The sequence below is a fragment of the Novosphingobium sp. FW305-C-111 genome (assembly GCF_058783565.1).
In genome coordinates this window covers 109,909-164,431 of the sequence record NZ_JBYSYP010000002.1, presented here as the reverse complement: position 1 = coordinate 164,431, position 54,523 = coordinate 109,909, and the positions used below count along the sequence as shown (strand labels likewise).

General features: G+C 67.2%; 54 protein-coding genes (1 of these 54 cut by a window edge). 22 read left to right on the top strand and 32 right to left on the bottom strand.

What is annotated here, in order from left to right; genetic code table 11:
- Both AC3WLD_RS03335 and AC3WLD_RS03330 read right to left on the bottom strand, forming a co-directional pair.
- Positions 1 to 19, bottom strand: partial view of a MotA/TolQ/ExbB proton channel family protein gene (locus tag AC3WLD_RS03335; RefSeq protein ID WP_492555503.1) — the 5' portion only. Its footprint begins 743 nt before the window's first position; only the first 19 of its 762 coding nucleotides appear in the window; the start codon lies at positions 17 to 19; its stop codon lies off the left edge, out of view.
- Positions 20 to 73: 54 nt separating this feature from the next.
- Complete coding sequence (locus AC3WLD_RS03330) at positions 74 to 739, bottom strand: energy transducer TonB (RefSeq protein ID WP_492555502.1); 666 nt, start codon at positions 737 to 739, stop codon at positions 74 to 76.
- 347 nt (positions 740 to 1,086) lie between these two features.
- Between AC3WLD_RS03330 and AC3WLD_RS03325 the strand changes: the two genes are divergently transcribed.
- The 3 genes from AC3WLD_RS03325 (at position 1,087) to AC3WLD_RS03315 (ending at position 3,775) form a co-directional block, all read left to right on the top strand.
- Entirely contained in the window at positions 1,087 to 1,935 is an 849-nt protein-coding gene (locus tag AC3WLD_RS03325) for a hypothetical protein (RefSeq protein WP_492555501.1), read from the top strand.
- 40 nt (positions 1,936 to 1,975) lie between these two features.
- Entirely contained in the window at positions 1,976 to 2,377 is a 402-nt protein-coding gene (locus AC3WLD_RS03320; protein WP_492555500.1) for an acyl-CoA thioesterase, read from the top strand.
- An 87-nt stretch (positions 2,378 to 2,464) separates the two neighbouring features.
- Positions 2,465 to 3,775 carry a homoserine dehydrogenase gene (locus AC3WLD_RS03315; RefSeq protein ID WP_492555499.1) on the top strand — a complete coding sequence of 437 codons (1,311 nt, stop codon included), beginning with the start codon at positions 2,465 to 2,467 and terminating at the stop codon, positions 3,773 to 3,775.
- 163 nt (positions 3,776 to 3,938) lie between these two features.
- On the opposite strand, the gene AC3WLD_RS03310 is transcribed toward AC3WLD_RS03315, so the two are convergent.
- Positions 3,939 to 4,415 (bottom strand): hypothetical protein, encoded by a 477-nt coding sequence (locus AC3WLD_RS03310; protein WP_492555498.1) that lies wholly within the window; start codon positions 4,413 to 4,415, stop codon positions 3,939 to 3,941.
- A gap of 190 nt (positions 4,416 to 4,605) precedes the next feature.
- Between AC3WLD_RS03310 and glpX the strand changes: the two genes are divergently transcribed.
- The 3 genes from glpX (at position 4,606) to AC3WLD_RS03295 (ending at position 7,838) form a co-directional block, all read left to right on the top strand.
- Positions 4,606 to 5,556, top strand: a complete 951-nt coding sequence (gene glpX, locus AC3WLD_RS03305; protein ID WP_492555646.1) for a class II fructose-bisphosphatase — start codon at positions 4,606 to 4,608, stop codon at positions 5,554 to 5,556.
- A gap of 19 nt (positions 5,557 to 5,575) precedes the next feature.
- A complete protein-coding gene (locus AC3WLD_RS03300; RefSeq protein ID WP_492555497.1) occupies positions 5,576 to 6,721 on the top strand; it encodes a serine hydrolase domain-containing protein in 1,146 nt (381 codons plus the stop codon).
- 94 nt (positions 6,722 to 6,815) lie between these two features.
- Positions 6,816 to 7,838, top strand: a complete 1,023-nt coding sequence (locus AC3WLD_RS03295; RefSeq protein WP_492555496.1) for a TIR domain-containing protein — start codon at positions 6,816 to 6,818, stop codon at positions 7,836 to 7,838.
- On the opposite strand, the gene AC3WLD_RS03290 is transcribed toward AC3WLD_RS03295, so the two are convergent.
- The 3 genes from AC3WLD_RS03290 to rpoB all read right to left on the bottom strand — a co-directional run bounded on the left by AC3WLD_RS03290 (position 7,835) and on the right by rpoB (position 17,056).
- On the bottom strand, positions 7,835 to 8,227 hold the full coding sequence (locus AC3WLD_RS03290; protein ID WP_492555495.1) for a UrcA family protein: 393 nt from the start codon (positions 8,225 to 8,227) through the stop codon (positions 7,835 to 7,837). The genes AC3WLD_RS03295 and AC3WLD_RS03290 overlap by 4 nt on opposite strands.
- A gap of 235 nt (positions 8,228 to 8,462) precedes the next feature.
- Positions 8,463 to 12,755 carry a DNA-directed RNA polymerase subunit beta' gene (gene rpoC / locus AC3WLD_RS03285; RefSeq protein WP_492555494.1) on the bottom strand — a complete coding sequence of 1,431 codons (4,293 nt, stop codon included), beginning with the start codon at positions 12,753 to 12,755 and terminating at the stop codon, positions 8,463 to 8,465.
- A 134-nt stretch (positions 12,756 to 12,889) separates the two neighbouring features.
- Positions 12,890 to 17,056 (bottom strand): DNA-directed RNA polymerase subunit beta, encoded by a 4,167-nt coding sequence (rpoB, locus tag AC3WLD_RS03280; protein WP_492555493.1) that lies wholly within the window; start codon positions 17,054 to 17,056, stop codon positions 12,890 to 12,892.
- A gap of 394 nt (positions 17,057 to 17,450) precedes the next feature.
- Here rpoB and AC3WLD_RS03275 point away from each other — a divergent pair, with 394 nt between their 5' ends.
- The 3 genes from AC3WLD_RS03275 to AC3WLD_RS03265 are packed head-to-tail and all read left to right on the top strand — an operon-like array spanning position 17,451 to position 18,356.
- Entirely contained in the window at positions 17,451 to 17,588 is a 138-nt protein-coding gene (locus tag AC3WLD_RS03275) for a hypothetical protein (protein ID WP_492555492.1), read from the top strand.
- Positions 17,589 to 17,613: 25 nt separating this feature from the next.
- On the top strand, positions 17,614 to 18,141 hold the full coding sequence (locus AC3WLD_RS03270; protein WP_492555491.1) for a DUF2975 domain-containing protein: 528 nt from the start codon (positions 17,614 to 17,616) through the stop codon (positions 18,139 to 18,141).
- The gene (locus AC3WLD_RS03265; RefSeq protein WP_492555490.1) at positions 18,141 to 18,356 is read left to right on the top strand and encodes a helix-turn-helix domain-containing protein; all 216 of its coding nucleotides are present in this window, start codon (positions 18,141 to 18,143) and stop codon (positions 18,354 to 18,356) included. The genes AC3WLD_RS03270 and AC3WLD_RS03265 overlap by 1 nt, the downstream gene beginning before the upstream one ends.
- Before the next feature lie 128 nt (positions 18,357 to 18,484).
- Here the strand turns inward: AC3WLD_RS03265 and AC3WLD_RS03260 are convergent, their stop codons facing one another.
- Complete coding sequence (locus AC3WLD_RS03260) at positions 18,485 to 19,117, bottom strand: methyltransferase family protein (protein ID WP_492555489.1); 633 nt, start codon at positions 19,115 to 19,117, stop codon at positions 18,485 to 18,487.
- A gap of 390 nt (positions 19,118 to 19,507) precedes the next feature.
- Here AC3WLD_RS03260 and rplJ point away from each other — a divergent pair, with 390 nt between their 5' ends.
- Together rplJ and rplL are read left to right on the top strand one after the other, a co-directional pair.
- Positions 19,508 to 20,020 (top strand): 50S ribosomal protein L10, encoded by a 513-nt coding sequence (gene rplJ, locus AC3WLD_RS03255; RefSeq protein WP_492555488.1) that lies wholly within the window; start codon positions 19,508 to 19,510, stop codon positions 20,018 to 20,020.
- 74 nt (positions 20,021 to 20,094) lie between these two features.
- Complete coding sequence (rplL, locus tag AC3WLD_RS03250) at positions 20,095 to 20,472, top strand: 50S ribosomal protein L7/L12 (RefSeq protein WP_492555487.1); 378 nt, start codon at positions 20,095 to 20,097, stop codon at positions 20,470 to 20,472.
- Positions 20,473 to 20,555: 83 nt separating this feature from the next.
- On the opposite strand, the gene AC3WLD_RS03245 is transcribed toward rplL, so the two are convergent.
- Entirely contained in the window at positions 20,556 to 21,263 is a 708-nt protein-coding gene (locus AC3WLD_RS03245; protein ID WP_492555486.1) for a hypothetical protein, read from the bottom strand.
- 134 nt (positions 21,264 to 21,397) lie between these two features.
- The gene (locus tag AC3WLD_RS03240) at positions 21,398 to 21,838 is read right to left on the bottom strand and encodes a c-type cytochrome (protein WP_492555485.1); all 441 of its coding nucleotides are present in this window, start codon (positions 21,836 to 21,838) and stop codon (positions 21,398 to 21,400) included.
- 148 nt (positions 21,839 to 21,986) lie between these two features.
- Between AC3WLD_RS03240 and AC3WLD_RS03235 the strand changes: the two genes are divergently transcribed.
- The 3 genes from AC3WLD_RS03235 (at position 21,987) to groL (ending at position 25,522) form a co-directional block, all read left to right on the top strand.
- Positions 21,987 to 23,363 (top strand): MATE family efflux transporter, encoded by a 1,377-nt coding sequence (locus AC3WLD_RS03235; RefSeq protein ID WP_492555484.1) that lies wholly within the window; start codon positions 21,987 to 21,989, stop codon positions 23,361 to 23,363.
- Positions 23,364 to 23,500: 137 nt separating this feature from the next.
- Positions 23,501 to 23,788, top strand: a complete 288-nt coding sequence (groES, locus tag AC3WLD_RS03230; RefSeq protein WP_492555483.1) for a co-chaperone GroES — start codon at positions 23,501 to 23,503, stop codon at positions 23,786 to 23,788.
- Positions 23,789 to 23,878: 90 nt separating this feature from the next.
- Positions 23,879 to 25,522: a chaperonin GroEL gene (gene groL / locus AC3WLD_RS03225; RefSeq protein ID WP_492555482.1), complete on the top strand. Its 1,644-nt coding sequence runs from the start codon at positions 23,879 to 23,881 to the stop codon at positions 25,520 to 25,522.
- A 150-nt stretch (positions 25,523 to 25,672) separates the two neighbouring features.
- Here groL and AC3WLD_RS03220 read toward each other — a convergent pair whose 3' ends face one another.
- The 7 genes from AC3WLD_RS03220 to AC3WLD_RS03190 form a co-directional block, all read right to left on the bottom strand.
- Complete coding sequence (locus tag AC3WLD_RS03220) at positions 25,673 to 26,479, bottom strand: hypothetical protein (protein WP_492555481.1); 807 nt, start codon at positions 26,477 to 26,479, stop codon at positions 25,673 to 25,675.
- A 39-nt stretch (positions 26,480 to 26,518) separates the two neighbouring features.
- Entirely contained in the window at positions 26,519 to 27,076 is a 558-nt protein-coding gene (locus AC3WLD_RS03215; protein ID WP_492555480.1) for a GNAT family N-acetyltransferase, read from the bottom strand.
- Positions 27,073 to 28,278 (bottom strand): DUF445 domain-containing protein, encoded by a 1,206-nt coding sequence (locus tag AC3WLD_RS03210; RefSeq protein ID WP_492555645.1) that lies wholly within the window; start codon positions 28,276 to 28,278, stop codon positions 27,073 to 27,075. Before AC3WLD_RS03210 ends, AC3WLD_RS03215 begins: the two co-directional genes overlap by 4 nt.
- 55 nt (positions 28,279 to 28,333) lie before the next feature.
- Positions 28,334 to 31,801, bottom strand: a complete 3,468-nt coding sequence (locus AC3WLD_RS03205; protein WP_492555479.1) for an efflux RND transporter permease subunit — start codon at positions 31,799 to 31,801, stop codon at positions 28,334 to 28,336.
- Positions 31,802 to 31,811: 10 nt separating this feature from the next.
- Positions 31,812 to 32,987 (bottom strand): efflux RND transporter periplasmic adaptor subunit, encoded by a 1,176-nt coding sequence (locus AC3WLD_RS03200; RefSeq protein WP_492555478.1) that lies wholly within the window; start codon positions 32,985 to 32,987, stop codon positions 31,812 to 31,814.
- A 337-nt stretch (positions 32,988 to 33,324) separates the two neighbouring features.
- Positions 33,325 to 33,624: a CtrA inhibitor SciP gene (gene sciP / locus AC3WLD_RS03195; RefSeq protein ID WP_492555477.1), complete on the bottom strand. Its 300-nt coding sequence runs from the start codon at positions 33,622 to 33,624 to the stop codon at positions 33,325 to 33,327.
- 6 nt (positions 33,625 to 33,630) lie between these two features.
- On the bottom strand, positions 33,631 to 33,981 hold the full coding sequence (locus tag AC3WLD_RS03190; RefSeq protein ID WP_492555476.1) for a hypothetical protein: 351 nt from the start codon (positions 33,979 to 33,981) through the stop codon (positions 33,631 to 33,633).
- 119 nt (positions 33,982 to 34,100) lie between these two features.
- Between AC3WLD_RS03190 and mnmA the strand changes: the two genes are divergently transcribed.
- Positions 34,101 to 35,252 carry a tRNA 2-thiouridine(34) synthase MnmA gene (gene mnmA, locus AC3WLD_RS03185; RefSeq protein WP_492555475.1) on the top strand — a complete coding sequence of 384 codons (1,152 nt, stop codon included), beginning with the start codon at positions 34,101 to 34,103 and terminating at the stop codon, positions 35,250 to 35,252.
- Between the two features lie 4 nt (positions 35,253 to 35,256).
- Here the strand turns inward: mnmA and AC3WLD_RS03180 are convergent, their stop codons facing one another.
- On the bottom strand, positions 35,257 to 35,625 hold the full coding sequence (locus AC3WLD_RS03180; protein ID WP_492555474.1) for a hypothetical protein: 369 nt from the start codon (positions 35,623 to 35,625) through the stop codon (positions 35,257 to 35,259).
- A 34-nt stretch (positions 35,626 to 35,659) separates the two neighbouring features.
- On the opposite strand from AC3WLD_RS03180, the gene AC3WLD_RS03175 reads away from it, so the two are divergent.
- Positions 35,660 to 36,790 carry a serine hydrolase domain-containing protein gene (locus AC3WLD_RS03175; RefSeq protein ID WP_492555473.1) on the top strand — a complete coding sequence of 377 codons (1,131 nt, stop codon included), beginning with the start codon at positions 35,660 to 35,662 and terminating at the stop codon, positions 36,788 to 36,790.
- Here AC3WLD_RS03175 and AC3WLD_RS03170 read toward each other — a convergent pair.
- On the bottom strand, positions 36,787 to 37,758 hold the full coding sequence (locus tag AC3WLD_RS03170; RefSeq protein WP_492555472.1) for a cation diffusion facilitator family transporter: 972 nt from the start codon (positions 37,756 to 37,758) through the stop codon (positions 36,787 to 36,789). The two genes, AC3WLD_RS03175 and AC3WLD_RS03170, sit on opposite strands and share 4 nt — an antisense overlap.
- 10 nt (positions 37,759 to 37,768) lie before the next feature.
- Positions 37,769 to 38,377 (bottom strand): pyridoxamine 5'-phosphate oxidase, encoded by a 609-nt coding sequence (gene pdxH, locus AC3WLD_RS03165; RefSeq protein ID WP_492555471.1) that lies wholly within the window; start codon positions 38,375 to 38,377, stop codon positions 37,769 to 37,771.
- Between the two features lie 195 nt (positions 38,378 to 38,572).
- On the opposite strand from pdxH, the gene AC3WLD_RS03160 reads away from it, so the two are divergent.
- The 3 genes from AC3WLD_RS03160 (at position 38,573) to fabI (ending at position 41,422) form a co-directional block, all read left to right on the top strand.
- Positions 38,573 to 39,529, top strand: a complete 957-nt coding sequence (locus AC3WLD_RS03160; RefSeq protein ID WP_492555470.1) for a DnaJ C-terminal domain-containing protein — start codon at positions 38,573 to 38,575, stop codon at positions 39,527 to 39,529.
- Positions 39,530 to 39,590: 61 nt separating this feature from the next.
- Positions 39,591 to 40,622, top strand: coding sequence for a YihY/virulence factor BrkB family protein (locus AC3WLD_RS03155; protein ID WP_492555469.1), 1,032 nt, complete (start codon positions 39,591 to 39,593; stop codon positions 40,620 to 40,622).
- Complete coding sequence (fabI, locus tag AC3WLD_RS03150; protein WP_492555468.1) at positions 40,619 to 41,422, top strand: enoyl-ACP reductase FabI; 804 nt, start codon at positions 40,619 to 40,621, stop codon at positions 41,420 to 41,422. Before AC3WLD_RS03155 ends, fabI begins: the two co-directional genes overlap by 4 nt.
- 101 nt (positions 41,423 to 41,523) lie before the next feature.
- Here fabI and AC3WLD_RS03145 read toward each other — a convergent pair whose 3' ends face one another.
- The 10 genes from AC3WLD_RS03145 to AC3WLD_RS03100 all read right to left on the bottom strand — a co-directional run bounded on the left by AC3WLD_RS03145 (position 41,524) and on the right by AC3WLD_RS03100 (position 50,040).
- Positions 41,524 to 42,096: a hypothetical protein gene (locus AC3WLD_RS03145; protein ID WP_492555467.1), complete on the bottom strand. Its 573-nt coding sequence runs from the start codon at positions 42,094 to 42,096 to the stop codon at positions 41,524 to 41,526.
- Between the two features lie 92 nt (positions 42,097 to 42,188).
- Complete coding sequence (locus AC3WLD_RS03140; RefSeq protein WP_492555466.1) at positions 42,189 to 42,701, bottom strand: demethoxyubiquinone hydroxylase family protein; 513 nt, start codon at positions 42,699 to 42,701, stop codon at positions 42,189 to 42,191.
- Positions 42,698 to 43,189, bottom strand: coding sequence for a disulfide bond formation protein B (locus tag AC3WLD_RS03135; protein WP_492555465.1), 492 nt, complete (start codon positions 43,187 to 43,189; stop codon positions 42,698 to 42,700). Before AC3WLD_RS03135 ends, AC3WLD_RS03140 begins: the two co-directional genes overlap by 4 nt.
- 10 nt (positions 43,190 to 43,199) lie before the next feature.
- Positions 43,200 to 44,537, bottom strand: a complete 1,338-nt coding sequence (locus tag AC3WLD_RS03130; RefSeq protein WP_492555464.1) for a S41 family peptidase — start codon at positions 44,535 to 44,537, stop codon at positions 43,200 to 43,202.
- Between the two features lie 95 nt (positions 44,538 to 44,632).
- Complete coding sequence (locus AC3WLD_RS03125) at positions 44,633 to 45,841, bottom strand: murein hydrolase activator EnvC family protein (protein ID WP_492555463.1); 1,209 nt, start codon at positions 45,839 to 45,841, stop codon at positions 44,633 to 44,635.
- A 9-nt stretch (positions 45,842 to 45,850) separates the two neighbouring features.
- Entirely contained in the window at positions 45,851 to 46,276 is a 426-nt protein-coding gene (locus tag AC3WLD_RS03120; protein ID WP_492555644.1) for a 23S rRNA (pseudouridine(1915)-N(3))-methyltransferase RlmH, read from the bottom strand.
- A gap of 225 nt (positions 46,277 to 46,501) precedes the next feature.
- A complete protein-coding gene (rsfS, locus tag AC3WLD_RS03115) occupies positions 46,502 to 46,882 on the bottom strand; it encodes a ribosome silencing factor (RefSeq protein WP_492555462.1) in 381 nt (126 codons plus the stop codon).
- 94 nt (positions 46,883 to 46,976) lie between these two features.
- Positions 46,977 to 47,630 carry a nicotinate-nucleotide adenylyltransferase gene (locus AC3WLD_RS03110; RefSeq protein ID WP_492555461.1) on the bottom strand — a complete coding sequence of 218 codons (654 nt, stop codon included), beginning with the start codon at positions 47,628 to 47,630 and terminating at the stop codon, positions 46,977 to 46,979.
- 10 nt (positions 47,631 to 47,640) lie between these two features.
- Positions 47,641 to 48,690, bottom strand: coding sequence for an aldo/keto reductase (locus tag AC3WLD_RS03105; protein WP_492555460.1), 1,050 nt, complete (start codon positions 48,688 to 48,690; stop codon positions 47,641 to 47,643).
- Between the two features lie 72 nt (positions 48,691 to 48,762).
- The gene (locus AC3WLD_RS03100; protein WP_492555459.1) at positions 48,763 to 50,040 is read right to left on the bottom strand and encodes a glutamate-5-semialdehyde dehydrogenase; all 1,278 of its coding nucleotides are present in this window, start codon (positions 50,038 to 50,040) and stop codon (positions 48,763 to 48,765) included.
- A 211-nt stretch (positions 50,041 to 50,251) separates the two neighbouring features.
- Here AC3WLD_RS03100 and AC3WLD_RS03095 point away from each other — a divergent pair, with 211 nt between their 5' ends.
- On the top strand, positions 50,252 to 51,415 hold the full coding sequence (locus AC3WLD_RS03095; protein WP_492555458.1) for a M23 family metallopeptidase: 1,164 nt from the start codon (positions 50,252 to 50,254) through the stop codon (positions 51,413 to 51,415).
- 4 nt (positions 51,416 to 51,419) lie between these two features.
- Entirely contained in the window at positions 51,420 to 51,770 is a 351-nt protein-coding gene (locus AC3WLD_RS03090) for a bactofilin family protein (RefSeq protein ID WP_492555457.1), read from the top strand.
- Positions 51,771 to 51,846: 76 nt separating this feature from the next.
- Here AC3WLD_RS03090 and AC3WLD_RS03085 read toward each other — a convergent pair whose 3' ends face one another.
- The 3 genes from AC3WLD_RS03085 to AC3WLD_RS03075 form a co-directional block, all read right to left on the bottom strand.
- On the bottom strand, positions 51,847 to 52,527 hold the full coding sequence (locus tag AC3WLD_RS03085; RefSeq protein ID WP_492555643.1) for a DUF1013 domain-containing protein: 681 nt from the start codon (positions 52,525 to 52,527) through the stop codon (positions 51,847 to 51,849).
- 212 nt (positions 52,528 to 52,739) lie between these two features.
- Positions 52,740 to 53,030 (bottom strand): GIY-YIG nuclease family protein, encoded by a 291-nt coding sequence (locus AC3WLD_RS03080; protein ID WP_492555456.1) that lies wholly within the window; start codon positions 53,028 to 53,030, stop codon positions 52,740 to 52,742.
- A gap of 66 nt (positions 53,031 to 53,096) precedes the next feature.
- Entirely contained in the window at positions 53,097 to 54,098 is a 1,002-nt protein-coding gene (locus AC3WLD_RS03075; protein WP_492555455.1) for an NAD(P)H-quinone oxidoreductase, read from the bottom strand.
- Between the two features lie 153 nt (positions 54,099 to 54,251).
- On the opposite strand from AC3WLD_RS03075, the gene AC3WLD_RS03070 reads away from it, so the two are divergent.
- Positions 54,252 to 54,461 carry a DUF1192 domain-containing protein gene (locus AC3WLD_RS03070; protein ID WP_492555454.1) on the top strand — a complete coding sequence of 70 codons (210 nt, stop codon included), beginning with the start codon at positions 54,252 to 54,254 and terminating at the stop codon, positions 54,459 to 54,461.
- Positions 54,462 to 54,523 lie beyond the last annotated feature (62 nt).

Sequence of the window (54,523 nt, the reverse complement as noted above, 5' to 3'; positions counted from 1 at the left end):
GAAGGATCTGGATAATCATGCGGGTCTTCCTCTCAAATTCGAAAAATACGTGAACGACTGGCGATGAGCCGGATCAATCCTTCGGAATGACCCAGCGCACCGAACTCGAATAGACACCGGTGGTCGGCTGGCCGTTTCCGTCCATGGCCGGATTGAACCGGGCACGACGACGGATGTTCGAACAGGTCGCGTCGTCGAGGTCGGGGCTTCCACTCGACCGGGTGATCGAGCAGTCGATGACCTTGCCGTCGGTGCCCACGGTGACGCGGAACCCGGTGGTGCCTTCGCGTTCCTCACGCAGTGCGCGCGAGGGATAGTCGTTCGTCGTCGCCCAGTTGCCGGGATTGCCCTTCGGGCTCGCGCCCTTCGGCGGGAACTTGGGCGGCGGCGGCGGCGGCGGGTTCTGCGGCGGCGGCGGCGGTGGCGGCGGCGGCGGCGGATTGCCCGGCGGCGGCGGCGGCTGAACGTTGTCGTTCGGCGGCGTCAGATTCTTGATCGGCGGCGGCGGCAGATCGATCGGCGGCGGCGGCAGCGGCTTTTCGGGCGGCGGCGGCGGCGGCTCCTCTTCCGGCGGCTTCTCTTCCTCGATGTTAACTGCCGCCGTGACTTCCTTCACCTTCTTGAACGCAGAATACGCAAGGCCCGTGACCAGCGCATAGCCGACAAGCACGTGAAGGATAGCAACGATGATCAGGGCGGTCAGCTTGTTACCGCTCATCTGTTGGTCAGCGTATGCCATTCAGCTCCATAACTCCTGTCACCCGTCGCATCCGAAGTCGCAACGGAACCACCCGGCCAGGACATTATGCTCCCGCCGAGAGGCCACTCATCGAATTTTTCCACCCTGCCGGGCAACCCGGACCGCCGACTTCGGCCATCCTATCACGACCGGCAGCGGCTGCTATCGGGCTTTTTTGTTAGTCTTGCCCAACCGCGGCGACACTTAACGCCGAAGCCAAAGCCGCGCAAATGCTTTATCGGTTCAGTAACGATTCACCGCCGGGAGACCCCAGTGGCGGCGACAATCTACACACGCGCGCAGCTTTCGCGCCGATGAACGAGAGAGTGAAGGCGATGTTCCGGACCATGTCCCTCAACCCTGCCGCCGCCGTGCTGGCGGTGCTTGCAATGGCCGTACCCATCAGTACTGCTCATGCGGAGGAAACCCGCATTTCCGGCGGGTTGCCGGCCGCACGGCCAGCGTATGCCGATCTGGCCGATCTGGCCGATCACGCCGGGATCGTGGCGATTGCCCAGGTCCGCAAAATATCGCGTCTGAAGCCCGAGCAGGCACCCAATGTCCGCCCCGGCTGGGCACGGGTCTATGTCGAGGCAAAGACCACTTCGTTGCTCTTCGGAGGCGGTCTCGGCGAATCGCTGAAGTATCTTGCCGACGTCAAACTCGACGCAAAGGGCGGTTTGCCCAAGCTGAAGAAGGCGAATGTGGTGCTGTTCGCGAATCCGGTGACGGGCCGCCCGGGCGAGCTCCGCCTGGTCGCCCCTGACGCCCAGGTCGCGGCCGATCCCGCGACGCTCGCGCAAGTCCGCACCCTCCTCGGCGAGCTCTATGGCGCGAATGCCGCCCCGCGGGTGACCGGCGTGCGCGAGGCGATGCACGTCCCCGGCAACCTCGCGGGCGAAGGCGAGACCCAGGTCTTCATGGCGACCGACCGGGGTGAACCGGTCTCGCTGACCATCGTCCGCCGACCGGGCATGGCCCCGGTCTGGGGCGTCAGCCTGTCGGAAATCGTCGACCAGGCGGCGAAGCCCCCCGCGCGCGATACGCTGACCTGGTATCGCCTCGCCTGCTTCCTGCCGGCCGAACTGCCGCGCGAGGCCATTCTCTCCGGCAGCGCCGAGGACCGCCGGATCGCCGCGGAGGACTACCGGATGGTCATGCGCGACCTCGGCGCGTGTGGGCGCACCCGCGGCTGACGCTTGATCGACAGGCCCGGCCGCGGCTAGGGCGCGGGGCATGAGCCAGGTTTACACGCACCGCTTCCGCGTCCGCTATGCCGAGATCGACGCCCAGGCGGTCGTGTTCAACTCCCGCTACCTCGAGTACGCCGACGTCGTTCTGACCGAGTACTGGCGCGACATCGGACTGCACTTTTCCGGCGACGGGGCGATGGAATTCCACGTCGCCACCGCGACCGTGAACTACCGCGCCCCGATCCGCGCCGACGAGCTGGTCGAGGGACGGATCTGGACCGAGAAGGTCGGCAATACCTCGGTCACGACGAAGCTCGAACTGCACGGGACCGGCGGCGGCGACGACCTGCGCGCCGAGGTCAGCATGGTCCACGTGCATGTCGATCTCGAAAGCGGAAAGCCGATCCCGATCTCCGAGGGCGCGCGCCGGGCGCTGAACGCCTGAGGCATTGCAGGCTGGCCTTTTTCGGCCGGCTCCCTTAGGCGCGCTCGCAATCGGACGCTGACAAACGGACAGGGAATACCGGGAATCATGAGCGAACCTCTGCGCATCGCACTGGCCGGCCTCGGCACCGTTGGCGGCGGGGTGATCCGCCTGATCGAGACGAACGCCGAGCTCATCGCCCGCCGTGCGGGACGGCGGATCGAGATCGTCGCCGTCTCTGCCCGCGACCGGACCAAGGACCGCGGTGTCGACATGACCCGCTACGCCTGGGAAGACGACATGGCGGCGATGGCCCACCGCGATGACGTCGACGTGGTGGTCGAACTGGTCGGCGGCTCCGACGGCCCCGCGCTGGCGCTGGCCCGCAGTACCCTCGCGTCGGGCAAGGACCTCGTCACCGCCAACAAGGCGATGATCGCGCATCACGGCCTGGAACTGGCTGCGCTGGCCGAGAAGGCCGACGCTGCGCTGAAATTCGAGGCGGCGGTCGCGGGCGGTATCCCGGTGATCAAGGGCCTGAAGGAAGGTGCCGCCGCCAATGCGATCGAGCGGGTCTATGGAATCCTGAACGGCACCTGCAACTACATCCTCTCGACCATGGAGGACACTGGCCGCGACTTTGCCGACGTGCTCGCCGAGGCGCAGGCCAAGGGCTATGCCGAAGCCGATCCGACCTTCGACATCGACGGGATCGACGCCGCGCACAAGCTGGCGATCCTTTCCAGCGTCGCGTTCGGAACGGTGGTCGATTTCAAGCCGGTTCTGGCGACCGGCATCCGCCGGGTACTCGCCGCAGACATCGCCCAGGCCGACGCGCTTGGCTATTACATACGCCTGATCGGCATGGCCGAGACAGAGGTCGACGCCGCCGGCAACCGCCGCCTGTTCCAGCGCGTCCATCCCCATCTCGTGCACCGCGACCATCCGCTCGCCCACGTCGATGGCGCGACCAACGCGGTCGTCGCCGAAGGGAATTTCGTCGGGCGGCTGCTGTTCCAGGGCGCAGGCGCCGGCGACGGGCCGACCGCGAGCGCGGTGGTGGCCGACCTCATCGACATAGCCCGCGGCGACATCGGCGCGCCCTTCTCAATTCCTGTGGCCGAGCTCGACGAGGCCGCCCCCGCCGAGACCGGGCATCGCACCGGCAAGGCCTATATCCGCTTCGTCGTCGCCGACCGGCCGGGCGTCTTGGCCGAGATCACCGCGGCGATGCGCGATGCGGGAGTATCGATCGAGAGCCTGATCCAGAAGGGTCGGGCCGAGGCCGACGGCCCGGTGCTGGTGGCGATGGTCACCCACGAGGGCCCGGAACGTTGCATCGACGAGGCGCTGCGCCTGCTCGATGGGAGCGAGAGCCTCGCCGAGCCGCCGCTGGTGATGCACCTGCTGGGGGAGTAAAAGGGAAACGCGGGTTTCCCGTGGCCCGTCATGCTGAACTTGTTTCAGCTTCCCGTCGATCCCCGCCCCGTAGCTTGGCTGCAGATTGCCGAGGATGCCGATCGGAGACCCTGAAACGAGTTCAGGGTGACGAGGGGATGAGGGGGGCCAGGTCGTTCGCCACTCAGAATTCGTCCTTGCCGGTCAGTTCCAGCTCCATGTTGTCCGCGCGCTCGGCGCAGATGTCCATGGCGACCTTAAGCATGGCCGGGGGCTGCGGCTCCGGCACTTCGACCGCATAGAAGAGCACCCCGCCGCGAATCTCCCAGCCGCCGTAACCGGACGAGCCAGACTCCTCGAGCAGCCGCTTGAGCGCCGTCTCGTCCAGCGCGGTCTGCGAAAGGACCGCGGCCGGGGCAAAGACCTTGCGGACGTTGAGCCCGCGAACATCCAGCGTCGCCCCGGCGATATAGATCAGCTGCGTCCGCCCTTCGTCCGCGTAGTCGTAGACGACCCGGTAATCACCGTCCTCGTCGGTGTTGATCTTCATCTTGAGCGCCGTCAGGCGGTTTTCGACAGTGGCGTCCTTTGCGAATGCCGGCGCATGAGCGGCCAGCGCTGCCGCCAGCAGGACGGCACAGGACAAGACTGGACGGCGCATCGACGTTCTCCCCATGAGCGACCGGCAAAGGCTATGCCGCCCGCCCATTTCAGGCAAGGTGTCCATTCGGGACCGATCCCGCCGCCTCGCATCTCGACAAACGCCCCGCGCCAAGGCTAGGGCGGCGCGGATACCTATTCACCAGCCATTTCGCACTGGAGTTATCGTGACCAAGACCGCCGCCAGCCAGATGCTCGACCGGGTCCTCGTGCTCGAAATGGTCCGCGTGACCGAAGCCGCCGCGATCAGCGCCAGCAAGCTGGTCGGCCGGGGTGACGAAAAGGCTGCCGACGCCGCCGCGGTCGAAGCGATGCGCAAGGCCTTCGACGAACTCGAAATCGACGGCACTGTGGTGATCGGCGAGGGCGAGCGCGACGAGGCGCCGATGCTCTACATCGGCGAGAAGGTCGGCGGGGCGCAAGGGACGGGCCCGAAGATCGACATCGCGCTCGACCCGCTCGAGGGCACCACGATCACCGCCAAGGCCGGCCCGAACGCGCTCGCCGTTCTGGCCTGCGCCGAAGAAGGCAACCTGCTCAATGCGCCCGACGTCTACATGGACAAGCTGGCGGTCGGGCCGGGCTATCCCGAAGGCATCATCGACCTCGCCAAATCGCCGACCGAGAACGTCAAGGCGGTCGCCGCGGCCAAGGGCGTAGAGCCGAACGAGATCATCGTGTGCGTGCTCGATCGGCCGCGTCATGCCGAGCTGATTGCCGAGCTGCGCAGCCTCGGCTGCGGGGTGGTGCTGATCGGCGACGGCGACGTGGCGGGGGTCATCGCGGTGACCAATCCGGACACCACCATCGACCTATACATGGGCTCGGGCGGCGCGCCGGAAGGCGTCCTCGCCGCAGCAGCCCTGCGCTGCGTCGGCGGGCAGTTCAACGGCCGCCTGCTGTTCCGCAACGACGACGAGCGTTCGCGCGCTCGCAAGTGGGGGATCGAGGACCTCAACAAGATCTACAAGCTGGAAGAGCTCGCCAAGGGCGACTGCATCTTCGCCGCCACCGGCGTGACCGACGGCTCGCTGCTCAAGGGCGTCAAGCGCCTGCGCGGCGGGGTGATGACGACCGACAGCGTGGTGATGCGCGCCAGCTCGGGCACCGTTCGCTGGATCAAGGGCGAACACCGCAAGTAAGAACAACCAAGGAGAGGATATGGCCGACGACAGGGAACTGGAGGCGGCCATCGCCTCCGGCAAGGTGCCCGGCGCGGTGACGCTGGTCACCGATAGCGAGAACACGCTCTACAGCCGCGCATTCGGCCACTCCGATGCGGTGGCGGGCACGCCGATGCGCGAGGACACGGTCTTTCAGATCGCCTCGATGACCAAGGCGATCACCACCACCGCCGCGCTGCAACTGGTCGAACAGGGCAGGCTCTCGCTCGACGCGCCGATTGGCGACGTCCTCCCCGAACTGGCCGAGCCTCGCGTGTTCGCCGGCTGGGGCGAGGATGGGGCGATCCAGACCCGTCCCGCAGCACGGCCGATCACGCTGCGCCACCTGCTGACCCATACCTCGGGCCTCGGCTACAGCTTCATGAACGCCGATCTGCTCCGCCATGCCGCGGCGAGCGGGCATGCCCCGAACTCGCGCGCGAGCTTTAACCTGCCGCTGCTGTTCGATCCTGGCGAGCGCTGGGAATACGGCGTCGGCACCGACTGGACCGGCCTTGCGGTCGAGGCTGTGTCGGGCCAGCGGCTCGGCGACTACCTCGCCGAGCACGTCACCGGCCCGCTGGGCATGCGCGCCACGCGCTTCCGCCCCGCCGCCGAGATGCCCGAGGACGCCGCGAAGATTCATGCGCGCCTCCCGGATGGCGGGTTCGCGCACGTGCCGATGGTGCTGGGCGAGGGCGAAGTCCAGAGCGGCGGCGGCGGGCTGTCCTCTACCGCGCATGACTACGCCCGGTTCCTGCGCATGATCCTGCGCGGCGGCGAGCTCGAGGGGGCGCGCATCCTGACGCCTGAAACCGTGGCGATGATGGGCCGCAACGACATGCCTCCGCAGATCCGCGCCGGCCTGATGACCACCGCCTTCCCCGACATGGCGCCCGAATACGATGCCCTGCCCGACCAGCACACCGGCTGGACCGTCGGCGGCTTCCTTTGGAACCCGGAGCCCGGTCCTGCGGGACGCTCGCCGGGCAGCCTGCACTGGGCGGGAATCTTCAACTGCTACTACTGGATCGATCCGACCCGCGACCGGGCCGGGCTGATCATGGCGCAGGTCTCCCCGTTCGCCGATTCCGGCGTGCTGGGCGCGTTCGCCGCGCTGGAGCGGATGGGCACGGCAATGTGACGACGATCATCGCCGCTGCCGCGTCGATCCTGCATGGGTTGCGCGGCGGCGGCGATGGATTAGTCTGGTCGCGGGCTGTTCGGGGGACCTGCTCATGGCCAAGCGACCGCGGCTGTTCGTCAGCCACCATTCCAGCAAGGCGGAGGTCGCACTCCACGTCGAGAAGGCGCTTGGGGTCCACGGCGTGGACTGCTGGATCGCCCCGCGCGACGTCGAGCCGGGCGAGGCCTTCGACGACGCCATCATGCGCGCGATCGGCGGGTGCGACGCGGTCCTCCTGCTGTTCTGCCAGCAGAGCGACCGCAGCCCCCACGTCAAGCGCGAGCTGATCCTCGCCGACAGCCGCCACAAGGCGATCATCCCGCTGCGGCTCGAGCAGATCGTGCCCGACAAGCTCGCCTACCATCTCGCCAACTCGCAGTGGATCGACTGGCTGGAGCAACGCGACAACGCGCTGCGCCGGATTGCCGACAAGGCGCGGCAGCTCGCGGGTCCCGTTCCGGCGCGGGACGAACCTGCACCGGCTCCTGTGCCGCAGCCCCCTCCCCGACAAGCGCAGCCAGCACCGCCGCGCCAGCAATTTGTTCAGCCGCCTCCACCCGGCAAGACCAACATGGGCCTCGCCATCGGCGTCGGCGCGGCCGTGCTGGGGGCTCTGCTGCTTCTGGTGATGGCGGTCGCCTGGTCCGGCACGAGCACGCTCGAACCCGGACCGGTGCCGGAGCCGACGGCGTCGGCGACGCCGGACGGACTGGCGGGCAATGATCCCGTTCTGGTGCCCGGGCCCGCTCCTGCGCCGGCCCGCAGCTTCAGCCCGAGCTTCGACTGTGCTGCCGCATCAGCGTCCGCCGAGCTGCTGATCTGCAGCGACGCCAACCTCGCCGACATGGACGTCCGGCTGGACCGCGCCTACCGCGACCTGCTGGCGCAGAGCGGGTCTTATCGTTCGGCGATCGAAAGCGACCAGGCCGAGTGGATGTCCGGCACCCGCAACCAGTGCGGGGACACCCTCTGCCTCGCCTCGGCCATGCAGGAGCGCCTGGCGGTGATCGCCCAGGCCCAGCAGCTGATCGCCAGCGGGGCGATGGACCAGATCGTCCAGGAGATGGGGAACTAAAGCGCAGCGAGCGACGGTGCGAGCTTGCCCGAGGCGACCTCGGCGCGGACCCTCTCGAGCCGCTGCGCCATCTCTTGCGAGAGGTCGGCGCGGCACGCGCGCTCGTCCGTCGCCGCAACGCCCGGCATTTCGGCATCGTCCGCCAGCGCGCTGCACAGGTCGGCGGTGGCATGGCCGATCCGGGCCTGCGCCGAGGCATAACCCGCGGCGCTGGTGAGGTCGAGATCGCCGAGGCGGATGCGGGCGGCGTACTGGCCCGAGGCATCGACCTGCTCGATCGCGAGCCAGCCGTGCCTGGCCTGCTCAGGTGCAACGGCGGTGATCGGGCCGGCAACGGCGCTGGCGGCGAACGCGAGTGCGACCGGAAGGGCAAGAGCAAAAGCGCGCATGGTTCAATCCTTTTCCCCGTGACGCCGTCCGTCTCCGCCGAAGCGGGCGGCCGGCTGTCTTCCACGCCGGGAAAGTGACCCGGAGCGCCCTTGCGCGCAACAAATCTGTAATATTGTCTTCGTTCTGTAACATTCGGGCGGGGGCGCGGCACGAGAAAGCCCCGCCGGATCACTCCGGCGGGGCCTTTCGTTCTGGCTGGCAGCGACCCCGGGCAAGCCCGGGACGACGGAGTGCTTACTCCGCCTCGCCTTCGTTGCCTTCCTGCAGCAGATAGTCGCCAGCATCCGCGTCGGTGCCGTGGGTCTCGCCCTCGACCGCCGCCAGCGGATCGTCACCGATCGCCGCTTCCGGACCCTGCGCGAGTTCCGCCGCGTGCTCTTCGGCTGCCGACGCCGGGGCGATCAGCGATTCCTGGAGCTTGCGGTACGAAGCGCGCAGCGCCGCGTCGCGGCTGGAGGCGGCGACACGCAGGCGGTTCATGCCCGCGCCCGTCCCGGCGGGGATGAGACGGCCGACGATTACGTTCTCCTTGAGGCCGATCAGCGAGTCCTTCTTCCCCTCGACCGCCGCCTGGGTGAGCACGCGGGTGGTCTCCTGGAACGAGGCGGCCGAGATGAACGAACGCGTCTGCAGCGAGGCCTTGGTGATGCCGAGCAGCACCGGCTTGCCCTCGGCGGGCTGCTGGCCCTCCTCGAGCTTGGAGTTGACCTCGTCCATTTCCTCGCGGTCGACCTGTTCGCCGGCCAGCAGGGTGGTGTCCCCGCCGTCGGTGATCTCGACCTTCTGCAGCATCTGGCGAACGATCACCTCGATGTGCTTGTCGTTGATCTTCACGCCCTGCAAGCGGTAGACTTCCTGGATTTCCGCGACGAGGTATTCGGCCAGAGCCTCCACCCCGAGCACCTCGAGGATGTCGTGCGGATCGGGCGAGCCCGAGATCAGGTTGTCGCCCTTCTTGACCCAGTCGCCCTCCTGCACGTCGATGACGCGGCTCTTGGGGATCAGGTACTCGACCGGTTCACCCTCTTCCGGGATGATCGCGATCTTGCGCTTGGCCTTGTAGTCGCGGACGAACTCGATCCGGCCGGCGATCTTGGCGATGATCGAATTGTCCTTCGGCTTGCGGGCCTCGAACAGTTCGGCAACGCGCGGCAGACCGCCGGTGATGTCGCGGGTCTTGGCGGCTTCGCGGCTGGCGCGGGCGAGGATGTCACCGGCTTGCACGTCCTGCCCGTCCTCGACCGAGAGGGTCGTGCCCGGCGCCAGCATGTAGCGCGCGGATTCGCCCGAGTTCTCGTCGTGGAGGGTGAGGCGCGGACGCAGGTCGTCCTTCTTGGCCCGCCCGGCCTGGCGGTTTTCGGTGATGAGGCGCTGGGCGATGCCCGTCGCTTCGTCGACCTGCTCCGTCAGGGTGCGTCCGTCGATCACGTCCTGGTAGCGGACGATACCCGACTTCTCGGTGATGATCGGCAGGGTGAACGGGTCCCACTCGGCCAGTCGCTCGCCCTGCGCGATGATCGCGCCGTTTTCGTGGAGCAGGTGGGTACCGTAAGGCACCCGGTGCACCGCGCGCTCGCGCCCGTCGGTGTCGATCACCGCGATCTCGCCGTTGCGGGCGAGGCTGAGGCGGCGGCCGCGGCTGTCCACGATCGTCGGGATGTCGCGGTACTCGACCGTGCCGTCACAGAGCGATTCGAGGTGCGACTGCTCGTTGAGCTGGGCCGCGCCGCCGATGTGGAACGTACGCATGGTGAGCTGGGTGCCCGGCTCGCCGATCGACTGCGCGGCGATGACGCCGACAGCCTCGCCGATGTTCACCGGAGTACCGCGGGCAAGGTCGCGCCCGTAGCACTTGCCGCAAACGCCCTGCTGGGCCTCGCAGATCAGCGGCGAGCGGATCCGCGCCGACTGGATGCCGGCCGCCTCGATCTTCGCCACCGCCGGCTCGTCGAGCAGCGTGCCCTTCGCCGCGACGACCTGCCCGGCCTTGTCGACCAGGTCCTCGGCCAGCGTGCGGCCGAGGATGCGCTCGCTGAGCGAGGCAATGGTCGAACCGCCCTGGACGATCGCGCGCATTTCCAGCGCCCGCTCGGTCCCGCAGTCGTCCTCGATCACCACGCAGTCCTGCGACACGTCGACCAGGCGGCGGGTCAGGTAACCCGAGTTCGCCGTCTTGAGCGCGGTGTCGGCCAGGCCCTTGCGGGCGCCGTGGGTGGAGTTGAAGTATTCAAGGACGGTCAGGCCTTCCTTGAAGTTCGAGATGATCGGGGTTTCGATGATCTCGCCCGACGGCTTGGCCATGAGGCCGCGCATGCCGGCAAGCTGCTTCATCTGCGTCGGCGAACCGCGCGCGCCCGAGTGGCTCATCATGTAGATCGAGTTGATCGGCTTCTGGCGGCCCGTTTCCGTATCGATCGGGGCAGCGCGGATCTCGTCCATCATGGCGTTCGCCACCTGGTCGCCGCAGCGGCTCCAGGCGTCGATGACCTTGTTGTACTTTTCCTGCTGGGTGATCAGGCCGTCCTGGTACTGCTGCTCGTAGTCGGCCACCAGTTCCTTGGTCGAGGCGACGAGTTCATCCTTGCTGTCGGGGATGATCATGTCGTCCTTGCCGAACGAGATGCCGGCCTTGAACGCGTTGCGGAAGCCCAGCGCCATGATGGCGTCGGCGAACAGCACCGTGTCCTTCTGGCCGGTGTGGCGATAGACCTCGTCGATGACGTCGCCGATGTCCTTCTTGGTCAGCAGGCGGTTGACCGTCTCGAACGGCACCTTGTGCGACTTGGGCAGGCATTCGCCGATGAGCATGCGGCCCGGCGTGGTCTCGAACCGCTTCATGTACTGGTTGCCGTCCTCGTCGGTCTGCGGCACGCGGGCCACGACCTTCGAGTGGAGCGTCACCGCACCGGCATTCAGCGCCTGGTGCACTTCGGCCATGTCGGCCAGCATCATGCCTTCGCCGGGTTCGCCGATGCGGTCCATCGACAGGTAGTAGAGCCCGAGCACCATGTCCTGCGAGGGGACGATGATCGGCTTGCCGTTGGCGGGCGAGAGGATGTTGTTGGTCGACATCATCAGCACGCGCGCTTCGAGCTGGGCTTCCAGCGAAAGCGGCACGTGGACGGCCATCTGGTCACCGTCGAAGTCGGCGTTGAAGGCCGAGCAGACCAGCGGGTGAAGCTGGATCGCCTTGCCTTCGATCAGCACCGGCTCGAACGCCTGGATGCCGAGGCGGTGGAGCGTCGGCGCGCGGTTGAGCAGCACCGGGTGCTCGCGGATCACCTCGTCGAGGATGTCCCAGACTTCCTTGCGTTCCTTCTCGACCCACTTCTTGGCCTGCTTGAGGGTCATCGACAGACCCTTGGCGTCGAGGCGCGCGTAGATGAACGGCTTGAACAGCTCGAGCGCCATCTTCTTGGGCAGGCCGCACTGGTGCAGCTTGAGCTCCGGCCCGGTCACGATGACCGAACGGCCCGAATAGTCGACGCGCTTGCCGAGCAGGTTCTGGCGGAAGCGGCCCTGCTTGCCCTTGAGCATGTCGGACAGCGACTTCAGCGGACGCTTGTTGGCGCCGGTGATGACGCGGCCGCGGCGACCGTTGTCGAACAGCGCATCGACCGCTTCCTGGAGCATGCGCTTTTCGTTGCGGACGATGATGTCCGGCGCGCGCAGCTCGATCAGCCGCTTGAGGCGGTTGTTGCGGTTGATGACGCGGCGATAGAGGTCGTTGAGGTCCGAGGTCGCGAACCGGCCACCGTCGAGCGGCACCAGCGGGCGCAGTTCGGGCGGGATGACCGGCACGACGTCGAGGATCATCCATTCCGGACGGTTGCCCGAATCGATGAACGATTCGACGACCTTGAGGCGCTTGATGATCTTCTTGGGCTTGAGCTCGGACTTGGTGGTCCGCAGCTCTTCCATCAGGTCGTCGCGCTCCTGGACGAGGTCCAGGTTCATCAGCATGTGCTTGACCGCCTCGGCGCCGATCCCGGCCGAGAAGGCGTCTTCGCCGTACTCGTCCTGGTAGTCGTAGAGCTCGTCCTCGGTGATCAGCTGGTAGCGCTCGAGCGGGGTCAGGCCCGGCTCGATCACGACGTACGATTCGAAGTAGAGGATGCGCTCGAGCTGCTTGAGCTGCATGTCGAGCAGCAGGCCGATGCGCGAGGGCAGCGACTTCAGGAACCAGATGTGCGCGACCGGCGCGGCGAGCTCGATGTGGCCCATGCGCTCGCGGCGCACCTTGGTCACGGTGACTTCGACGCCGCACTTTTCGCAGACGACGCCCTTGTACTTCATGCGCTTGTACTTGCCGCACAGGCACTCGTAGTCCTTCACCGGACCGAAGATGCGGGCGCAGAACAGGCCGTCACGCTCGGGCTTGAACGTGCGGTAGTTGATGGTCTCCGGCTTCTTGATCTCGCCGAAGGACCAGCTGCGGATGCGCTCGGGGCTCGCCAGACCGATCTGGATCTGGTCGAAGGTTTCCGGCTTCGCGATCTGGTTCGTGAACTTGGTCAGGTCGTTCATGTTTTTCTTCCTTTATCCCCCTCCCGCTTGCGGGAGGGGTTAGGGGTGGGTCTGGTAGCAGGTGAGCCGCGGTTCGAATTCGAACAGGCCCACCCCCGACCCCTCCCGCAGGCGGGAGGGGAGAATGAGGTCCCTTACTCGGCCGCGATCGAAAGGCCGTCGTCGTCCTCGTCGGTATCGAGCGAGGAGAGTTCGACGTTGAGGCCGAGCGAGCGCATTTCCTTGACGAGCACGTTGAAGCTTTCGGGAATGCCCGCCTCGAAGGTGTCGTCGCCCTTGACGATCGCTTCGTAGACCTTGGTGCGGCCGACCACGTCGTCGGACTTCACCGTGAGCATTTCCTGCAGCGTGTAGGCCGCGCCATAGGCCTGGAGCGCCCAGACCTCCATTTCGCCGAAGCGCTGGCCGCCGAACTGCGCCTTGCCGCCCAGCGGCTGCTGGGTGACGAGGCTGTACGGCCCGATCGAACGCGCGTGGATCTTGTCGTCGACCAGGTGGTGCAGCTTGAGCACGTACTTGTAGCCGACGGTGACCTTGCGGTCGAACGCCTCGCCGGTACGGCCGTCATAGAGATCGACCTGCCCGCTCTCGTCGAGCCCGGCGAGCCGGAGCATCGCGGTCACGTCGGCTTCCACCGCGCCGTCGAACACCGGGGTGCCCATCGGCACGCCGAAGCGGACGTTTTCGGCGAGATCGACGATCTGCTCGCTGGTGCGGGACGCGATCTCGTCGGCGTAGTTTTCGCCGTAGATCTCGGCCAGCAGGTCCTTGACCGCTGCCGGGGGCTCGCCCGCGACAGGATCGGGATTGGCCTCGCGCCAGGCATCGAGCGCCGCGCCGATCTTCTTGCCGAGACCGCGCGCGGCCCAGCCGAGGTGGGTCTCGAAGATCTGCCCGACGTTCATGCGCGACGGCACGCCCAGCGGGTTGAGCACGAAGTCGACCGGGGTCCCGTCCTCGAGGAACGGCATGTCCTCGGACGGCAGGATCCGGCTGATGATGCCCTTGTTGCCGTGACGGCCGGCCATCTTGTCGCCCGGCTGCAGCTTGCGCTTCACCGCGACGAAGACCTTGACCATCTTGAGCACGCCCGGAGCCAGTTCGTCACCGCGCTCAAGCTTCTCGCGGCGGTCTTCGAACTTCTCGTTGATGCCCTTCACGGCCTCGTCGTACTGGGTCTTGACCGCTTCGAGCTGGGCCTGGCGGGCGTCGTCGGCGACGGCGAACTTCCACCATTCGTGACGCTCGACCTCGGCCAGGTTGTCCGCGGTGATCGCGTCGCCCTTCTTGAAGCCCTTCGGCGCGGCCGCAGCGACCTGGCCGACCAGCATTTCGCGCAGGCGGTTGAAGGTCGCGCGGTTGAGGATCGCGCGCTCGTCCTCGCGGTCCTTGGCGAGGCGTTCGATTTCCTCGTTCTGGATCGCGCGGGTACGGTCGTCGATCTCGATGCCGTGGCGGTTGAAGACGCGGACGTCGACGATCGTGCCGGCAACGCCCGGGGGCAGGCGAAGCGAGGTGTCGCGCACGTCGCTGGCCTTTTCGCCGAAGATCGCGCGCAGCAGCTTCTCTTCCGGGGTCATCGGCGATTCACCCTTCGGGGTGATCTTGCCGACGAGGATGTCGCCCGGATGCACTTCCGCACCGATGTAGACGATGCCGGCCTCGTCGAGGTTGCGCAGGGCTTCCTCGCCGACGTTCGGGATGTCACGGGTGATGTCTTCCGGCCCGAGCTTGGTGTCGCGGGCCATGACCTCGAACTCCTCGATGTGGATCGAGGTGAAGACGTCGTCCTTCACGATCCGCTCGGAGATCAGGATCGAGTCCTCGTAGTTGTAGCCGTTCCACGGCATGAACGCGACGAGGACGTTGCGGCCGAGCGCCAGCTCGCCGAATTCGGTCGAGGGACCGTCGGCGATGATGTCGCCCTGCTCGATCATGTCACCGACCTTCACCAGCGGGCGCTGGTTGATGCAGGTCGACTGGTTCGAGCGCTCGAACTTCTGCAGGCGGTAGATGTCGACGCCCGACTGGCCGGGTTCGATATCGCCCGAGGCACGGATGACGATGCGGGTGGCGTCGACCTGGTCGACCACGCCGCCGCGCAGCGCGGCGATCGCCGCGCCGGAGTCGCGGGCGACCGTGGCTTCCATGCCGGTGCCGACCAGCGGCGCGTCGGCCTTGACCAGCGGCACCGCCTGGCGCTGCATGTTCGAGCCCATCAGCGCGCGGTTGGCGTCGTCGTTTTCGAGGAACGGGATCAGCGACGCGGCGACCGAGACGAGCTGCTTGGGCGAGACGTCCATCAGCGTGATCTGGTCGCGCGGGCTCATCACGAACTCACCGTTCTGGCGGGCCGAGACCAGCTCTTCCGCGAACGAACCGTCGGCGTTGGTTTCGGCCGAGGCCTGCGCGACGGTGTGCTTCGACTCTTCCATGGCCGAGAGGTACACGACCTCGCCGGTCACCTTGCCGTCGATCACCTTGCGGTACGGGGTTTCGATAAAGCCGTACTTGTTGACGCGGGCGAAGGTCGAGAGCGAGTTGATCAGACCGATGTTCGGGCCTTCCGGCGTTTCGATCGGGCAGATGCGGCCATAGTGCGTCGGATGGACGTCGCGGACTTCGAAGCCGGCGCGCTCACGGGTGAGACCACCCGGCCCGAGCGCCGAAACGCGGCGCTTGTGGGTGACTTCCGACAGCGGGTTGGTCTGGTCCATGAACTGCGAAAGCTGCGACGAACCAAAGAACTCGCGCACCGCGGCGACCGCGGGCTTGGCGTTGATCAGGTCGTTCGGCATCACGGTCGACACGTCGACCGAGCTCATCCGCTCCTTCACGGCGCGCTCCATGCGGAGCAGGCCGACGCGGTACTGGTTTTCCAGGAGCTCGCCGACCGAACGGACACGGCGGTTGCCGAGGTTGTCGATGTCGTCGACTTCGCCCTTGCCGTCCTTGAGGTTCACCAGTTCCTTGACCACCGCGAGGATGTCCTCGGTGCGCAGCGTGGTGACGGTGTCCTCGCACTCCAGCGCCAGGCGCATGTTGAGCTTGACGCGGCCCACGGCCGACAGGTCGTAGCGGTCGGGATCGAAGAACAGGCCGTCGAACAGCGCCTCGGCGGTTTCACGCGTCGGCGGTTCGCCCGGGCGCATGACCCGGTAGATGTCGGACAGCGCCTGGTCGCGGTCCTCGGCCTTGTCGGCCTTGAGGGTGTTGCGGATCCACGGGCCGGTCGAGACGTGATCGACATCGAGCAGCTGGATGCGGTCGATCCCGGCCTTGTCGAGCAGGTCGAGGTTCTCGGGGCTGACTTCGTCGCCCGCTTCGATCCAGATGCGGCCGGTGCTCTCGTCGATCAGGTCGAGCGCGGAGTAGCGGCCGAAGATTTCCTCGGTCGGGATAAGCAGTTCGGCGAGACCATCCTTCTGCGCCTTGTTGGCGGCGCGCGGGCTGATCTTCTGGCCGGCGGGGAAGATCACCTCGCCCGACGCCGCATCGACGATGTCGAACGCCGGCTTGGTGCCGCGCCACTGTTCGACGACATAGGGCAGGCGCCAGCCGCCCTCGCCGCGGACCCAGGTCACCTTGTCATAGAAGAAGTCGAGGATCTGCTCGTCGTTCAGCCCCAGCGCGTGGAGCAGCGCGGTGACCGGCAGCTTGCGCTTGCGGTCGATGCGGACGTTGACGATGTCCTTGGCGTCGAACTCGAAGTCGAGCCACGATCCGCGATAGGGGATCACGCGGGCCGCGAAGAGGTACTTGCCCGAGGAGTGGGTCTTGCCGCGGTCGTGGTCGAACAGGACACCGGGCGAACGGTGCATCTGCGAGACGATGACGCGCTCGGTCCCGTTGATGATGAAGGTGCCGTTGTCGGTCATGAGCGGGATGTCGCCCATGTAGACGTCCTGCTCCTTGATATCGATGAGGCTCTTGGTCTCGGTCTCGGCGTCGACCTCGAAGGTCGCGAGCTTGAGCGTGACCTTCATCGGCGCGGCATAGGTGATCCCGCGCTGGCGGCATTCCTGCACGTCGTACTTCGGCGGCTCGAGGACGTAGCCGTCCTTTTCCTTGATATCGAGGCTGGCGGTGCCGGCGAAGTCGCCGATCGGGAAAACCGAGCGCAGGGTCTTCTCAAGGCCCGAGACATAACCGGTCGACGGATCGGAGCGGAGGAACTGCTCGTACGATTCGCGCTGAACCTCGATGAGGTTCGGCATCGCCACGACTTCGTGGATGTCGCCGAAGATCTTGCGGATGCGCTTCTTCGCCGAAGCGCGCCGGACGGGGGCCTTGGTTGCCATGGAGAGCAGTTGCCTCTTCGCTGTTGCCGGCCTGAAAACCGGCGGAAAATCGTGCCAAACGCGGCGTTGGCGCTATCAAACGCGAACAGGCCGCACAGCGAGCGACACCTCTTGCCAGAGGGTCACGGCCAGCAGCCTGATGCATCGGATGGATGTCCCGCCGCTTCCTTCCGTGGTCCCTTCCCGCGCATGAAAGGACCTTGCTCGAAGCGCCGAGCGAGGGGCGCATATAGGTGAGGGGGCTGCCCAAGTCAAATTTCCGGCGGATTTCCGCGATTTGGACAGGATTTCCCGCAAAACGATACGGTCCATATCGTTTTTCAATATTATTGATTGACGATAAGGCGAATCGGGTTTATTGAATGTCGATATCAAGCATATCGGAGAACGATCAATGACCCGCTCAACTTCCTCTCGCACCCTGTCGGTCCTGCTGGCCGCCGCATTCGCTTTCGGCCTGTGGCTGCCGACCGTCTCGGTCCCCGCCGCCCATGCCGAGATCGGCGCGGTGATCCTGCCCGAACTCGCCTGAGCCCTCACGGCAAGGAGCCTAGACCATGTCCCTCAAGCACACCGATCCCTTGCTGGCGGTCGCCCGCGGCCTGATCGCCTTCCTCATGGTGGTGATGGTGATCGCCCTCGTCGGCATTGCCATCGGTGCCGGCGCGGTCGTGGTGATGTACCCGACCGTCCTCGCCAAGCTCGCCGAACATGGCGCCCCCGCCCTGTCGTTCTGGGCGATACTTTGCCTGATGCTGATCGGCGCCGGCATCGTCATGGTCGTCTACCGCTTCCTCGACCGGCTGCGCCTGATCGTGAACTCGGTCGGCGAAGGCGATCCCTTCATCCCCGAGAACGCCAGGCGGCTGACCGAAATGGGCTGGCTGGTGCTGCTGATGCAGGCGCTGGAAATCCCGATGGCCAGCCTCGGCTACTGGGTCGCCACCCGCGTCGACGGCGCGCAGGCAGACATCGACTTCGACATCGACTTCAACGCCGTGGCCCTCGCGATCGTGCTGTTCATCCTCGCCCGGGTGTTCCGGCGCGGCGCGGAAATGCGCGACGAGCTGGAAGGAACCGTGTGATGCCGATCAACGTCAAGCTCGACGAGCTGCTCCACCAGCGCCGCATGACCCTGACCGAACTGGCCGAGCGGATCGACATCACCCTCGCCAACCTCTCGATCCTCAAGACCGGCAAGGCCAAGGCGATCCGCTTCTCGACGCTCGAGGCCATCTGCGAGGTACTGGAGTGCCAGCCAGGCGACCTCCTCGGGTTCGAGGCCGAAGCCGGCGAGTAACCCGCGACCCGACACAGTTCACCTCGTCATTGCGAGCAATGCGAAGCAATCCAGAGCGGTGTCGTTCCGCTCTGGATTGCCGCGGTCCTGCGGACCTCGCAATGACGATGATTTCTTGAATGGAAAGCTCAATAGACGCCGGGGATCAGCCGCCAGCGCACCTCGCCCATGTAGGCGCGGTACTTCGGGTCCTCGCCGAGTACACGCTCCTCCGCCCAGATGCGGCGGACCTGCGCCGTCCAGCACACGACATAGACCGCAAGATTGAGCCACGACGGCATCAGCAGGAAGATGCCGATGTGCGAGAGCAGATAGCCGCCGTACATCGGATGGCGCACCACGCGGTACGGCCCGCCGAGCTTGAGCCCGCGGTTCGCCGGGGCGATCCCGAAGCTGCGACGAAGGGTCAGCTTGGCCGCGATGTTGACGACGTTGCCGACGATCCAGAAGGAGACCGCGACCGGGATTAACGCGGCAATCGGCTCGTTGCCGTCGGTGATCATCAGCGAGGCGACCGTCGCCGTGAACGCGAGAATCCAGTCACCATCGCGCGTGGAAAGCGTCTGAGCCGGCCGGCGGATCAGCACGAATGCGACGATCAGCGTTTCGGACAGGAGCGCAAGCAGCGCGAACGGATTGGCCGAATGGCTCATCCGCCAGGCGAGCCCGCCCCACAGCGCGAACACCACGATCTGCTCGATCCGGTCGAGCACGGCGGGCGAGAACACCGTCCGCCGTACCGCGACTGCACTATCTGCCATTGCTTGCCCCCTTTGGCACTGGAACCCGTTGCGGGCGCAGTCTTGCCGAACAGGGTTAACAAACCGCGAAGACAGCGGCGCAAATTCGCAAGTCCCGGCTTTTCCTTGACTCACGGGCACGCCGCTGCCAAAGGCCCGCCCCGAACGGCAGGCCTCGGCCCGCCGCTCATCCGTCCGAGACAGTTGGTGCGCCGGGTTCGCCGTCGCTTAATTTCCAGCCTAGGCGGGGAAAAGAGATTTTCGGCCCGCCGCCCGCGGCGCGCCGGCCATGCGTGGCTTCACGCACTCCTTCCCTTGTCAACGGACTCGCCCCGGCCGCTTCGGCTGGCGGGACAAACGTAGCCGGCTGCGCGGGGTTCGCCTTTCGCAGCCATTGTGAAGGAGTAAGGCATGGATCGTTCGCAGAAAGCCGATTCGGTCGTCCAGCTCAACGCGACGTTCAACGAGGTCGGCGTGGTGGTGATCACCCGCAACCTCGGCATGACGGTGGCCCAGTCCACCGCCCTGCGCGGAAAAATGCGTGAAGCCGGTGCGACCTACAAGGTTGCGAAGAACCGTCTTGCCAAGCTTGCCGCCAAGGACACGCCTTACGAGGGGATCGTCGATCTTCTCACCGGCCCGACCGCCATCGCCTCGTCGGTGGACCCGGTTGCCGCCGCCAAGGCCGTGGTCGACTTCGCGAAGACCACCGACAAGATCGAGATCGTCGGTGGCTCGCTGGGTTCGGTCGTCCTCGATGCCGATGGGATCAAGGCTCTCGCCACGATGCCGTCGCTCGACGAAATGCGCGCCAAGCTTATCGGCCTCGTCCAGGCTCCGGCCACGAAGATCGCCCAGCTCGCGACCGCTCCTGCGGCCAAGCTGGCCCGCGTCTTCGGCGCCTACGCCAAGGAAGCCGCATAAGACCCGTTCTGCACGATTTCGCCCGGCTTTCGGATTTCCTGAAACCGGGCGCCACAACATTGGAGTGAAACATCATGGCCGACATCGCCAAGCTTGTTGAAGAACTTTCGAAGCTGACCGTCCTCGAGGCGGCTGACCTCGCCAAGGCCCTCGAAGAGGCGTGGGGCGTTTCCGCCGCCGCCGCCGTCGCGGTTGCCGCGCCCGCCGCTGGTGGCGCTGCCGCCGAAGCGGTCGAAGAGAAGACCGAATTCGACGTCATCCTGACCGGCGACGGCGGGAAGAAGATCCAGGTCATCAAGGAAGTCCGCGCGATCACCGCTCTCGGCCTGACCGAAGCCAAGGCGCTCGTCGAAGGCGCGCCGAAGGCCGTCAAGGAAGGCGTCTCGAAGGCCGAAGCCGAAGAGATCAAGAAGAAGATCGAGGAAGCCGGCGGCACCGTCGAGATCAAGTGATCTCGCGGGGCGTTTGCTCCACGGAAACAGGAAAGGGCGGCTCTTTGCGGGGCCGCCCTTTTCGTTTGGAGTCCGGCAATCGGTCAGGGACTGTTGGTCCATGCACGCAGCGACCAGCGCCTGATATTGAGGAACAATCCCGGCACGGCGTTGCCCGCCTTGTCCTTGGCTGGCTGGTATCGAGCGCTCAAGGGCTCGCAGGCTTCCTTGTTAAGCAGATCGGCGGTCGCGCGGTGGATCAGGCCGCAGGCGATCGGCTTGCCCCTCGCATCCACCAACGTGCGCGATATGGCGACGTCATCAGGATCGCCGGCCGAGGCCTTCTTGAAATAGGCCATCATCTCATCATTGCCGACGACACGCGAGACTGGAGGTGGAACGGGCTGAGAAGCGATTCGCGCAAATTCCGCCGTGCCGAGACCGAGATCAGCTTCGATCGCCGCAGCGCATTGGTCCAGCAACGCGCGTGCTTCTCCAAAGCGAGGCACTGCGACCTGAAATGCACGCTCGCCTTTCCGACCGATCGTGAACTGCTGTGTCTCCGCAAGGCCATCAAAAACCGCACGCGCCGCAGACCACCGCCGAACGAACCGGCCATCAACCCCGTGGTAGGTAAGCATCGGGGTCTTGATAATCTTCCCATCTGCCGATGCAGTGAACTGCGCGGTTATCGCGTCGTCTTTCTTGCTGCTTTCGTTTGTCCTGACCCTGACCTCAAAGGCCCGTGCCAAAGCGAACAGCTCGAACTCCACTGTCGCGGAGATATTCTCGGATGAGCTGGCACGCGACATGATGCAACGGCCCCCTTCGCCGCTGACCGTCCAACTGCCCATGGCCGGGAAGACGAGCGGGGGCAGGTCCGCTGCATGCACCTCGCCGGCACAGAGCGTGAGAGCAGCCGCAGTTAGCAATCCGGCACGTAAACTCACTTCAAGGTTTTCAGATACGCGATCAGCTCCGCCCGCTTGGCGGGGTCGCTCTGGCCCGCATAGGTCATGCGGGTGCCGGGGACGGTCTTCATCGGGCTGGTCAGGAACTTGTCCAGCGTCGCGTCGTCCCAGGTCAGGCCGGAAGCCTTCATCGCCGCGCTGAAGGTATAGCCGGGGACTTCGCCTGCCTTGGTGCCATAGATGCCGGCGAGGCTCGGCCCGATCATCTGCTTGCCCTTCTCGACCGAGTGGCACGACTTGCAGATCGCGAACGAGGCCGGCGCGGCATCGGCCGCGGCGGTCGTTGCAGCCGGCGCGCCCGCATCGGCGGCGGCCGGGGCGGCGCTGTCGGCCGCCGGAGCTTCCTCCTGCTTGGCGCCGCCGCATGCGGCCAGACCGAGGGCAAGGGCGGAGAGGGCGAGAACGCGCAAAGTCATGGGCAAGGACCTCCCTGTCGGCCGCGTCTGGCGCGGCATGATCTGAAAGCGATCTGGCGGCAAGCCGTGCGCCGCGCAAGGGGGCATGTGGCGGTTCGTCGGCCCGCCCTTTCACAAGGTTGCAAACGAGACTAAGGCGGCCGGCTTTATGACTCACGCCGCCGCCCCTTCCCTGCGCCACGAACTGCGCGCCATGCTGGCGCTGGCGGTGCCGCTCGCGGGCGCCAACCTGCTGCAGATGCTGGTCTATGCGATCGACGTAGTGTTCGTCGCCCGGCTCGGACAGGAGGCACTCTCAGCCTCGTCGCTGTCGGTCTCGCTGTTCGGCCTTCTGATGTGGAGCTCCAGCGGCCTGGTCAGTGCGGCGGCCCCGCTCATCGCCGCGGAGCTCGGCAGCCGCCGCCATGCGGTGCGGCAAGTGCGCCGGACCATGCGCATGGCAGGCTGGGCCGCGGTTGCAGTCGGGCTGGTGGTCATGGCGATCTGCGCGGCCGGCGAGCACGTCCTGCTGCTGGCCGGCCAAGACCCGAAGGTCGCGGCCCGCGCCGGACCGTTCCTGCTGATCATCGCCTTTGCCAGCGTCCCCCACCTCATCTCGACGCTGCTCCGGGTGTTCGTCTCCGCGCTGGACCGCGCCGGAATCGCGACCGCGATCACCGCGCTGGCAGTGGCGGTCAATGCGCTTGGCAATTATGCCTTCGTGTTCGGCAACCTGGGCGCGCCGGCCCTGGGCCTCGAAGGGTCTGCACTGTCGAGCGTGCTGACCAGCCTCGCCACGCTCGCCGCTTACGTTGCGGTCATACGCACCGACCGCCGCCTGCGCCGCTATCGCCTGTTCGGCCGGTGGTGGCGCGCGGAGTGGAAGCGGATGCGCGAGGTCTTCGTGATCGGCCTGCCGATCTTTGCGACCATCCTGGCCGAGGCGGGGCTGTTCAGCGGAGCGGCATTCCTGATGGGACTGATCGGCGAGGCGGAACTGGCCGGGCACACGCTCGCGCTGCAGTTTGCCGCGCTCGCCTTCCAGATACCCTTCGGAGTGGCACAAGCCGCAACGATCCGGGTGGGCATGGCGTATGGCGCATGCGACCGCGCCGGGATCGCCCGCGCCGGGCTGGTCGCCTATCTCCTCGGCGTCGGCTTCATGAGCCTGACGGCCCTGGTGATCTGGCTGTTTCCCCGGACCATCATGCACCTCTACATCGACCCTGACGCGCCGGAGAACGCGGCGATGGTCGCTTTCGCGCTGCAGTTCATGACGATCGCGGCGATGTTCCAGCTGTTCGACGGAGCGCAGGCCGTGGGAGCGGGTGCGTTGCGCGGGCTTCAGGACACCCGCGCACCGATGCTGATCGCGATCGGCGGCTACTGGATCCCGGGGCTGGGCACGGCGATCGGCCTCGGCTTCTTCACGCCTCTCGGGGGGCTGGGCATCTGGATCGGGCTGATGGTGGGCCTGATCGTGGTCGCAAGCCTGCTGCTCCACCGCTGGCGCGCGCGGGATCGGCTGGGGTTGCTGCCCGCCTAGGCGCTCCATGGGGCGGGCGATTTTTTTGGCTGCCACCTGTTGACGCTGCGGAAACCGCGACCCATATGCGGCCCGCTGGCACTCTCCCCTGGGGAGTGCCAAGTGCAATTCGTATCATTGGAAGAGGGAACATACCCATGGCATTCCGTCCGTTGCACGATCGCGTGCTCGTTCGCCGCGTCGAAGCCGAGGAAAAGACCGCCGGCGGGATCATCATCCCCGACAGCGCCAAGGAAAAGCCCGCCGAGGGCGAGATCGTCGCTGTTGGCACCGGCGCCCGCGCCGACGATGGCAAGATCACCCCGCTCGACGTCAAGGTCGGCGACCGCGTGCTGTTCGGCAAGTGGTCCGGCACCGAGGTCAAGGTCGACGGTGAAGACCTGCTGATCATGAAGGAATCGGACATCCTCGGCATCATCGCCTGATCCGATTGAACTTCCGCGCCTCCGTGAACGCGGGGGTCGAGATGCACTAGGCTCCCGCCTTCGCGGGAGCGCAGACAAGGAAACTGAACAATGGCAGCCAAGGACGTAAAGTTCGGTCGCGACGCCCGCGAACGCATTCTGCGCGGCGTCGACATTCTCGCCGATGCGGTGAAGGTCACCCTCGGCCCCAAGGGCCGCAACGTGGTGATCGACAAGAGCTTCGGCGCTCCCCGCATCACCAAGGACGGCGTCACCGTCGCCAAGGAAATCGAACTCAAGGACAAGTTCGAGAACATGGGCGCGCAGATGCTGCGCGAAGTCGCCAGCAAGGCCAACGACGCCGCCGGTGACGGCACCACCACCGCCACCGTGCTTGCCCAGGCGATCGTTCGCGAAGGCATGACCTCGGTCGCCGCCGGCATGAACCCGATGGACCTGAAGCGCGGCATCGACATCGCCGTCACCAAGGTCGTCGAGAACCTCAAGGGCCGTTCGACCCCGGTGACCGGCTCGGCCGAAATCGCCCAGGTCGGCATCATCTCGGCCAATGGCGACCTCGAAGTCGGCCAGAAGATCGCGGAAGCGATGGAGAAGGTCGGCAAGGAAGGCGTGATCACCGTGGAAGAGGCCAAGGGCCTCGAATTCGAACTCGACGTCGTCGAAGGCATGCAATTCGACCGCGGCTACCTCTCGCCCTACTTCATCACCAACCCGGAAAAGATGACGGTCGAGCTCGAGAATCCGTACATCCTGATCCACGAGAAGAAGCTCTCGTCGCTCCAGGCGATGCTGCCGATCCTCGAGGCGGTGGTCCAGTCGGGCCGTCCGCTGCTGATCATCGCGGAAGACATCGAAGGCGAAGCGCTCGCCACCCTGGTGGTCAACAAGCTGCGCGGCGGCCTGAAGATCGCTGCGGTCAAGGCGCCGGGCTTCGGCGACCGCCGCAAGGCCATGCTGGGCGACATCGCCACGCTGACCGCCGGCGAGATGATCTCGGAAGACCTCGGCATCAAGCTGGAGAGCGTCACGCTCGGCATGCTCGGCCAGGCCAAGAAGGTCACCATCGACAAGGACAACACCACCATCGTCGACGGTGCCGGTTCGGCTGACGAGATCAAGGCCCGGGTCGAGCAGATCCGCGCCCAGATCGAAGTCACCACCAGCGACTATGACCGCGAAAAGCTGCAGGAACGCTTGGCCAAGCTGGCCGGCGGTGTTGCGGTGATCAAGGTCGGCGGCGCCACCGAGGTCGAGGTCAAGGAGCGCAAGGACCGCGTCGACGACGCCCTCCACGCCACCCGCGCGGCGGTCGAGGAAGGCATCGTCCCGGGCGGCGGCACGGCGCTGCTCTATGCGACCAAGGCCCTCGAAGGGCTCAAGGGCGCCAACGACGACCAGACGAAGGGCATCGACATCGTCCGCAAGGCGATCATGGCCCCGGTTCGCCAGATCGCCACGAACGCCGGCCACGACGGCGCGGTCGTTTCGGGCAACCTGCTGCGCGAAGGCGACGAGAACCAGGGTTTCAACGCCGCGACCGACACCTATGAGAACCTCAAGGCTGCCGGCGTGATCGACCCGACCAAGGTCGTGCGTACCGCCCTCCAGGACGCGGCCTCGGTCGCGGCCCTGCTGATCACCACCGAAGCGGCGATCAGCGAGAAGCCGGAAGACAAGCCCGCGATGCCGCCGATGGGTGGCGGCATGGGCGGCATGGGCGGCATGGACTTCTAAGTCCGACGCTTACGTAGCCTATGCAAAGAGAATGGGCCGGGGGGAGCGATCCCTCCGGCCCTTTTCTGTTCGCAGAGCGAATTGCGTGTCCGGAGAGAACAGAGCGTTGCAATCAGCTTGATCCAGTCGCCCGGGCGAGATCCAACGACGTCATATGTCTGGAAACCATTCGCTGACCGCGATCTGGTTCAGGCCGCATCTGCCGGTCCACCACTGGACAGGATAAGGCCAGTCATCCTTGCTCCACGCTGTCCGCTCGCGGTCCGGACAGGGAACGAAGCCATTCCGATAGTCCGCCCGGGTCGGGTCAACTAGAATTCCAGCGAATCCCAGAATGCCGATCAACGTTCGACGTTCTGAGCTGTTAGAGCGAAGAAACTTTGAAAGCGCCCTTTCTAGATCCTTGAGCCGGGCTGTGGCTGGCAAATTTTCGACTGCATCAAAGATAGAGCGTAGGCTCGCATAGTCTTCCTTGGTCGGCTCAGGAATTTCCAGCGATGCGAATAGCTGCAGGTCAAATGCGATATATCGGACATTATCGTGCCGCACCCCTCCCCATTTGAATCGCTCGAAATTCAGAACGTTGAGGTCGCCACCTGCGTCCGCGTACTCCCCACAATACCCGCAACTTGTGCTTCCAGGTTTGGCCGCAGCCATTGAATGGCGCTCGCGATGCCGACCGACTGCAAAGCTCCCCAGTGCAGATCGCAGGTCAAGGCGTCGTGATCCAAGACTTGCGATAAATGCTTGGGAAACTTGGCGGCCGTAGGTCTGGGAGACCGCCTTGCAGGCCGCGGCGACAGCTTGGTCATGCGTCAGACTGTCCGGATCGAACATTAACCCCATCTTCTTTGCGTAAGCAAAGTCGCTTGGGGCAACTGTCGGACGGTGTTTCCAACCGGCCGCTGACCAGTAAGTGTCAGTCAAGATTTTCAGTGCTCGCTTGTCCAAGGCCATCGCACACTTTCCATTCAGTCAGCGCTCGTGCTTTCAAGGCTAGGGCGAAACTGGTTCAGAAAACCGCTCCAGCAGCCCCACCGTCGCCCCGTCTTCGAGCACCTGCTCGCCGTAACGCACAAAGCCCAGCCGCTCGGCCAGGCGGAACGAGGGCTCGTTGCCCAGCTCGATCATGCAGGCGATGCGCTGCGCTCCGTGCGTCTCCTCGAACCACGCCAGCACGGCGCGCATCAGTTCGGCGGCGTAGCCCTGGCGGTGGAAGCGGCTGGCGATGGTCCAGCCGGCTTCGGGGCCGTCGTCGAGCCCCTTGCCGAAGCCGCGCCACGAGTGGAACACCCCGCCGTGGCCGACCAGTTCTCCGGTGTCGCGATGGTGGGCCATGAAGAAGCCGTAACCATAGAGCGCCCAGCTCCCCGCGCCGCGCAGGTGGCGGCTGAACAGGTCGGGCACCGGGTCTTCGGGCTGCGGGCCGAGGTAGCGGCTGACCTCCGGATCGGCGTGGAGTTCGGCGATAGCGAGGTGGTCGTCCGGGCGCGGCCCGCGCAGGACCAGCCGTTCGGTCTCCAGCACCGGGAACTCGGTGTGTGCGAGCTTCACAGCCAGACATCCACGACATGGATCGCGACGCCGACCAGCCCGCCGACGACGGTGCCGTTGATGCGGATGAACTGGAGGTCGCGGCCGACCGCGCCTTCGATCCGGTCGGTCACCGTGCGCGCGTCCCAGCGCCGGACCGTTTCCGACACCAGCCGGACGATCTGCGAACCATATCGCGTGGCGACGCCGACCATCGTGCGCCGGGCGAAGCGATTGACCAGGACCTGCAGGCGCTGATCGCGTTGCAATGCACCGCCCAGCTCGCCGAGGCTTGACCCGAGCTGGCCGCCAAGCATGCCCTGCGGGTTGCGCACGCCGCGCAGCAGTCCGGCGCGGCCGCGCTCCCACAGCCCGTCGAGCCAGCGCGCGAATGCCGGGTTGGCAAGGACCTCGAGCTTCATCTTCTCGACCCGCGCGCGCGTTTCGGGATCATGGACGAGGTCGCGGGCAAGGTTCTGCAGCCCTTCCTCGATCTTCAGACGCAGCGGGTGATCGGGCACGATCAGCGTCTCCGCGAGAAGCTTGTAGAGCCCGTCGAGGATCGCGTTGGCGAGCCGCTCGTCGAGCCCGGTCCAGCGCAGGACCGCGTTGGCTTTCTCGTGGATCATCGTGCGGATCAGCGTCTCGTTGGCCTCGAGCGTATGGCCGCCCCAACGCACGAGGCTTTCGAGCACCGCCATGTGGCGCCCGTCGGCGATCGCCGCGGCGATCAGCTGGCCGAGCAGCGGGGCGATCTCCAGTTTCTCGAGCTGGGTCCTGAGCGCGCCCTTGGCGAGACCGCCGAGCTTCTCCTGGTCGAGCGATTCGAGCACGTCAGCGACGAGGTTGGCCGCACCTTCGCGGATGCGGCTCTCCCCGCCGCGCGGGTCGGACAGGAACACGCCGGCGCTGGCTGCCAGGTTCATGCCCTGCAACCGCCGCGCCACGACCTGCGGGGTGAGGAAATTGTCACGCAGGAACCCGGCCATCGTATCGGCGATGCGGTCCTTGTTTTCCGGGATGATGGCGGTGTGGGGGATCGGCAGGCCCAGCGGCCGGCGGAACAGCGCGGTAACCGCGAACCAGTCCGCCAGCCCGCCGACCATCGCCGCTTCGGAAAAGGCGAGCACGAAACCGACCGCCGGATGGGTGTCGCGAAAATGCCGGGCGACGACGAAGGTCGCCGCCATCAGGACCAGCAGCCCGGTCGCGATCAGCCGCATCCGCCGGGCGCGATCGACGGGTGCGGATGGACCGATGGGCGCAGACCGGCTCACGTCACTCGGCCGGATAGGCCTCGTCGAGATCGCCGGGTGCACGGCGGCGGGCCGGGACAGGAGCGTCGGGTGCAGGGGGCGCTTCCGGCGCAGCATGGCTCTTGACCGGATCGTAAGTCAGGAAGCGGCCGCGCAGCCACGGACCCAGCCGCTTCTCGAAACCGTCGGCGAGGCTGAACGCAGCCGGGACGATCAGCAGGGTCAGGAGCGTCGACAGCGCGAGCCCACCGATGACCGTCGTGCCCATGGGCGCCCGGAAAGAACTGTCACCCGACATCGACAAGGCAGTCGGGATCATCCCCGCGATCATCGCCACCGTCGTCATCACGATCGGCTGCGCGCGCTTGTGGCCTGCTTCGATCACCGCCTGCATCTGCGGCTTGCCCTGCGACATCTCGTCGAGCGCAAAGTCGACCAGCAGGATGGAGTTCTTGGCGACGATGCCGAACAGCATCAGCACGCCGATGAACACCGGCATCGAAATCGAACTGCCCGTGATCGCCAGCGCGATCAGGCCACCCAGCGGCGCGAGGAACAGCGAGCCCATGTTGACCAGCGGCGAAACGAAGCGGTGGTACAGCAGCACCAGCACCGAGAAGACGAGCATGATCCCCGCCCCCAGGGCGATGAAGAAGTTCTGCAGCATTTCCTGCTGCCACTTGTCCATGCCGACCGCCTCGTTCGAGACGCCCTGCGGCAGGTTCTTCATGACCGGCAGATTGGCGATCGCCTTGTCCGCGGTGCCCTTGATCACGCCCGGGGCGAGGTCCGCACCGATGAAGACCCGACGCGCCTGGTTGTAGCGCTGAATCGTCGTCGGGCCCGACCCGAAGCCAATCTCCGCGACCCGTGACAAGGGCACCGAGCCGCCGCTCGCGGTCGGCACCGGCAGATTGCGGATGGTATCGAGATTGCGCCGGGAGTTGATGGGCAGCTTGACCCGGATCGGCACCTGGCGGTCCGACAACGAGAACTTGGCCGCGTTCTGGTCGATCTCGCCCTGCGTCGCGATGCGGATCGCCTGACTCATCGACTGGGTGGTGACCCCCAGCGCCGCAGCCAGATCGAGCCGTGGGGTGATCACGATCTCAGGCCGGCGCATGTCGGCCGAGACGCGCGGCGCGACGACTTCCTTGAGCGTCCCCATCTGTTCGACCAGCGTCGCCGCCGTCCGTTCGAGCAGGACCGGGTCGGACCCAGCGAGCATGACCGAAATCGCCCGGCCGGTACCGCCGCCGGGTCCTCCGCCGCGCTGGTCCTGGAACGTCACGCGGGCGTCGGCGACCTTCTGCAGTTCGGGAGTGTGGCCCCGCTCGAATTCCACGCTTGTCTGGCTGCGGTCGTCCTTGAGCGTGACAAAGATCCGGCCGTTCCCTTCGCCGACCCGCTGCAGGATCTCCTTGACGTCCGGATCCTTGCGGAGGATCGCAGCAACCTCATCCGATACCTTCTCGGTCTGCGCGAGCGTCGTGCCCGGCACCATCTCGATGCTGACGCGGCTGAACGAGCTGTCGGAGGTCGGGAAAAACTCCTGCGGGATGACCATGAACAGGAACACGGTGGCCAGAAGCGCGCCGCCGCCGATCCCCATCATCCAGACCCGGTGGTCGTGGCGCCGTGCGGCCATCCGCCCGCGCATCCACCGACCCCACTCGCCCAGGTTGCCGCCGGCAGCCCGGATGGCGAGGCCCGCAAGCCGCATGACCAGCCACCCGGCGAGAACCGCGCCGGCGAATTGCAGGAGGATCGCCAGCCACGCGGGCACCGCTGCGGCGGTTACCACCCGGCCCATGGCGGACCACCCAGCCCCCGCTGCCGCGATCGTACCGATGACGACGGCAAGGCCGACGAGGTAATACCACCAGCGTGCCGGGACCCGGCCGAGCGATTGGCGTATGGCCTTGGCCTGGCGGTTGTCCAGCGACCACCGCAACACCGCCATGTAGCGGTCCATCAGCGGACCCTCGCCGTGGCTCGTCTCGCCCTTGGCCTTGAGGAAATAGGCCGCGATCATCGGGGTGATCATGCGCGCGACGAGCAGGCTCATCAGCACCGCCGCCACCACCGTCAGGCCGAAGTTCTTGAAAAACTGTCCCGACACGCCGGGCATCAGGCCCACGGGCAGGAACACCGCGACGATCGAGAACGTCGTGGCCACGACCGCAAGGCCGATCTCGTCGGCTGCGTCGATTGCCGCCTGGTAGGCGGTCTTGCCCATTCGCATGTGCCTGACGATGTTCTCGATCTCGACGATCGCGTCGTCGACGAGAACGCCAGCGACGAGGCTGAGGGCGAGCAGGCTCAGGCCGTTCAGCGTGAATCCCATCAGGTCCATGAACCAGAACGTCGGGATCGACGACAGCGGGATCGCGAGCGCCGAAACGACGGTCGCGCGCCAGTCGCGCAGGAAGAAAAACACCACGATGACCGCGAGGACCGCCCCTTCGACCATCGCATCGATCGAGCTTTCGTACTGCTCCTTCACCTCGGGCACGGCGGTGTAGAGCTTGGTGTAGTGGACGCGGTTGCCGCTGTCGGCGACGATCTTGTCCAGCTCCTGGATCGCCGCCTCGTAGACACTCACGTCGGACTCGCCGCGCGAGCGCGAGATGGCGAAGGTAACCACCGGCTTGCCGCCCACTTTCGCCAGCGACGTCGGCTCGCCGTAGCCGTCGGTGACCTTGGCGACATCCGCGATCTTGATGGTGCGACCGCCGGGCAGGGCAATGTCGGTCTGCGACAGGTCGTAGGCCGTGCGGGCGTTGCCAAGGACGCGGACCGACTGGCGCGAACCGGCGATCTCGGCCCGTCCACCGGCGGCATTGACGTTGATCCCGCGAATGGCCGCATTGACCTGGCTCGCGGTGACTCCGAGCGACTGCATCCGTGCCGGATCGAGTTCGACCACGATTTCGCGATCGACCCCGCCCGAACGGCTGACCTCCGCCATGCCGGGTACGGACAGCAGGCGCTTGGCCACCGTGTCGTCGATGAACCAGCTGAGCTGCTCGATCGTCATGTCGTCGGCGGAGAGCGCAAAGTAGCCGATCGGATCGGACGAGGTCTGGGCCTTGAACACCTGCGGCTCGAGAATGCCGTCGGGCAGCTCGCCGCGGGTCTGGTCGACCTGATTCTTGATCTCGTTCACCGCCTCGGCGATGTCGGTGCCGATCTGGAACTGGATGACGGTCTGGCTGCTGCCCTCGCTCGCGGTCGAGGAAATGGATTCGATTCCGGCGACCGTGCGGACGGCAGCCTCGATCCGCTGGGTGATCTGCGTCTCGATCTCGGTCGGCGCGGCGCCGGGCTGGGCGACGCTGACGATGACCACGGGGAACTCGATGTCAGGGTCGGACTGGACCTTCATCCCCATGAACGCGACGATTCCCGCAATCGTCAGGCCCAGGAAGAGGACGATCGGGACGACCGGGTTGCGGATCGACCACGCGGAGAGATTCCGGAAATTCATCGGGCCAGCTCTATCCGCCCGTCCGCGCGGGCGCTTGAGGATTGACGGTCTGCCCCGGGGTCAGGAATCCGCCCGCGCGCAGCACGACGCGCTCCTGGCCGCTCAGTCCCTCTACCACCGCGATCCCGCGTTCGGTGACCATGCCGGTCTTGATCGCCCGGCGCTCCACCTTGTTGTTCCCTCCGACGACATAGACATAGCTGCCCTGGCTGTCGCTGAGGATAGCCGATTCCGGAAGCACCGGGGCGGTGATCACCCCGCTCTTGATTTCGGCGGAGGCGAAACCGCCCGGACGGAGCGCCGCATTCCACGGCAGCGCGATCCGGGCCGTGCCCTGGCGGCTCTGCGCATCAATCACCGGCGAAAGCTGCCAGATCTGTCCGGTGAACGCCTTGTCGGTTCCCACTGGCGTGACCAGTGCCGATACGCCGACCGAGAGGGCCGCAAGATCGCTTTCCGAAAGATTGGCCTGCAGCTCCATTTCACCGCCCTTGGCGATGTTGAACAGCACGCCGCTGCCCGGAGAAACGACCTGGCCCGGCTCGATCCGCCGCTCGAGCACATAACCGGCCGCTGGCGCGACGATGTTCAGCCGCGCAGTGCGGGCCGAAAGTTCACCCAGCGTGGCGCGGGCAACGCGCACCCTGGCGGCGGCGGCATCGCGGGTCGCAGTGAGGCGGTCGACATCCGCCTTGGAGATGAACCCGCGTTCGACGAGCTTGAGGGCGCGCTGGAGATTGGCCTCGGCCAAGCGCGCGTCGGCTTCGGCGACCTGGATATTGGCGGACTGGCTTGCGGCCTGCTGGACCTGCACCGAGCGGTCGATGACCGCGAGGACCTGGCCCTGCGACACCCAGTCGCCGGCATCGACCAGCACCTGCGCGACCTGGCCGCCTTCTCCGGCGACACCGACCGGCATGGCCCGCCGCGCGGCCAGTGACCCCGTGGCGCTGATCACGCCGTCGACCTGGACGCGCCCCGGGCTGACGACCGTGACCGTGGGCGCTGCCGCTGCATTGTCGACGGGGGCCTGCGCTTTGCCGCCCTTCATCAGGTACCATGCACCCGCCAGTGCCACGAGGATGGCAATCGCGGCGATGACGTAGGTCCGGCGCCCCCGCACCGGCGTTGCTTCGCCAGCCTCCATGCTCGCCTGGTCAGCCTCGATCGTTGTCTCGTAGTTCATCGCCAAGTCGCCATCGCACCCGGGAAAACCCGCGGAGCCCCTGTCTTTCGCACACCGGCATGACCGGCGCGCTGTATTACATGCATAAGGCACCGCCCACAAGCGGCCCACGGGCCTTCCCTGCCCGGTCGAGCGCCAGCATTAGACCCCGTTCCGACGAGTGGCAATCGTCGCTCGACCGGAGACATGAGCCGTTACGGCATTAATTTGTCGCGGAATGTCGCGGGTTACGGGCTTGCACTTGATTGCATCTGTTACCGACTGGCCACACCGCCGGCGAAAATGCAAACGGCCGCCCGTTGCCGGGCGGCCGCGATTGGCAAAATGGCGGAATCGCTCAGTACTTGAACTGGCGCTCGTAGAGATCCCGGTAGTGCTGGATCCGGGTCACGCGCAGGCCCTGCATGCCCGAACGATCGACCGCACGCTGCCAGGAGGCGAATTCCTCCAGCGTCAGGCCATAGCGCTCGCACACCTCGTCGATGGTCAGCAGCCCGCCGTTGACCGCGGCGACGACTTCGGCCTTGCGGCGCACCACCCAGCGGGTGGTCGTGGGCGCCGGCAGGGAATCCAGCGTCAGCGGCTCGCCGAGCGGGCCGATCACCTGGGCGGGGCGGATCTTTTGGTTCTCGATCATCGCATTCTACTCGAAAAAGCTCGGCTCGACGGGGACTGCTGAGACCGCCTCGAAGGCGGTCACCGACGCGAAGGACATTGTCTCTCCGGCGGCTTTGCCATTCGCTGAAGACATTGGGTTAACAATGTTTCCACTTTCTCCGGGGCCTGCCAGCCATTGCGCGGTGGAGCGATGGAACGAAGCGACGGGACGAACCGGGGTCCCCGCCGGCTCAGCCGCGCCAAACCGGCGGAAGTCCTGGCCGGCGGCAAGCCGGGCACAGAGTTCGGACCAGCCGAACGGGCGCAGCGGCGCATCCGAATCGCTTGCCCCCGTGGGGTAAGCGGCCCTCGCCGGATCGGTGAATCCCATGTCCATGAGGACCGTCCTAACAGCGAGGACTGAAGGGAGGGTAAATCCTGCGCTTACCGAAGATTAGGACTGTTTAACCGCCGCAGACCTTCCGTTCCCGGGAATGCACGCTATCTGCGAGGCCCATGGACCTTGCGATTCCCGGCCTTTCCCCCGGCGACCTGTTCGACCTGCCCGGCCCGCTGGCGGAGCGGCGGATCGTCGTCGCCATGTCCGGCGGGGTCGACAGCTCGGTGGTCGCGGCGCTGGCGGCGGCGAGCGGGGCCGAGGTCATCGGGGTGACCCTGCAGCTCTACGACTACGGCGTGGCGACGGGACGCAAGGGTGCGTGCTGCGCCGGCGACGATATTCGCGATGCCCGCGCGGTCGCCGACCGGCTCGGCATTGCCCACTACGTCTTCGACCACGAAAGCGCCTTCCGCGACGAAGTGGTGACCCGCTTTGCCGACGACTACATGGCCGGGCGCACGCCGATCCCGTGCATCCGCTGCAACATGGGCCCCAAGTTCACCGACCTGTTCGCGATGGCCCGCGAGCTTGGTGCGGATTGCCTGGCGACGGGGCATTACGTTCGCAGGATCATGAGACCGGCGGGTCCGGAACTGCACCGTGCGCTCGATCCGGCGCGCGACCAGAGCTACTTTCTCTACGGGACGACCGAGGCCCAGCTCGACTTCCTGCGCTTCCCGCTGGGCGGCCTGCCCAAGCCGCAGGTTCGCGAGATCGCTGCCGCCGTCGGGCTCGGCGTTGCCGCCAAGCCGGACAGCCAGGACATCTGCTTCGTGCCGGACGGAGACTATGCGAAGATCGTCCGGGCGGTGCGCCCCGAAGCGGACGAGGATGGCGAAATCGTCCACGCTGCGAGCGGCGCGGTGCTCGGCCGTCACCGGGGGATCATCCATTATACCGTCGGCCAGCGCCGGGGCCTCGAGATCGGCGGGCAGCCGGAACCGCTCTACGTGACCGGGATCGACGCGCCGGCGCGCCGGGTGCTGGTTGGCCCCCGCGAGATGCTTGCCGTGGGACGGGCGCGGATCACCGAGACCAACCGCATCGGCCCGCTCCCCGACCGGCCGCTGACCGCCAAGGTCCGCTCGCTGGCAAAGCCCGTGCCGGTGGTGCTCGAAGGACCGTTCGGCGACGGCACGGAGACGGTGCTGCGCTTCCTCCAACCCGAATACGGCGTCGCACCGGGGCAGGCGGCGGTCATCTATGCCGGCGAGCGCGTGGTAGGCGGCGGGTGGATCGAGGAAACCGCGCCGTGGAGCGAGGCCTGACAGCTCAGCGCTTCCACGGCTCCAGCACGCAGCCCCAGCCTTCGCGATAGGTCGCGGTCTGGCTGGCGAGCAGGGGGAAGCGCGCAGTGACGCTCTTCGCCGCAGCGTCTTCGCTCAGGCTGACAAGGCCCATGCCCGGCTCGAAGTCCTTGGCGCAATCGCCGAGGCTGCGCCCGCCGACGTAGCGGCACGAACAGGCGACCCGCGCGCCATAGCTCGCGCCGGTCACGGCATAACCGCTGATCGCCGACCAGTACCACGCCAGCACCGCGCCGAGTACGACCAGCAGCGCGGCCAGGACGCGCAGCCACACCCGGCGGCGCGGCTGGACCGAGTTCGCGGCAACAGGGGAATTTGCCTTGTGGGTTGCCATGGCCTGTCGTTCTGGAGGAAAGGACGAGCCGCACATGGCCCGCCTGCTCCCCCATATCCTCCCGCTCCTCGCGCTGCCAGCCCTTGCGGCATGCGGTAGCGGCGACAAGAGCCCGCCCCCGCCGCCGCCCCTGTCGGCCGAAGCGATGAAGGCGGTCGTGGAGAAGCCGAACGTCAACCGCGAGCAGCTTGCCCGTGCGGTCGATGCGCTGTTCAGCGATCCTGCGGCGAGCGAGACGCGCGCCGTCATCGTGATGCACGAAGGGCGGATCGTCGCCGAACGCTATGCCCCCGGATACCACGAGAACACCCGGTTCGTGTCGTGGTCGATGGCCAAGAGCGTCACCGGCGTGATGATCGGGCTGCTGATCTCCGACGGCCGGCTCAAGCTCAACGAAAGCGCCCCGGTGCCGGCGTGGCAGCGCACCGGGGATCCCCGCGGGGAGATTACGCTCAAGCAACTCCTGCAGATGCGATCGGGCCTGCGCCATACCGAGGCGGGCGATCCGATCTACGAATCGGACGAGGTGCGGATGCTGTTCCTCGACGGCCGCGACGACATGGCGCGGCAAGCCGAGGACCAGCCGCTCGAAGCGGAGCCCGGAGCGAAGTTCGAATACTCCAGCGCGACCAGCGTGATCCTCGCCGACCTCGCGGCGCGGGTGCTGGCGGGCGGAGGCGATGCCGAGGCGCGGCGACGGGCGGTGGCGGACTACTTGCGCACGCGACTGTTCGGCCCCGTCGGCATGCGCTCGATGGTGCCCGAGTTCGACGCTTCGGGCACGCTGATCGGCGGTAGCCTGATCCACGGCACCGCGCGCGACTGGGCTCGGTTCGGCGAGTTCCTCCGCAACGGCGGCGCGGTGTCCGGCGCGCAGATCGTCCCACGCGGATGGATCGAGTTCATGACCACCCCCAGCCCGCGCGAGGCGCAGTATGGCGCGCAGATCTGGCTCAATCGCAAGCCGACCAGCGGCGATCCGGCACTGTTCCCGGATGTGGGTCCGGCGAGTCTGTTCGCCTGCGTCGGCCACCTTGGCCAGTACATTCTGGTCAGCCCGAAGCAGAGGCTGGTCGTGGTCCGCCTTGGCAAGACCCAGGACGCGAACCGCGCCGCGGTCGTCGGCCACCTCGCCGAAGTGGTGAAGCTCTTCCCCCGCGGCTAGGCGGCCGGCGCGGCCCCGGTGATCTCGATATCGGGGTTGAGCAGGTCTTCCGAACCCAGCGGCCCTTCGTCGACCAGCCCTTCCGGATCGGGATGGATCAGGATCTCGACCCCCGGGAACGCGGCCTGGAGCTTGTCCTCGATCTCGTCCATGACCCGGTGCGCCTCGGTCACCGTCATCCGCCCGTCGACCCAGACATGGAACTGGACGAAGTCGCGGTTGCCGCTCGTGCGGGTGCGCAGGTCGTGGAGGCCGCGCAGCTCGGGATGCTGGCGGACGACCTCGAGGAACCTCTCGCGCTTTTCGTCGGGCCACTCGCGGTCCATCAGCTGCTCGATCGCCGCCTGCGAAGCCCCCCATGCGCCCCACCCGAGCCAGCCGGCGATAAGCAGCGCGAAGCCCGCGTCGGCACCCTTGATCCCGGCGTACTGGTCGAGCAGCAGCGCCGCGATCACCGCGAGGTTGAGGAACAGGTCCGACTTGTAGTGGACGTTATCGGTGCTGATCGCGAGGCTGTTGGTCTGGCGGATCACATGGCGCTGATACGCGAGGAGGGCAAACGTCGCGGCCATCGCGATGGCGGAGACGACCACGCCCGACTCGGCCTCGGCCACCTCGGCCCCGCTGATGAGCTGCATCACCGCCCGCCAGGCCAGGCCGAGCGCGGAGATCGAGATCAGCACCACCTGGAACATCGCCGCGAGCGCCTCGGCCTTGCCGTGGCCGAAGCGATGGTTCTGATCGTCGGGCTGCGAGGCGACCCACACGCCGAGCAGGGTGGCGAGGCTCGCCACGAGGTCGAGCGTGGTGTCGGCCAGGCTGCCGAGCATCGCCGTCGAGCCGGTCGAGACCACCGCCCAGACCTTCATCCCCACCAGCAGCAGCGCGACCGAAATGCTCGCCAGCGCCGCCTTCCGGTTGAGCTCGGCCGAGAGCTTGTCGGAGGCATGGGGAAGGAGTTCGCTCATCGTATGAATCCTAGGGATAAAGCAGCGTGCTGGCCCACGCGCTCCCGGCCCGCTCGAATCGGCGGCGTTCGTGGAGGCGGTGCTCGCGGTCCTGCCAGAACTCGATGGCCGAGGGCGTGACCCGGTAGCCCGACCAGTGCGAGGGACGCGGAACGTTTCCGTCAGGATACTCGGCCCGCAGCGCCGCGACCCGGTCGAGGTAGACCTCCCGCGAAGGCAGCGGGCGGGACTGGTCGGACGCCGCCGAACCGAGGCGCGATTCGGGATGGCGGCTGGCGAAATAGGCGTCGGCCTCGGCGGCGGTCACCTCGCGGACAGTCCCCTCGACGCGCACCTGCTTGCGCAGCGACTTCCAGTGGAACAGCAGCGCGACCTGGGAGTTGGCCGCCAGCTCCTGCCCCTTGCGGCTGTCGAAGTTGGTGTAGAACACGAAGCCGTCGGGGCCGTGGCCTTTCAGCAGCACCATCCGCAAAGAGGGCGCCGCGCCCGGCGTCGCGGTGGCCAGCGCCATCGCGTTCGGATCGTTGATCTCCGAAATCTGCGCCGCGGCGAACCAGTCGTCGAAGATCACGAAGGGGTCGCCGTGCGGGATCGCGTCGGCATTCTGCTCAGGCTGCAAGGCCGTTTCCTGACGAAGTTGACAAAGTTGACAGTGTCCTGGGAGCGATTGCCCGCTCTTCACGCTGCCCGGCGCGCGGGTCCATGATCGGGGTCAATTCGCGGACGCAGGCCATGTTCCCTGCGGTACTCCGCATCGCGGCTGTAGGAAAGCGCCCGCTTGCGGGATGGCCCGCGGCCACCTAGCTATGCGGCCATGGCAGCAGACCCCTACTCCACCCTCGGCGTGGCCCGCAGCGCGAGCGAAAAGGACATCAAGTCCGCCTATCGCAAGCTCGCCAAGGAGCTCCACCCCGACCGGAACAAGGACAATCCGAAGGCGTCGGAGCGGTTCTCCGAGGTGACCCGTGCCTATGACCTGCTGTCCGACAAGGACCAGCGCGCCAAGTTCGACCGGGGCGAGATCGATGCCGAGGGCAATCCGGCCTATGCCGGCTTCGGCGGCGGCTTCGGCGGGCGGGGTGGGCCGCAGGGCGGCTTCCGCCACGACGGCGGCTTCGAAGGCTTCGGCGGCGGCGGCGGCGCCGAGGGCATCGACCTTGGCGACATTTTCGAAGGCTTGTTCGGCGGGCGCGGTGGCGGCGGCGGAATGGGGGGCATGGGCGGTATGGGCGGCGCACGGCGCGGTCCCCCGCCCAAGGGCGCCAACGTGTCGTACCGCCTGCTGGTGCCGTTCACCGATGCGGCGACCCGCGCCGACCAGCGGATCACCCTGCGCGACGGCAAGACCATCGACCTCAAGCTGCCGGCCGGGGTCGAAAGCGGCACCCAGATGCGCCTGTCGGGCAAGGGCGAAGCCGGCCCCGGCGGCAACGGCGATGCGATCGTCACGATCGAGGTCGGCAACCACCCCTTCTTCGAGCGCAACGGCGACGACGTCCGGCTCGACCTGCCGGTGACCATCGCCGAAGCGGTCGGCGGGGCCAAGGTCCGCGTGCCCACCGTCGACGGCGCGGTCATGCTGACGATCGCGCCCGGCACCTCCAGCGGCAAGACCCTGCGCCTCAAGGGCAAGGGCTTCACCCGCAAGGACGGCTCGCGCGGAGACCAGCTGGTGCGAATCGAGATCGACATTCCGGCTGGCGACGAGGACCTCGCGAAACGGCTGGAAGGCTGGAGCGATCCGCGCAACGTCCGCGCCCGGCTGGGCTGATCATCACCCGGCGGGGGAGGGTCACTTGAAACCCAAACCCCATCCGGGGCATTGAAGCCCAGTGACCGACCACCCCGGCAAACTTCCCCCAGGCGCCAAGCCGCTGGTCGATGTCCCCGACCTCTCCCCCGAAGCGCGCCGCAAGGAAGCGCTGCGCTGGCGCGCCGGCCTGCGCGAGCGGGCCGAGAAGCATCTCGGCCCCGGCACCCGGGTGTGGGAAGTGGTCCGGCGCGTCTGGGTCGGCGTCTACAACGACGGCTTCATCCACGCCGGCAACCTCGCCTACATGGTCATCCTCTCGCTGTTCCCGTTCTTCGTGGTCGGCGCGGCGGTGTTTTCGCTGATCGGCGAGCCGCAGGACCGTGCGACCGCGGTCGGCACGATCCTCGCCGCGGTTCCGCGCGAGATCGCCGATACCTTGCGGCCCGTGGCCTATGCCGTCATCGATGCCCGCAGCGGCTGGCTGCTGTGGGCGGGCGGACTGGTCGGCCTGTGGACGGTGAGCAGCCTGATCGAGACGATCCGCGACATCCTCCGCCGGGCCTACGGCACGCGGTGGGAGCACGCGTTCTGGCGCTATCGCCTTGCCTCGACCGGGATCGTGCTGGTCTCGATGGTCCTGATCATCGCCAGTCTGGCCGTTCAGGTCGTGCTCGCCTCGGTCCAGCAGGCGATGGAGGTGTGGACCCCGCAACTGGCCGACGCGATCGACATGCTGGGCCTGGCGCGCTTCGTCCCGGCGGTGGTGCTGTATGGCTCGCTCTATCTGCTGATCTTCTCGCTGACGCCGAGCGTCTACCGTGATCGCTGCTATCCCAAGTGGCCGGGCGCGCTGTTCGTGACGGGGTGGTGGGTCGCCGTGACGCTTTCGCTGCCGCCGCTGCTGCACCGCTTTTTCGCCTATGACCTCACTTACGGCAGCCTCGCCGGCGTGATGATCGCGCTTTTCTTTTTCTGGCTTGTCGGCTTAGGGATGGTCGTCGGGGCAGAACTCAACGCCGCGCTGGCGGAATCGCCGGAAGAGCAGGACATGCTCGGCCAAGCCGACAACCGCGTGCGCGGAGTGCAGACCAAGGAAAGGGAGGGCGCATGAGCGGTCTCATGGAAGGGAAACGCGGCCTGATCATGGGCCTGGCGAACGACAAGTCGCTGGCCTGGGGCATCGCCCAAAAGCTCGCCGAGCATGGGGCGGAATTGGCATTTTCGTATCAGGGCGAAGCGCTGGAGAAGCGCGTCCGCCCCCTCGCCGCCAGCCTGGGCAGCGACTTCCTGCTGGAATGCGACGTGTCCGACATGGCCGCGCTCGATACCGCGTTCGACACACTGAAGGCACGCTGGCCGACCATCGACTTCATCGTCCACGCCATCGGGTTTTCCGACAAGAACCAGTTGCGCGGCAAGTTCTACGACACCACGCTCGACAACTTCCTGATGACGATGAACATTTCGGCCTACAGCCTGGTCGCGGTGACCAAGCGCGCGGTCGAGATGATGCCGAACGGCGGCTCGATCCTGACGCTGACCTATTACGGCGCGGAAAAGGTCGTGCCGCATTACAACGTGATGGGCGTGGCCAAGGCGGCGCTGGAGACCAGCGTCAAGTACCTCGCCAACGACTGCGGACCCGCGGGCATCCGCGTCAACGCGATCTCGGCCGGGCCGATCAAGACACTCGCCGCCAGCGGGATCGGCGACTTCCGCTACATCCTCAAGTGGAACGAGCTCAACGCGCCGCTGCGCCGCAACGTGACCATCGACGACGTCGGCGGCTCGGGGCTCTATTTCCTCTCGGACCTGTCCTCGGGCGTGACCGGGGAGACCCACCACGTCGACGCCGGGTACCACGTCGTCGGGATGAAGCAGGAAGACGCGCCGGATATCGCGCTGAGCTGAGCCGTTTCAAAGGAGCGCGCCCCCGCGCAGGCGGGGGCCTCGTGCCGATTACGGACCGCTCGTTTGATGGAGGTCCCCGCCTGCGCGGGGACGCCGCGTCCTTACCGCTGCGTCTGCGGCGCGCTGGTCGCGACTGGCGGCGGGGTGGGCGAAGGCTCGCCGGCCTCCTCGCGCTTGCGCTTTTCCTCGTACTGCTTTTCGAGGCTTTCGACCCGGGCCTGTTCCTCGGCGGCTTCCTGGTCGATGGTCGATAGGCGCTTCTCGCGCTCGGCCTCGATCAGGCGGCCCATCTGGACATCGTCGCCGGCGGCCTTTTCGGCATAGGCGCGGCCGACGAGCTGTTCCATGCATCCCGTCATCCCGCCCGCGCCGACCGGCGAGCACGACTTGGTACCGCTCGCGCCGACGGTTTCGTACGCCTTGACCCGCTGGGTCCACGCCTCGTTCTTCACCGCCTCCGGCGCTTCGCGCAGGACTTGCGGGATGCGGTACCGTTCGCTCTCGTCCTTGCGTGCGCAGACGGTGATCGCGCCGTCCGCGGATTGCGGACAGGGATCGTCGCCATAGATGATAAGCTGGTTGACCTTGTCCCCGGCCTCTTCCTGCGCCGAGGCGGCGGGCGCAAAGGAAAGGGCGGCGGCGCCGAGGATCGTGGCGGCAAGCAAGCGCTTCATGGCGAAGTCTCCGAATGGTCGCGCCGATATAGGGCGGCGGCGGCGTGAATGACAGCTTAAGCCGAAACGCGCGGGCCGGGCATTGGCTTCCATCAAATCCGCTTCGACAGTTCGATCGCAACGCGGCAGCCCAGCCGAATCGCGCCCGAGAGCAGCGGATAGGCCGGAGCCTGCTCCGCCCCGGCGGCGATGGCGGCGGCCTTGTGCTCGCGTTCGTCGTCGCGGAATTCCTCGATCATTGCGGCGAGTTCGGGATCGTCGGTGCCGAGTTCGTCGAGCTGCTCCGAATAGTGCTTGTCGATCTCGGTCTCGATCGCCGCGGTGCAGGCCATCGCCGCCTTCGGCCCGATCAGCGCGGTCGCCGCGCCGAGCGCGAAGCCCGCGACCGACCACACCGGCTGGAGCGCGGTCGGGCGCACGCCGCGCGCGGCGATCAGCGCGTCGAAGCGGGCGCGGTGGTCGGCCTCCTGTGCGGCCATCGCGCGAATCTCGCCCGCGCCCGGAGCGCGGTCCCCCATGACCGCGAGCTGCCCGGCATAGATCCGGGTCGCGCCATATTCGCCGGCCTGGTCGACCCGCAGCATCGAGGCGGTCCTGCGGTTCATCGTGCGTCCTTTCGAATGCCTTTGCCGATCAGCACGAGGACGAGAATCGCCCCGGCGACCGAGATCAGGAAGTTGAACCCGGCCAGGCTCACCCCGAGCAACGTCCACGGCGCGACATCGCACCGGATCACCGGCGCATTCATGATCGCGTCGAGCGGATTCGCGCCATAGCTGGTCGCGGTCGAGCAGGTGGTGAGACCCTCCCACCAGCCGTACTCGACCCCGGCGTGGAAACCGCCGATCAGCCCGCTCACCAGGATCGCGAGCGCGGCGAGGCGGACCAGCAGCGGTCCCGCCGCGCCTTGCCGCATCACCAGCCCCAGCAACGCCAGCGCAATCGCTGCGAAGTGCGGATAGCGCTGCCACCAGCACATCTCGCACGGGTAGAGGCCAAAGCCGTACTGCGAGACATAGGCCCCGCCGAGCAGCGCGGCGGGGATCAGCAGGGCGAGCCAATGGGCGGCGGCATGGGCCTTCGCGGGGGTCATCGCGCAGTCCTCAGCGCCGGCTCGCCATGGCCGACGGCGTGGTCCGCCGGATCGTCTGCATCGCGTAGTAGAGCTGGAAGTCCTCGATCCCCTTGGCCTTCAGTTCCTCGGGCGTCATCTTGAAGCGCGGATCGTCCATCTTGTCCTTCTCGAGGTCCTTGTCCTTGAGATCGACCTCGTTGACGAGATGGCCGCGCAGGTCGCTCTCGCGGAACGAGCGTTCGGCCCGCTTGCGCGCGTCGGGGTCGGAAATCTGCGGCACGGCGATGTCCGGCGTGATCCCGCCTTCCTGCACCGAGCGGCCCGAGGGCGTATAGTACCGCGCCGTGGTCAGCTTGAGCGCAGTGTCGCGGGTCAGCGGTAGCAGCGTCTGGACCGAGCCCTTGCCGAAGCTGCGCTGCCCCATGATCACCGCGCGATGCTGGTCCTGCAACGCGCCGGCGACGATTTCCGAAGCCGAGGCCGAACCTTCGTCGATCAGCACGATCACCGGCAGGCCCTTCGCCATGTCGCCCGGGGTGGCGTTGTAGACCTCGTTGTCGCGGGCATACCTGCCGCGCTGCGAGACAATCTCGCCCTTTTCGAGGAACAGGTCGGAAAGGCTTACCGCCTCGTCGAGCAGGCCGCCCGGGTTGGAGCGCAGGTCGAGGATCACGCCGGCGGGCTTGCCCCCAGTCTTGGCCTTGATGTCGCGCAGCGCAGCGGCGACTTCGGTCCCGACGTTGGCGCTGAAGCTCGACACGGTGATGACGCCGACCTGGTCCTTGACCTCCCAGGTCACCGGCTTGAGATCGATGATCTGGCGGGTGATGGTGACGTCGAACGGCTCGTCGCGACCGGGGCGGAACACGGTCAGGCGGATCTGCGTGCCGGGCTCGCCGCGCATTGTGTCGACCGCCTCGTCGAGCGTGCCGCCATAGATCAGCTTGCCGTCGAGGTGGGTGATGAAGTCGCCCGCCTTGACCCCGGCGAGGTCGGCCGGGCTGCCCTTGGTCGGCGCGATTACCTTCACCGCGCCGTCGTCCATCGTCACCGACAGGCCGAGTCCGCCGTACGAGCCTTCGGTCTGCGTCTTGAGGTTCTCGAAATCGCGGGCGTCAAGATACGACGAATGCGGGTCGAGGCTCGCCAGCATCCCGTCGATCGCGCCCTTGAGCAGCTTGTCGTCGTCGACCGGCTCGACATAGCTCGCCTTGATCCGCTCGTAGATCGCGAACAGCTTGCCGAACTGCGGCCCCGACTGCGCGTCGACCGCGGCAAGTCCTGCGGTCGTCGCGGGGATCAGCGCCACCGCGGTGACCAGCGCCGAAGCGCGCAGGAGGGAGGCGAAACGGCGGGAGAGCTTCATCGGATGCGTCGCTTTCGGACAAGGCGGTTCGGAGACTGCGGCCAATCTATAGAGCGCCGGGGATTAACGCCAGATGCCCTGCGTCACGCGAGCGCCTACTGGCGGACGATGCCCATGAGGTTCACCGGCTGCCCGCTACGGCGCAGTTCGGCGGTGATTTGCGGATTGCCGGCTCCCGCGACACCGAGCGCACCGCCTTGCACCACCTGCTGACCGACGGTCACGTCGATCCGTGCGAGATTGGTGAGGAGCGTCGTCCACCCGCCCGCATGCTCGATGATCACGATGCGGCCATAGCCCTTGTAGGCCCCGGCGAACGCAATCCGCCCGCCCGCGGGCGCGACCACGATGGCCCCGCCGCGAACCGCGAACGTCGTTCCGCTGGCCGGGCCGCCCGGCACCGCCTCACCGAAGCCGCCGACAAGCCGGCCGGCGACCGGCAGGATGTAGTCGAGCTGGCCGCCAGCTTCTTCCGGCGCGGCGGTTTCGGTCACGCGGGCCAGGCCCGGCTGGGCCGGGCGCAGCACCGGCCCCGGCAGCGCGGCGAGTTTCTGGCGCAAGGCCCCGTCCTGTTCGAGCCGCCCGGTCAATTCCTTGAGGTCGCGCGCCTGTTCCGCCAGCGCCAGGACGCGGTCCGACTCGCGGTTGGCGTCACCGATCGCGGCGCGCGATTCGAGCCGCTGGCGGGTTTCGATCGCCGCCAGTTCGCGGCTGCGCTGCGCGAGTTGCGCCTCGCCCGCCCTGAGCGTGCCCGCCGCGTCCTGCGCCCTGGCCTGAAGCTCCCGCCCGCGCCTCACCTCCCCGCGCAGGCCGGCGGTGCGGCGCTGGACTTCGGGCACCATCGTTTCGAGCACGGCGCGCAGGTACACCGTGTCGCGCAAGGAGCCGGGCCGGAGCAGCCCGAACAGCAGCGGCCGCCGCGCGAACATCTGCAGCGCGCCGGTCAGCCGGACGAGCGGTTCCTGCCGCTTGGCGATCCGCCCGCGCAGCGCCTGCTGTTCGCGGTCGATCACCGCGATCCGCGCCTGCGCCGCGGCGATCTGCGCCTCGGCCTCCTGGATGCGCGCGGCGACCGCAGCAGATTCGCGCGCGGTGCGGTCCGCCGCGGCGGTCGCCATCCGCGCCTCGGTCTCGAGCTTTTCGCCGCGCTGGCGGGCAGCCGCCTGCTCCATCAATGCGCGCTTGAGCGCAGCGTCGGCCTGTTCGGCGCTGTCGTAGCTCTGCCCCTGCTGCGCCGCGATCTGCCAGCCGGCGACGCCCCACAGCAGGGCGATGACGACAAGGAACAGGCGGGTGGGGGTCATGACGCCGCCTTATCCTTCGCGGTGATACGGATGGCCAGCGAGAATGCTGGTGGCGCGGAACAGTTGCTCGGCGAGCATGGCGCGGGCCAGCATGTGCGGCCAGGTCGCTGCGCCATAGGACAGGAGCAGATCGGCACCATCGCGCAGCGCGGCCTCATGCCCGTCGGCCGCGCCGATCAGGAAGCGCACTTCGCGCACCCCGTCGTCGCGCCAGCGTCCGAGGATGGCAGCAAACTCGCTGGAGGGAAGATTGCGGCCGCGCTCGTCGAGCGCGACGGTGCGTGCCGGGGTAGCCGATGCCGCCGGGATGGTGCCGCCCCGGTCAGGGAGCTCCGTAACCTTCGTCGGCCAGGCAATGCGCTTCAGATAGCGCTCGACCAGCTCCGCCTCGGGCGAGCGGCCGATCTTTCCCCGCGCGATGACGTGCAGCAGCATGGCTGCGGGATAGCGGGTCGCGAGTCCGGGGGGAATCCCCCGCATTCTTCAAAGAAGCGGCTCGTCACCCTGAACTCGTTTCAGGGTCCCCTGTCGTCCTCAGCCGAAGCCATCACGCAAAAGCAAACCGAGGGGAATGCGGGGACACTCGACTGTCCGGGAAGAACATCGGTGGGATGCTGAAACGAGTTCAGCATGACGACATTATGCAGATGGTGGGACGGGCTACGCCTTCCCTTCGTCCCCGAAGGCCCACATCCTCTCGAGGTTGTAGAAGCTGCGAACCTCCGGCCGGAACAGGTGGACCACCACGTCGCCCGCGTCGATCAGCACCCAGTCGGCCGCCGGGAGTCCTTCGATCCGCGACGAGCCAAAGCCCGCCTGCTTGATCCGCTCAGCGAGCTTCTGCGCCATCGCGGCGACCTGGCGGGTCGAACGGCCCGAGCCGATCACCATGAAGTCGGCGATCGAGCTTTTGCCCTCGAGCGGGATCGAGACCACCTCCTGCGCCTGGTCGTCGTCGAGCGAGCGGAGGACGAGGTCGATCAGGCTTTCACGGGCCTGGGGTGCGGTGCCGGCAGCGGCCGGTACGGATTGCGGGGTCATATGGAGAAGGAAAGCTCCTTTCGGCTCAGACAGTTGCAGGAAACGAACGACCGGGAAACACCCGCGTTCCGCGTCGCGAGGCGTGCGGCGCGGGTCAGGAGGGATCCCCGGGAAGGCGGCGATGCGTGACCGCGTCGCGCTGGTGGCGGGGGGCGTAGCGGCGATGCCAGTCCGGATCGGCGGCGCGGATCGCGCTGGCCGAGCGGCTGTCGGGATCGAAGCGCAGTAAGACCAGCGCCGGACCGCTCCACTTCGCCATCGTCGTCAGGCTCGCCGGCCGCCGGCGAAAGCGGCGCAGCCAGGCCATGGCGGGGCTCGCCAGGGCAGCGCCATCATAGCCCGGCCGGGCGACAACCGCAATCGGCATGAGCCGGGCTATTCGCCGCCAGTCCTTCCACCGGCTGAACTGGGCGAGATTGTCCGCCCCCATGATCCACACGAAGCGCCGCCGGGGATAGCGCCGGGCCAGCGCGGCGAGCGTGTCCACCGTGTAGCGCGTGCCGAGTTCGCGCTCGATCGCCGTCACCCGGATCGGCGCGCGGCGGGCGGCCAGCCTCGCCGAAGCGGCTCGGTCGGCCAGGCTCGCCATCCCGGCGGCGGGCTTGAGCGGGTTGCCCGGCGACACCAGCCACCACACCTCGTCGAGCCCGAGCGCGTCCTTCACGAACAGGCTGATCTTGCGGTGGGCGCCGTGGGCCGGATTGAAGCTGCCTCCGAGCAGGCCGGTGCGAAGCCCGCCGCCGTTCATCGTTCCTCGCTCATTCGGCGACGCGGCGGGGACTGACCGCGCTGTCGTGATAGGCTTGGGTCTCGATCATCCACGCCGGGTATTCGCGGGGTAGCGCAGATACCGAATCCAGTCGCTCGAGGTCTGCGACCGAGAGCGTCACGTCGCAGGCCGCGATGTTGTCGGCAAGCTGGTCCGGACGCTTGGCACCGACGATCACCGTCGAAACCACCGGCTGATAAAGCAGCCATGCCAGCGCAACCTGCGCCACGGTCGCGCCGCGTTCGCGGGCGATTTCGCCCATGATGTCGATCGCATCGTAGGCGCGGTCGAGGTTCACCGGCGGGAAATCGAACTTTGCGCGGCGGCCTTCGCCTTCGCTGCCCTCGTTGCCGCGGGTGTACTTGCCGGAGAGGAGTCCGCCGGCGAGCGGGCTCCACACCATGAGGCCGAGCTTCTCGCTCTTCAGCATCGGCACGATCTCGCGCTCGAGGTCGCGACCCGCCACGGTGTAGTAGGCCTGGAGCGAGGCGAAGCGGCTGATCCCGAGGCGCTCGGAAATGCCCAGAGCCTTCGCGATCTGCCAGGCCGCCCAGTTCGACACCCCGACGTAGCGAGCCCGCCCCGAGCGGACGATGTCCTCCAGCGCGCGCAGCGCCTCTTCCATCGGGGTCAGCGGGTCCCACCCGTGAATCTGGTAGAGATCGACATGATCGAGCCCGAGTCGACCGAGGCTTTCGTCGATCTGGCCGAGCAGGTGATAGCGCGATGTGCCGGCGTCGTTCGGTCCTTTGCCGACCCCGCCGTGCGCCTTGGTCGCGATCACGATGTCCGAGCGCCGGATCCCGAGATCCCGCAGGGCCTTGCCGACCAGCTCCTCCGAGCGGCCCTCGGAATAGACGTTGGCCGTGTCGATGAAGTTGATGCCGGCGTCCACGGCCTGCCGCACCAGCGCGGTCGAGGCTTCCGGGTCGAGCCCGGCAATCGCCGACCAGAAGCTCTCATTATCCCCGAAGGTCATCGCTCCGAGGCACAATTCGGAGACGATCAGTCCCGAAGAGCCAAGCTGGTTGTAGCGCATCGCGTGGAATCCTCTGCCGTTTCCCCGGTTATGGTGCCCGCGGCGGCTCGCGGTCAACCGCTGTGGGAGGGGTTACGGGCGGACCTGCCCGCTACCCCGGACAAGCCACTTGTACGTGGTCAGCCCTTCCAGCGCGACCGGCCCGCGGGCATGGAGACGGCCCGTGGCGATGCCGATTTCCGCGCCGAGCCCGAACTCGCCGCCATCGGCGAACTGGCTCGAGGCGTTGTGCATGACGATGGCGCTGTCGACTTCCGCCAGGAACCGCTCGGCGGCCTTGTTGTCCTCGGTCAGGATCACGTCGGTGTGGTTCGAGGAGTGGCGGGCGATGTGGGCGATCGCCTCGTCCAGCCCGTCGACCACCGCCACGGACAGCACCGCGTCGAGGTATTCGGTGTCCCAGTCGTTGGCGCTGGCGGGCCCGATGCGCGGGTCGATGGCCTGCGCGCGGGCATCGCCGCGCAGCTCGCAGCCCTTGGCCAGCAGCGGTTCGACGAGGCCGTGCGGATCGGGATAGGTCGCGTCGATCAGCAGCGTCTCCATCGCCCCGCAGATGCCGGTGCGGCGCATCTTGGCGTTGAGCACGATGGCGCTGGCCTTGGCCGGGTCGGCGGCATGGTCGACATAGGTGTGGCAGATGCCGTCGAGGTGGGCGAGCACCGGCACCCGCGCGTCGGCCTGGACCCGGGCGACGAGGCTCTTGCCCCCGCGTGGCACGATCATGTCGATGAGTCCGGCGGCGGTGAGCATCGCCCCGACCGCGGCGCGATCCTGCGTCGGCATGAGCTGGACGACCTCGGCGGGCACCCCGCCCTCGACCAGGCCGGCGACCAGCGCAGCATGGATCGCGCGGTTGGAGTGAACCGCCTCGCTCCCCCCGCGCAGCAGCGCTGCGTTGCCGGCGCGCACGCACAGCGCGGCAGCGTCGGCAGTGACGTTGGGTCGGCTTTCGTAGATGATCCCGATCAGCCCGATCGGCACCCGCACACGCTGCAGCAGCATCCCGTTGGGACGGCGATCCTCGCCGATCACCTCGCCCAACGGATCGGGCAGCGAGGCGACCTGTTCGACCGCCGCGGCGATGCCCTCCAGCCGCGACTCGTCGAGCTTCAGCCGATCGAGCATCGCCGGCGATAGGCCGTTCGCCGCGCCGTTGGCCATGTCGGCCGCGTTGGCTTCGAGCACCTGCGGCGCGGCGCGGCGGAGCGAGGAGGCGGCGAGGCGCAGCGCCTCTGCCTTCTGCGACTCGTGCATTTTCGCCAGTTTGCGCTGCGCGGTACGGCCCGCACGGGCCAGCGACTCGACGAGCTCGACGACGGAATCGGGCGAATTCAGGGGCTTGGTCGACATGGCGCAGGACCTAGCATTCCGGGCCGGAAAAGTCAGCCATTCGCCCGTTTCACTGCGGAATTGTACGAATCGTCACGCGTGCAATCGATTCATCGGACGACTCGAACGACTCGCCGCGAGTCCGCCGGAGTCGATTCGATTCACCATGCCGCTCCGGCTAACGCGCCCCGCGAACGGGTACGCACACTCCAGCGGGGCAGGGTCACACAGCTTGCAGAACAAGGCCACGGCCGGGCTCCTCGCCCGCCTGCGGAGATGGTTTCCCGAGCGCGAGTTCTTCATGCGCTCCCAAGGCCAGGTCCGCTTCATCCGGATTTCGTCGAAACTGCAGATGATCGTGGCGGGAATCGCTGCGGCGGTGGTGGTCGCGTGGGTCGGGACGATGGCCGGCGTGGCGATCGCCTCGCTGCTCGGCGCCAGCGAGAAGGCCGACCTGCTTGCCCGCAAGGCCGCGGTGGAAAGCGCGGAGAGCCGCGTCGCCCAGTACCGCGGCAACCTCGATGCCGTCGCCGGCGATCTCCAGAAGCGGCAGGACTTCATCGAGAAGATGGTCGAGTCGACTCTCGGCGAACTGCCGCAGGGGCAGGACCCGGCGGGCACTGTCTCGGACAGCAGCGACGAAACCGGCAAGACCGTGAAGAAGATATCCGCGCTGGTCCCCGAAGCGCGCGGCCTCGCGCAGCTCGAGGCGCGGCAGATCGCCTTCGTCGAGCGCCTGACCCGCGCCGCCGATGCCCGCTCGGCCCAGGCCGAGGCGGCGCTGCGGAAAGTCGGGCTCAATCCTGGCATGATGCTCGCTTCGGCGGGTGGCCGCGACGCCCAGGGCGGGCCGCTGATCCCGCTGCTGACGGGGCGCGGCCGGATCGATCCCCGGTTCGAGCGGCTCGGGCTGAGCCTCGCCCGGATGGAAGCGCTCGAGCGTGGCCTCGCCGCGCTGCCGAGCACCCTGCCGGCGAGCCTGCAGTACATCTCCAGCGGCTTCGGCTACCGCGCCGACCCGTTCACCGGCGGCGCGGCGTTCCACGCCGGGCTCGACTTCCGCGGTCCGGTCGGCGCGCCGATCTATGCCGCCGCGCCGGGCACGGTGAGCTTCGCCGGGGTTCGCCAGGGCTACGGCAACTGCGTCGAGATCAGCCACGGCAACGGACTCGTCACCCGCTATGCCCACATGTCGCGGATCGGCGCGAGCATCGGCCAGAAGGTCGCTGCCGGGGCGCAGATCGGCCAGATCGGCAACAGTGGCCGTTCGACCGGCCCGCACCTGCATTTCGAGGTCCGCGTGAACGACCAGCCGGTCAATCCGCGACCGTTTTTGGAAGGGGTCCCCCATGTTTTCCAGGAAGCCCGCGCCGGACGGCCGGCTCCCCGCGGCTAGCCCGATGAGCGGCGGCACCTTTTCCGTGCTCGGCACGGATCTCGTCATCACCGGCAACCTCGCAGCGAGCGCCGACCTCCACATCGACGGCAAGGTCGAGGGCGACATCGCCTGCGCCGCCATCGTCCAAGGCGAGAGCAGCGAAATCTGCGGGCAGGTCAAGGCCAAGAGCGCCCGCCTCGCCGGCACGGTTCATGGCGCGGTAGAGGTCGGCGAGCTGGTGATTCTGCGCACCGCCCGCATCCACGGCGACGTCACTTACGATTCGCTGACCATCGAGCAGGGCGCGCAAGTCGACGGCCGCTTCGCCCACCGCGTCGGCGAAGGCGAACCGGCGCTGTCGCTGGTCGGATAACCTCCTCCCGGAGGTAAGAAAAAGGCGGCGATCCGGATGGGACCGCCGCCTTTTGCTTGTCCGATGGTCCGGCCGATCAGCTGTCCGAAACGCCTTCGGCGCGGCGCGCTTCGAGCCAGGCCTGGGCTTCGGCTTCCTGCGCGGCTTCGGCGGCCTGGCGAGCCGCCGTTTCGCGTTCGGCGCGCAGCTCCTCGATCAGCGCCTCGCGGTCGTTGCCGAGCCGTTCGTCGCGCACGCCCTCGTCCTCGGTGATCCCGGCCTTCTTGGCGGCCTTGGCGACCAGCGCGTCGAGCTCACGCTGCGAGCACAGGCCGAGCGTCACCGGGTCCTTCGGGTTGATGTTGGCGATGTTCCAGTGGCTGCGATCGCGGATCGCGGCGATGGTGTTGCGAGTCGTGCCGATCAGCTTGCCGATCTGCGCGTCGGAGATTTCCGGGTGGTTGCGCAGGATCCAGGCGATGCCGTCGGGCTTGTCCTGGCGCTTCGACACCGGCGTGTAGCGAGGGCCCTTGGTCCGGCTGACCGAAAGCGGCACCTTCTGCATCTTGAGCCGGTAGGCCGGGTTTTCCTGGCCCTTGTCGATCTCCGCCTGGTTCAGCTCACCCGAATGGACGGGGTCGCGCCCAGTGTACTTGGCGCCGGCGAGATCGTCGGCCATAGCCTGGACCTCGAGGATGTGGAGGCCGCAGAACTCGGCGATCTGTTCGAACGACAGCGCGGTGTTGTCGACCAGCCACGACGCGGTGGCGTGCGGCATGAGGGGATAGACGGGCTGCTGGCTCACGGGTGCTCTCCGGACGGCGGAAACAATAAGGGCCGCCCCTTGCGGAGCGGCCGTTCGCCGGGCGATTTAGGGGAAGGGATGCGCGAGGGCAAGGATTTTGCGCCGGTCCCGGCACACTCGATGGTCAAACGGACCGCCGTCATCCCCGCGAACGCGGGGATCCATCACCCACGCTCGCCCCCAACTCAGGCGTTCAGATCGAACCACAAGTCCCGCCAATCAGGATTCTCCTCCTCGATCAGCTTGAGCTTCCAGGCCCGGTTCCACTTCTTGAGCAGCTTCTCCCGGCGGATTGCGTCCTCGATTCGGTCATGGCGTTCGACAAGCACCAGCCGGGTGATCCCGTACCTCGCGCAGAAGGCGCTGCCCTTGCCTGCGCGGTGCTGCTCCATGCGCGCCGGGAGGTTGGCGGTGACGCCGACGTAAAGCGCATCGCTGCGGCGGTTGGCGAGAATATAGGTCCAGCCGCCGCTCATTGGGAGAGGTCGGGAGATGGATCCCCGCTTTCGCGGGGATGACGCGGGAAGTGAAGGCGAGGAAAGTTATCCCACCTTCAGCACGATCTTCCCGATATGCGTGCCCGCTTCCATCCGGGCGTGCGCGGCCGCCGCTTCGGAAAGGGGGAAGGCCTGGTCCATGACCGGGCGCAGTTTGCCCTGTTCGACCAGCGGCCAGGCGGTTTCGGCGATCTCGCCGGTGAGCAGCGCCTTGAATTCGTTCGAGCGCGGACGCAGCGTCGAGCCGGTCAGGGTCAGGCGCCGGCGCATCACTTCGGCCATGTTGATTTCGGCCCGGACCCCGCCCTGGACCGCGATGGTGACGTGGCGGCCGTCGTCGGACAGGCACTTCATGTTGCGCGCAACGTAATCGCCGGCGACCATGTCGAGCACCAGCTCGACGCCCTTGCCGCCGGTAATGCGCGCCACTTCGGCGACAAAGTCCTGGGTCTTGTAGTCGATCGCATGGTCCGCGCCGATCTCCAGCGCTGCCGCGCACTTGTTCGCCCCGCCGCAGGTGACGATCACGGTCAATCCGAACAGCTTCCCGAGCAGACACGCCATCGATCCGATCCCGCTGGTCCCGCCGTGGACAAGGATCGTCTCGCCGTCGCGGGCATAGCCACGCTCGAACACGTTGTGCCACACGGTGAACAGGGTTTCGGGCAGCGCGGCGGCTTCGTCGAGCGGCAGGCCCTGCGGCACCGGCAGGCAATGCTCGGCCTCCGCGAGGCAGTATTCGGCATAGCCGCCGCCCGAAACCAGCGCGCAGACGCGCTGACCGGCGATCGGCATGACCACTCCCGGCCCGGTCGCGGCCACCTGGCCCGAGATCTCCAGCCCCGGGATCGGCGAAGCACCCGGCGGCGGCGGGTAGAAGCCCTGCCGCTGGATCACGTCGGGGCGGTTGACCCCTGCGTAGGCCACCTTGATCAGCACCTGCCCGGGACCGGGCGAGGGCACCGGCACGGTTTCGGTCCGGAGGACTTCGGGAGCGCCCGGCGCGTCAAAGCCGATTGCGGTCATGGTTTCAGGAACTTGCCCCATGACGTCGCTTTTCACACCCGGCCCCGGTGCGGTCAACCGCCGTCACGCAACGAAAGTGTCCGAACCGGCCTGTTGCTTTGCCGCACGCCTTTTTCAGTGTTGTGCGCCAAGCCATTGACAGGCGCGCGATCCGGCGAAACATTGTGCACTGCAATGGACGACGACCTGCCCCGTCCGAAGAGTGATGCCGCCGGCCTGCTGGCGAAGGAATCGCTCGACACCTACTCGCACGACGAGCTGAACGAACGCATCCAGTTGCTGGAGGCGGAAATCATGCGGGTCGTCGCGCACCGCGACAAGGCCAAGGCGCACCGCATGGCCGCCGACGCTTTGTTCAAGACATCGCCCCCGGGGTCGTCCTGATGTTCGCCGCCGCCCTTCACAGCCCGGGGCGGCGATCCCATATCGGCGATATCGTCACGTGC

What these genes read in the sequence shown, in the direction of transcription:
- AC3WLD_RS03140 (WP_492555466.1), bottom strand. Translation starts at nt 42,701, where the DNA reads ATGAACCGCAGGACCGCCTCGATGCTGCGGGTCGACCAGGCCGGCGAA.
- glpX (WP_492555646.1), top strand. Translation starts at nt 4,606, where the DNA reads ATGCTCGACCGGGTCCTCGTGCTCGAAATGGTCCGCGTGACCGAAGCC.
- AC3WLD_RS03100 (WP_492555459.1), bottom strand. Translation starts at nt 50,040, where the DNA reads ATGTCGACCAAGCCCCTGAATTCGCCCGATTCCGTCGTCGAGCTCGTC.
- fabI (WP_492555468.1), top strand. Translation starts at nt 40,619, where the DNA reads ATGAGCGGTCTCATGGAAGGGAAACGCGGCCTGATCATGGGCCTGGCG.
- AC3WLD_RS03105 (WP_492555460.1), bottom strand. Translation starts at nt 48,690, where the DNA reads ATGCGCTACAACCAGCTTGGCTCTTCGGGACTGATCGTCTCCGAATTG.
- AC3WLD_RS03200 (WP_492555478.1), bottom strand. Translation starts at nt 32,987, where the DNA reads ATGAACTACGAGACAACGATCGAGGCTGACCAGGCGAGCATGGAGGCT.
- AC3WLD_RS03110 (WP_492555461.1), bottom strand. Translation starts at nt 47,630, where the DNA reads ATGAACGGCGGCGGGCTTCGCACCGGCCTGCTCGGAGGCAGCTTCAAT.
- AC3WLD_RS03320 (WP_492555500.1), top strand. Translation starts at nt 1,976, where the DNA reads ATGAGCCAGGTTTACACGCACCGCTTCCGCGTCCGCTATGCCGAGATC.
- AC3WLD_RS03330 (WP_492555502.1), bottom strand. Translation starts at nt 739, where the DNA reads ATGGCATACGCTGACCAACAGATGAGCGGTAACAAGCTGACCGCCCTG.
- AC3WLD_RS03135 (WP_492555465.1), bottom strand. Translation starts at nt 43,189, where the DNA reads ATGACCCCCGCGAAGGCCCATGCCGCCGCCCATTGGCTCGCCCTGCTG.
- AC3WLD_RS03265 (WP_492555490.1), top strand. Translation starts at nt 18,141, where the DNA reads ATGCCGATCAACGTCAAGCTCGACGAGCTGCTCCACCAGCGCCGCATG.
- AC3WLD_RS03295 (WP_492555496.1), top strand. Translation starts at nt 6,816, where the DNA reads ATGGCCAAGCGACCGCGGCTGTTCGTCAGCCACCATTCCAGCAAGGCG.
- groL (WP_492555482.1), top strand. Translation starts at nt 23,879, where the DNA reads ATGGCAGCCAAGGACGTAAAGTTCGGTCGCGACGCCCGCGAACGCATT.
- AC3WLD_RS03080 (WP_492555456.1), bottom strand. Translation starts at nt 53,030, where the DNA reads ATGAGCGGCGGCTGGACCTATATTCTCGCCAACCGCCGCAGCGATGCG.
- AC3WLD_RS03145 (WP_492555467.1), bottom strand. Translation starts at nt 42,096, where the DNA reads ATGAAGCGCTTGCTTGCCGCCACGATCCTCGGCGCCGCCGCCCTTTCC.
- AC3WLD_RS03120 (WP_492555644.1), bottom strand. Translation starts at nt 46,276, where the DNA reads ATGCTGCTGCACGTCATCGCGCGGGGAAAGATCGGCCGCTCGCCCGAG.
- rpoB (WP_492555493.1), bottom strand. Translation starts at nt 17,056, where the DNA reads ATGGCAACCAAGGCCCCCGTCCGGCGCGCTTCGGCGAAGAAGCGCATC.
- AC3WLD_RS03300 (WP_492555497.1), top strand. Translation starts at nt 5,576, where the DNA reads ATGGCCGACGACAGGGAACTGGAGGCGGCCATCGCCTCCGGCAAGGTG.
- rplJ (WP_492555488.1), top strand. Translation starts at nt 19,508, where the DNA reads ATGGATCGTTCGCAGAAAGCCGATTCGGTCGTCCAGCTCAACGCGACG.
- AC3WLD_RS03290 (WP_492555495.1), bottom strand. Translation starts at nt 8,227, where the DNA reads ATGCGCGCTTTTGCTCTTGCCCTTCCGGTCGCACTCGCGTTCGCCGCC.
- AC3WLD_RS03190 (WP_492555476.1), bottom strand. Translation starts at nt 33,981, where the DNA reads ATGGACATGGGATTCACCGATCCGGCGAGGGCCGCTTACCCCACGGGG.
- AC3WLD_RS03205 (WP_492555479.1), bottom strand. Translation starts at nt 31,801, where the DNA reads ATGAATTTCCGGAATCTCTCCGCGTGGTCGATCCGCAACCCGGTCGTC.
- groES (WP_492555483.1), top strand. Translation starts at nt 23,501, where the DNA reads ATGGCATTCCGTCCGTTGCACGATCGCGTGCTCGTTCGCCGCGTCGAA.
- rpoC (WP_492555494.1), bottom strand. Translation starts at nt 12,755, where the DNA reads ATGAACGACCTGACCAAGTTCACGAACCAGATCGCGAAGCCGGAAACC.
- AC3WLD_RS03240 (WP_492555485.1), bottom strand. Translation starts at nt 21,838, where the DNA reads ATGACTTTGCGCGTTCTCGCCCTCTCCGCCCTTGCCCTCGGTCTGGCC.
- AC3WLD_RS03180 (WP_492555474.1), bottom strand. Translation starts at nt 35,625, where the DNA reads ATGGCAACCCACAAGGCAAATTCCCCTGTTGCCGCGAACTCGGTCCAG.
- AC3WLD_RS03310 (WP_492555498.1), bottom strand. Translation starts at nt 4,415, where the DNA reads ATGCGCCGTCCAGTCTTGTCCTGTGCCGTCCTGCTGGCGGCAGCGCTG.
- AC3WLD_RS03130 (WP_492555464.1), bottom strand. Translation starts at nt 44,537, where the DNA reads ATGAAGCTCTCCCGCCGTTTCGCCTCCCTCCTGCGCGCTTCGGCGCTG.
- AC3WLD_RS03070 (WP_492555454.1), top strand. Translation starts at nt 54,252, where the DNA reads ATGGACGACGACCTGCCCCGTCCGAAGAGTGATGCCGCCGGCCTGCTG.
- AC3WLD_RS03325 (WP_492555501.1), top strand. Translation starts at nt 1,087, where the DNA reads ATGTCCCTCAACCCTGCCGCCGCCGTGCTGGCGGTGCTTGCAATGGCC.
- AC3WLD_RS03260 (WP_492555489.1), bottom strand. Translation starts at nt 19,117, where the DNA reads ATGGCAGATAGTGCAGTCGCGGTACGGCGGACGGTGTTCTCGCCCGCC.
- AC3WLD_RS03160 (WP_492555470.1), top strand. Translation starts at nt 38,573, where the DNA reads ATGGCAGCAGACCCCTACTCCACCCTCGGCGTGGCCCGCAGCGCGAGC.
- rsfS (WP_492555462.1), bottom strand. Translation starts at nt 46,882, where the DNA reads ATGACCCCGCAATCCGTACCGGCCGCTGCCGGCACCGCACCCCAGGCC.
- AC3WLD_RS03210 (WP_492555645.1), bottom strand. Translation starts at nt 28,278, where the DNA reads ATGCGGCTGATCGCGACCGGGCTGCTGGTCCTGATGGCGGCGACCTTC.
- AC3WLD_RS03245 (WP_492555486.1), bottom strand. Translation starts at nt 21,263, where the DNA reads ATGTCGCGTGCCAGCTCATCCGAGAATATCTCCGCGACAGTGGAGTTC.
- AC3WLD_RS03075 (WP_492555455.1), bottom strand. Translation starts at nt 54,098, where the DNA reads ATGGGGCAAGTTCCTGAAACCATGACCGCAATCGGCTTTGACGCGCCG.
- AC3WLD_RS03315 (WP_492555499.1), top strand. Translation starts at nt 2,465, where the DNA reads ATGAGCGAACCTCTGCGCATCGCACTGGCCGGCCTCGGCACCGTTGGC.
- AC3WLD_RS03085 (WP_492555643.1), bottom strand. Translation starts at nt 52,527, where the DNA reads ATGCCGCACGCCACCGCGTCGTGGCTGGTCGACAACACCGCGCTGTCG.
- AC3WLD_RS03175 (WP_492555473.1), top strand. Translation starts at nt 35,660, where the DNA reads ATGGCCCGCCTGCTCCCCCATATCCTCCCGCTCCTCGCGCTGCCAGCC.
- AC3WLD_RS03090 (WP_492555457.1), top strand. Translation starts at nt 51,420, where the DNA reads ATGAGCGGCGGCACCTTTTCCGTGCTCGGCACGGATCTCGTCATCACC.
- AC3WLD_RS03270 (WP_492555491.1), top strand. Translation starts at nt 17,614, where the DNA reads ATGTCCCTCAAGCACACCGATCCCTTGCTGGCGGTCGCCCGCGGCCTG.
- sciP (WP_492555477.1), bottom strand. Translation starts at nt 33,624, where the DNA reads ATGATCGAGAACCAAAAGATCCGCCCCGCCCAGGTGATCGGCCCGCTC.
- AC3WLD_RS03125 (WP_492555463.1), bottom strand. Translation starts at nt 45,841, where the DNA reads ATGACCCCCACCCGCCTGTTCCTTGTCGTCATCGCCCTGCTGTGGGGC.
- AC3WLD_RS03235 (WP_492555484.1), top strand. Translation starts at nt 21,987, where the DNA reads ATGACTCACGCCGCCGCCCCTTCCCTGCGCCACGAACTGCGCGCCATG.
- rplL (WP_492555487.1), top strand. Translation starts at nt 20,095, where the DNA reads ATGGCCGACATCGCCAAGCTTGTTGAAGAACTTTCGAAGCTGACCGTC.
- mnmA (WP_492555475.1), top strand. Translation starts at nt 34,101, where the DNA reads ATGGACCTTGCGATTCCCGGCCTTTCCCCCGGCGACCTGTTCGACCTG.
- AC3WLD_RS03170 (WP_492555472.1), bottom strand. Translation starts at nt 37,758, where the DNA reads ATGAGCGAACTCCTTCCCCATGCCTCCGACAAGCTCTCGGCCGAGCTC.
- AC3WLD_RS03220 (WP_492555481.1), bottom strand. Translation starts at nt 26,479, where the DNA reads ATGGCCTTGGACAAGCGAGCACTGAAAATCTTGACTGACACTTACTGG.
- AC3WLD_RS03275 (WP_492555492.1), top strand. Translation starts at nt 17,451, where the DNA reads ATGACCCGCTCAACTTCCTCTCGCACCCTGTCGGTCCTGCTGGCCGCC.